The sequence below is a fragment of the Oceanisphaera litoralis genome (assembly GCF_016907015.1).
Classification (GTDB): Bacteria; Pseudomonadota; Gammaproteobacteria; order Enterobacterales; family Aeromonadaceae; genus Oceanimonas; species Oceanimonas litoralis.
Window position 1 is genome coordinate 1 of the sequence record NZ_JAFBBE010000007.1, and the last position, 56,993, is coordinate 56,993.

56 protein-coding genes (1 of these 56 running past the window's edge) are annotated in these 56,993 nt (G+C 59.4%); 23 read left to right on the plus strand and 33 right to left on the minus strand.

The window, feature by feature from the left end; genetic code table 11:
• Positions 1-351: 351 nt before the first annotated feature.
• The 5 genes from rplS to ffh all read right to left on the minus strand — a co-directional run bounded on the left by rplS (position 352) and on the right by ffh (position 3,925).
• Positions 352-714 (minus strand): 50S ribosomal protein L19, encoded by a 363-nt coding sequence (gene rplS / locus HNR62_RS05680; protein WP_071472463.1) that lies wholly within the window; start codon positions 712-714, stop codon positions 352-354.
• A gap of 32 nt (positions 715-746) precedes the next feature.
• A complete protein-coding gene (gene trmD / locus HNR62_RS05685; protein ID WP_204795132.1) occupies positions 747-1,496 on the minus strand; it encodes a tRNA (guanosine(37)-N1)-methyltransferase TrmD in 750 nt (249 codons plus the stop codon).
• A gap of 27 nt (positions 1,497-1,523) precedes the next feature.
• Positions 1,524-2,045, minus strand: coding sequence for a ribosome maturation factor RimM (gene rimM / locus HNR62_RS05690; RefSeq protein WP_204795133.1), 522 nt, complete (start codon positions 2,043-2,045; stop codon positions 1,524-1,526).
• A gap of 23 nt (positions 2,046-2,068) precedes the next feature.
• Positions 2,069-2,320, minus strand: coding sequence for a 30S ribosomal protein S16 (gene rpsP, locus HNR62_RS05695; protein WP_104485683.1), 252 nt, complete (start codon positions 2,318-2,320; stop codon positions 2,069-2,071).
• 219 nt (positions 2,321-2,539) lie between these two features.
• Positions 2,540-3,925 carry a signal recognition particle protein gene (gene ffh / locus HNR62_RS05700; protein WP_204795134.1) on the minus strand — a complete coding sequence of 462 codons (1,386 nt, stop codon included), beginning with the start codon at positions 3,923-3,925 and terminating at the stop codon, positions 2,540-2,542.
• A gap of 168 nt (positions 3,926-4,093) precedes the next feature.
• On the opposite strand from ffh, the gene HNR62_RS05705 reads away from it, so the two are divergent.
• Positions 4,094-4,858 (plus strand): cytochrome C assembly family protein, encoded by a 765-nt coding sequence (locus tag HNR62_RS05705; protein WP_239552622.1) that lies wholly within the window; start codon positions 4,094-4,096, stop codon positions 4,856-4,858.
• Positions 4,859-4,923: 65 nt separating this feature from the next.
• Complete coding sequence (locus HNR62_RS05710) at positions 4,924-6,192, plus strand: HlyC/CorC family transporter (RefSeq protein ID WP_204795136.1); 1,269 nt, start codon at positions 4,924-4,926, stop codon at positions 6,190-6,192.
• 25 nt (positions 6,193-6,217) lie between these two features.
• Here HNR62_RS05710 and HNR62_RS05715 read toward each other — a convergent pair whose 3' ends face one another.
• The 5 genes from HNR62_RS05715 to rlmD all read right to left on the minus strand — a co-directional run bounded on the left by HNR62_RS05715 (position 6,218) and on the right by rlmD (position 11,898).
• Positions 6,218-6,673, minus strand: a complete 456-nt coding sequence (locus HNR62_RS05715) for an Rrf2 family transcriptional regulator (RefSeq protein WP_204795137.1) — start codon at positions 6,671-6,673, stop codon at positions 6,218-6,220.
• 147 nt (positions 6,674-6,820) lie between these two features.
• Positions 6,821-7,387: a tetratricopeptide repeat protein gene (locus HNR62_RS05720; RefSeq protein ID WP_204795261.1), complete on the minus strand. Its 567-nt coding sequence runs from the start codon at positions 7,385-7,387 to the stop codon at positions 6,821-6,823.
• Positions 7,388-7,546: 159 nt separating this feature from the next.
• Positions 7,547-8,347, minus strand: a complete 801-nt coding sequence (mazG, locus tag HNR62_RS05725; RefSeq protein ID WP_204795138.1) for a nucleoside triphosphate pyrophosphohydrolase — start codon at positions 8,345-8,347, stop codon at positions 7,547-7,549.
• An 11-nt stretch (positions 8,348-8,358) separates the two neighbouring features.
• Positions 8,359-10,572: a GTP diphosphokinase gene (gene relA / locus HNR62_RS05730; protein ID WP_204795139.1), complete on the minus strand. Its 2,214-nt coding sequence runs from the start codon at positions 10,570-10,572 to the stop codon at positions 8,359-8,361.
• A gap of 9 nt (positions 10,573-10,581) precedes the next feature.
• Positions 10,582-11,898, minus strand: coding sequence for a 23S rRNA (uracil(1939)-C(5))-methyltransferase RlmD (gene rlmD, locus HNR62_RS05735; RefSeq protein WP_204795140.1), 1,317 nt, complete (start codon positions 11,896-11,898; stop codon positions 10,582-10,584).
• An 81-nt stretch (positions 11,899-11,979) separates the two neighbouring features.
• On the opposite strand from rlmD, the gene barA reads away from it, so the two are divergent.
• Positions 11,980-14,676 (plus strand): two-component sensor histidine kinase BarA, encoded by a 2,697-nt coding sequence (gene barA, locus HNR62_RS05740; protein ID WP_204795141.1) that lies wholly within the window; start codon positions 11,980-11,982, stop codon positions 14,674-14,676.
• Positions 14,677-14,784: 108 nt separating this feature from the next.
• On the opposite strand, the gene pdxJ is transcribed toward barA, so the two are convergent.
• The 10 genes from pdxJ to rpoE all read right to left on the minus strand — a co-directional run bounded on the left by pdxJ (position 14,785) and on the right by rpoE (position 23,179).
• Positions 14,785-15,522: a pyridoxine 5'-phosphate synthase gene (pdxJ, locus tag HNR62_RS05745; RefSeq protein ID WP_204795142.1), complete on the minus strand. Its 738-nt coding sequence runs from the start codon at positions 15,520-15,522 to the stop codon at positions 14,785-14,787.
• The gene (recO, locus tag HNR62_RS05750; RefSeq protein ID WP_204795143.1) at positions 15,515-16,222 is read right to left on the minus strand and encodes a DNA repair protein RecO; all 708 of its coding nucleotides are present in this window, start codon (positions 16,220-16,222) and stop codon (positions 15,515-15,517) included. Before recO ends, pdxJ begins: the two co-directional genes overlap by 8 nt.
• Positions 16,223-16,224: 2 nt before the next feature.
• On the minus strand, positions 16,225-17,130 hold the full coding sequence (era, locus tag HNR62_RS05755) for a GTPase Era (protein WP_204795144.1): 906 nt from the start codon (positions 17,128-17,130) through the stop codon (positions 16,225-16,227).
• Positions 17,127-17,795, minus strand: coding sequence for a ribonuclease III (rnc, locus tag HNR62_RS05760; protein WP_204795145.1), 669 nt, complete (start codon positions 17,793-17,795; stop codon positions 17,127-17,129). Before rnc ends, era begins: the two co-directional genes overlap by 4 nt.
• Positions 17,795-18,709, minus strand: coding sequence for a signal peptidase I (gene lepB, locus HNR62_RS05765; protein ID WP_204795146.1), 915 nt, complete (start codon positions 18,707-18,709; stop codon positions 17,795-17,797). The genes rnc and lepB overlap by 1 nt, the downstream gene beginning before the upstream one ends.
• A 2-nt stretch (positions 18,710-18,711) precedes the next feature.
• Positions 18,712-20,508 (minus strand): translation elongation factor 4, encoded by a 1,797-nt coding sequence (gene lepA / locus HNR62_RS05770; protein ID WP_204795147.1) that lies wholly within the window; start codon positions 20,506-20,508, stop codon positions 18,712-18,714.
• Between the two features lie 79 nt (positions 20,509-20,587).
• Positions 20,588-21,037, minus strand: a complete 450-nt coding sequence (locus HNR62_RS05775; RefSeq protein ID WP_204795148.1) for a SoxR reducing system RseC family protein — start codon at positions 21,035-21,037, stop codon at positions 20,588-20,590.
• On the minus strand, positions 21,034-22,002 hold the full coding sequence (locus HNR62_RS05780; RefSeq protein ID WP_239552624.1) for a MucB/RseB C-terminal domain-containing protein: 969 nt from the start codon (positions 22,000-22,002) through the stop codon (positions 21,034-21,036). The genes HNR62_RS05775 and HNR62_RS05780 overlap by 4 nt, the downstream gene beginning before the upstream one ends.
• A gap of 6 nt (positions 22,003-22,008) precedes the next feature.
• Positions 22,009-22,584, minus strand: a complete 576-nt coding sequence (locus tag HNR62_RS05785; RefSeq protein ID WP_338044076.1) for a sigma-E factor negative regulatory protein — start codon at positions 22,582-22,584, stop codon at positions 22,009-22,011.
• A 16-nt stretch (positions 22,585-22,600) separates the two neighbouring features.
• Positions 22,601-23,179 (minus strand): RNA polymerase sigma factor RpoE, encoded by a 579-nt coding sequence (rpoE, locus tag HNR62_RS05790; RefSeq protein WP_204795149.1) that lies wholly within the window; start codon positions 23,177-23,179, stop codon positions 22,601-22,603.
• A gap of 183 nt (positions 23,180-23,362) precedes the next feature.
• Between rpoE and nadB the strand changes: the two genes are divergently transcribed.
• A complete protein-coding gene (nadB, locus tag HNR62_RS05795) occupies positions 23,363-24,979 on the plus strand; it encodes an L-aspartate oxidase (RefSeq protein ID WP_204795150.1) in 1,617 nt (538 codons plus the stop codon).
• A 28-nt stretch (positions 24,980-25,007) separates the two neighbouring features.
• Here the strand turns inward: nadB and HNR62_RS05800 are convergent, their stop codons facing one another.
• Positions 25,008-25,391, minus strand: a complete 384-nt coding sequence (locus HNR62_RS05800; RefSeq protein WP_204795151.1) for a protein YgfX — start codon at positions 25,389-25,391, stop codon at positions 25,008-25,010.
• On the minus strand, positions 25,360-25,623 hold the full coding sequence (locus HNR62_RS05805; protein ID WP_204795152.1) for an FAD assembly factor SdhE: 264 nt from the start codon (positions 25,621-25,623) through the stop codon (positions 25,360-25,362). The genes HNR62_RS05800 and HNR62_RS05805 overlap by 32 nt, the downstream gene beginning before the upstream one ends.
• Positions 25,624-25,701: 78 nt before the next feature.
• On the opposite strand from HNR62_RS05805, the gene ygfZ reads away from it, so the two are divergent.
• Both ygfZ and HNR62_RS05815 read left to right on the plus strand, forming a co-directional pair.
• On the plus strand, positions 25,702-26,661 hold the full coding sequence (ygfZ, locus tag HNR62_RS05810; protein WP_204795264.1) for a CAF17-like 4Fe-4S cluster assembly/insertion protein YgfZ: 960 nt from the start codon (positions 25,702-25,704) through the stop codon (positions 26,659-26,661).
• A gap of 152 nt (positions 26,662-26,813) precedes the next feature.
• A complete protein-coding gene (locus tag HNR62_RS05815; protein WP_204795153.1) occupies positions 26,814-27,248 on the plus strand; it encodes a PACE efflux transporter in 435 nt (144 codons plus the stop codon).
• A gap of 75 nt (positions 27,249-27,323) precedes the next feature.
• Here the strand turns inward: HNR62_RS05815 and HNR62_RS05820 are convergent, their stop codons facing one another.
• Positions 27,324-28,601 (minus strand): dicarboxylate/amino acid:cation symporter, encoded by a 1,278-nt coding sequence (locus HNR62_RS05820; protein ID WP_204795154.1) that lies wholly within the window; start codon positions 28,599-28,601, stop codon positions 27,324-27,326.
• Positions 28,602-28,987: 386 nt separating this feature from the next.
• Here HNR62_RS05820 and HNR62_RS05825 point away from each other — a divergent pair, with 386 nt between their 5' ends.
• From HNR62_RS05825 to HNR62_RS05840, 4 genes are all read left to right on the plus strand, one after another.
• Positions 28,988-30,172, plus strand: coding sequence for a M24 family metallopeptidase (locus HNR62_RS05825; protein ID WP_204795155.1), 1,185 nt, complete (start codon positions 28,988-28,990; stop codon positions 30,170-30,172).
• Positions 30,173-30,225: 53 nt separating this feature from the next.
• Positions 30,226-30,705: an Lrp/AsnC family transcriptional regulator gene (locus tag HNR62_RS05830; RefSeq protein WP_204795156.1), complete on the plus strand. Its 480-nt coding sequence runs from the start codon at positions 30,226-30,228 to the stop codon at positions 30,703-30,705.
• Between the two features lie 285 nt (positions 30,706-30,990).
• A complete protein-coding gene (locus HNR62_RS05835; protein ID WP_239552625.1) occupies positions 30,991-32,502 on the plus strand; it encodes an NAD-dependent succinate-semialdehyde dehydrogenase in 1,512 nt (503 codons plus the stop codon).
• Between the two features lie 26 nt (positions 32,503-32,528).
• A complete protein-coding gene (locus tag HNR62_RS05840; RefSeq protein ID WP_204795157.1) occupies positions 32,529-33,935 on the plus strand; it encodes an aspartate aminotransferase family protein in 1,407 nt (468 codons plus the stop codon).
• A gap of 218 nt (positions 33,936-34,153) precedes the next feature.
• Here the strand turns inward: HNR62_RS05840 and lysS are convergent, their stop codons facing one another.
• Both lysS and prfB read right to left on the minus strand, forming a co-directional pair.
• Positions 34,154-35,638, minus strand: a complete 1,485-nt coding sequence (gene lysS, locus HNR62_RS05845) for a lysine--tRNA ligase (protein ID WP_204795158.1) — start codon at positions 35,636-35,638, stop codon at positions 34,154-34,156.
• Positions 35,639-35,802: 164 nt separating this feature from the next.
• A protein-coding gene (gene prfB / locus HNR62_RS05850; RefSeq protein WP_204795159.1) for a peptide chain release factor 2 occupies positions 35,803-36,901 on the minus strand; the annotation gives its coding sequence in 2 pieces (ribosomal slippage) (positions 35,803-36,825 and positions 36,827-36,901; 1,098 coding nt in all).
• 198 nt (positions 36,902-37,099) lie between these two features.
• On the opposite strand from prfB, the gene HNR62_RS05855 reads away from it, so the two are divergent.
• Entirely contained in the window at positions 37,100-38,980 is a 1,881-nt protein-coding gene (locus tag HNR62_RS05855) for a methyl-accepting chemotaxis protein (protein WP_204795160.1), read from the plus strand.
• A 176-nt stretch (positions 38,981-39,156) separates the two neighbouring features.
• Here HNR62_RS05855 and recJ read toward each other — a convergent pair whose 3' ends face one another.
• Together recJ and xerD are read right to left on the minus strand one after the other, a co-directional pair.
• Positions 39,157-40,926 carry a single-stranded-DNA-specific exonuclease RecJ gene (gene recJ, locus HNR62_RS05860; protein ID WP_204795161.1) on the minus strand — a complete coding sequence of 590 codons (1,770 nt, stop codon included), beginning with the start codon at positions 40,924-40,926 and terminating at the stop codon, positions 39,157-39,159.
• 336 nt (positions 40,927-41,262) lie between these two features.
• Positions 41,263-42,150: a site-specific tyrosine recombinase XerD gene (gene xerD / locus HNR62_RS05865; RefSeq protein WP_204795162.1), complete on the minus strand. Its 888-nt coding sequence runs from the start codon at positions 42,148-42,150 to the stop codon at positions 41,263-41,265.
• 75 nt (positions 42,151-42,225) lie between these two features.
• Between xerD and fldB the strand changes: the two genes are divergently transcribed.
• Entirely contained in the window at positions 42,226-42,741 is a 516-nt protein-coding gene (gene fldB, locus HNR62_RS05870; protein WP_204795163.1) for a flavodoxin FldB, read from the plus strand.
• Between the two features lie 74 nt (positions 42,742-42,815).
• On the opposite strand, the gene brnQ is transcribed toward fldB, so the two are convergent.
• Complete coding sequence (gene brnQ / locus HNR62_RS05875; protein ID WP_338044077.1) at positions 42,816-44,120, minus strand: branched-chain amino acid transport system II carrier protein; 1,305 nt, start codon at positions 44,118-44,120, stop codon at positions 42,816-42,818.
• A gap of 164 nt (positions 44,121-44,284) precedes the next feature.
• Positions 44,285-44,992, minus strand: coding sequence for a tRNA1(Val) (adenine(37)-N6)-methyltransferase (locus HNR62_RS05880; protein ID WP_204795165.1), 708 nt, complete (start codon positions 44,990-44,992; stop codon positions 44,285-44,287).
• Positions 44,993-45,064: 72 nt separating this feature from the next.
• Between HNR62_RS05880 and srmB the strand changes: the two genes are divergently transcribed.
• Positions 45,065-46,429, plus strand: coding sequence for an ATP-dependent RNA helicase SrmB (gene srmB, locus HNR62_RS05885; RefSeq protein ID WP_204795166.1), 1,365 nt, complete (start codon positions 45,065-45,067; stop codon positions 46,427-46,429).
• A gap of 90 nt (positions 46,430-46,519) precedes the next feature.
• Entirely contained in the window at positions 46,520-46,684 is a 165-nt protein-coding gene (locus HNR62_RS05890) for a hypothetical protein (protein ID WP_204795167.1), read from the plus strand.
• A 324-nt stretch (positions 46,685-47,008) separates the two neighbouring features.
• On the opposite strand, the gene yaaA is transcribed toward HNR62_RS05890, so the two are convergent.
• The 3 genes from yaaA to HNR62_RS05905 form a co-directional block, all read right to left on the minus strand.
• On the minus strand, positions 47,009-47,782 hold the full coding sequence (gene yaaA / locus HNR62_RS05895; protein WP_204795168.1) for a peroxide stress protein YaaA: 774 nt from the start codon (positions 47,780-47,782) through the stop codon (positions 47,009-47,011).
• Between the two features lie 74 nt (positions 47,783-47,856).
• Complete coding sequence (locus HNR62_RS05900; protein WP_204795169.1) at positions 47,857-48,969, minus strand: PilT/PilU family type 4a pilus ATPase; 1,113 nt, start codon at positions 48,967-48,969, stop codon at positions 47,857-47,859.
• Between the two features lie 14 nt (positions 48,970-48,983).
• Entirely contained in the window at positions 48,984-50,018 is a 1,035-nt protein-coding gene (locus HNR62_RS05905) for a type IV pilus twitching motility protein PilT (protein WP_204795170.1), read from the minus strand.
• 33 nt (positions 50,019-50,051) lie between these two features.
• Between HNR62_RS05905 and HNR62_RS05910 the strand changes: the two genes are divergently transcribed.
• The 9 genes from HNR62_RS05910 (at position 50,052) to mutT (ending at position 55,920) form a co-directional block, all read left to right on the plus strand.
• Complete coding sequence (locus HNR62_RS05910; RefSeq protein ID WP_204795171.1) at positions 50,052-50,744, plus strand: YggS family pyridoxal phosphate-dependent enzyme; 693 nt, start codon at positions 50,052-50,054, stop codon at positions 50,742-50,744.
• Between the two features lie 10 nt (positions 50,745-50,754).
• The gene (gene proC, locus HNR62_RS05915; protein ID WP_204795172.1) at positions 50,755-51,576 is read left to right on the plus strand and encodes a pyrroline-5-carboxylate reductase; all 822 of its coding nucleotides are present in this window, start codon (positions 50,755-50,757) and stop codon (positions 51,574-51,576) included.
• Positions 51,577-51,585: 9 nt separating this feature from the next.
• Complete coding sequence (locus HNR62_RS05920) at positions 51,586-52,137, plus strand: YggT family protein (protein WP_204795173.1); 552 nt, start codon at positions 51,586-51,588, stop codon at positions 52,135-52,137.
• 122 nt (positions 52,138-52,259) lie between these two features.
• Entirely contained in the window at positions 52,260-52,673 is a 414-nt protein-coding gene (locus HNR62_RS05925) for a DUF4426 domain-containing protein (RefSeq protein ID WP_204795174.1), read from the plus strand.
• Between the two features lie 119 nt (positions 52,674-52,792).
• On the plus strand, positions 52,793-53,395 hold the full coding sequence (locus tag HNR62_RS05930) for an XTP/dITP diphosphatase (protein WP_338044078.1): 603 nt from the start codon (positions 52,793-52,795) through the stop codon (positions 53,393-53,395).
• Positions 53,395-54,540: a radical SAM family heme chaperone HemW gene (gene hemW, locus HNR62_RS05935; RefSeq protein WP_204795176.1), complete on the plus strand. Its 1,146-nt coding sequence runs from the start codon at positions 53,395-53,397 to the stop codon at positions 54,538-54,540. The genes HNR62_RS05930 and hemW overlap by 1 nt, the downstream gene beginning before the upstream one ends.
• Positions 54,541-54,591: 51 nt before the next feature.
• The gene (gene zapD / locus HNR62_RS05940; protein ID WP_204795177.1) at positions 54,592-55,326 is read left to right on the plus strand and encodes a cell division protein ZapD; all 735 of its coding nucleotides are present in this window, start codon (positions 54,592-54,594) and stop codon (positions 55,324-55,326) included.
• Positions 55,323-55,514 carry a DNA gyrase inhibitor YacG gene (gene yacG / locus HNR62_RS05945; RefSeq protein ID WP_204795178.1) on the plus strand — a complete coding sequence of 64 codons (192 nt, stop codon included), beginning with the start codon at positions 55,323-55,325 and terminating at the stop codon, positions 55,512-55,514. Before zapD ends, yacG begins: the two co-directional genes overlap by 4 nt.
• Positions 55,504-55,920 (plus strand): 8-oxo-dGTP diphosphatase MutT, encoded by a 417-nt coding sequence (gene mutT / locus HNR62_RS05950; protein WP_204795179.1) that lies wholly within the window; start codon positions 55,504-55,506, stop codon positions 55,918-55,920. Before yacG ends, mutT begins: the two co-directional genes overlap by 11 nt.
• Positions 55,921-56,231: 311 nt before the next feature.
• On the opposite strand, the gene parC is transcribed toward mutT, so the two are convergent.
• Positions 56,232-56,993, minus strand: the 3' end of a protein-coding gene (gene parC / locus HNR62_RS05955; RefSeq protein ID WP_204795180.1) for a DNA topoisomerase IV subunit A. It continues 1,485 nt past the right edge of the window; only the last 762 of its 2,247 coding nucleotides appear in the window; its start codon lies off the right edge, out of view; it ends in the stop codon at positions 56,232-56,234.

Consider the following 56,993-nt stretch of genomic DNA (forward strand, 5'->3'; position numbering starts at 1 on the left):
GCTCTAGCTCCTTATAAGACCATTCCATAATCTGGCCCACCATATTTCTGTATATAAATACAGTGTAGACACAGTTAACTCATACATAGCCAATCCAATTAAAGAAGTGATCGGTTACTGATAACAATGCCGTGTTTAACGTCCGGTAACTTCCTGCAGGAAGATCCTGACTTTCGTCAGGATGACGGCCTGAACACATGATTCATCCGATTGGTATAATACTATTCTGCTACGCAGAATTTCGCAGCTAAAGCAGCGACTACAAAATACCGTGTCTATCTTTGGGTCAGGCGTGACACTGTAAAAACAAAAAGGCCCGCATTTGCGGGCCTTTTGACACAACCGGTCGGCTTACTTGCTGCCGCGGGGAGTAAGACGCTCTTTGATACGAGCAGACTTACCAGCACGGTCACGCAGATAGTAAAGCTTGGCACGACGCACGGCGCCACGACGCTTCACTTCCACGCTGCCGATCAGCGGGCTGTGAGTCTGGAAGGCACGCTCAACGCCTTCACCGTTGGAGATTTTACGCACGGTGAATGCAGAGTGCAGGCCGCGGTTACGCTTGGCGATAACAACGCCTTCGTAAGCCTGCAGACGCTCTTTGCCGCCTTCGGCAACGCGTACCATTACACGCACTGTGTCACCCGGACCGAAGTCGGGGATATCGGTGCGCAATTGTTCGTCTTCAAGCTGCTTAATGATGTTGCTCATGATATTTCCTTACCTAGGGTAAACTGAAAACTCTACTGTTCTGGCTCGCGATAATCGCGAACAAATTGGGCAAGAAGCTGCTCTTGCTCGTCAGTCAGAGCTAGGTTGTTCAAGAGTTCCGGCCTTCTTAACCAGGTCCGGCCCAATGACTGCTGCATTCTCCAGCTGGCCACCTCGGCGTGGTTGCCACTCAACAACACTTTGGGAACGGCCATTCCCGCCAGTTGCTCGGGGCGCGTGTAGTGAGGATGATCCAGAAGCCCTTCGCTGAAGGAGTCCTGCTCCGCACTCGCCATGTCACCGAGGACACCGGGCACCAAACGGGCCACCGCATCCACCAGTACCATGGCCGGCAATTCGCCGCCACTGAGCACGTAATCCCCGACCGACCACTCTTCGTCGACATCGGCCTGAATAACGCGCTCATCCACTCCTTCATACCGTCCGGCCACCAGAATCAACTTCTCGTGTTTTGCCAGTTCGGTCACGCCTTGTTGATCCAGCTTGCGACCCTGAGGAGACAGGTAAATTACCCGTACTCCCTCACCTGCCGCCTGTCGCGCCGCCGCTATGGCATCGCGCAGTGGCTGAACCATCATCAGCATCCCGGGTCCGCCCCCGTAGGGTCTGTCGTCGACAGTACGGTGTTTGTCCCGGGTAAAATCCCGCGGATTCCAGCATTCAAATGTCAGCAGGCCATCTTTTACGGCCCGCCCGGTTACACCAAAGTCGGATACTGCCCGGAACATCTCCGGGAAGAGGCTGACTACCCCTATCCACATGATTCTCTCCGCGCGATTCGACTCGGGTTAAAAATCCGGATCCCAATCAATTTCGATGATGCTGTCCTGAATATTCACGGACTTTATTACCTGATCTTCCAGAAACGGAACCAACCGTTCTCGTTGACCAAATGCATCGTTGGTATTGGCTTTCACTACCAGCACGTCGTTGGAGCCGGTTTCCATCAGCTGAGTCACCAGGCCAAAATCATAGCCTTTGGTGTTCTTCACCCGACAACCGATCAGATCACGCCAGTAGAATTCGTCATCCGGCAGGGCAGCAAACGATTCTGCACTTACCGCGATGTCGGCACCGGTCAGCATTTGTGCCTGTTCGCGCTGATCGATATCAATCAGTTTGCAAATCAGACCTTTGCCATGACGTTTCCATCCAGTGACCTGAATTTCACGCCAGCTGCTGCCCTCTTTTATCAGCCAGGGCCGATAATCGAAAATACCTTCTGGTTGGTCGGTAAAGGAGTTGACCTTCAACCAACCTTTAATGCCGTAAACGGCGCCCAGTTGGCCTACTACTACAGGTTCGCTCACTTTAATTCCCTACCTGTAAAGACTTAGGCCGCTGCTTTGGCTGCGTCTTTGATCAATTTGGCTACGCGCTCGGATACGGTTGCACCCTGGCCAACCCAGTGATTAACACGCTCCAGGTCCAGACGCAGTTTTTCTGCCTGACCGGCGGCGATCGGGTTGAAGAAACCCACTTTCTCGATGAAACGGCCATCGCGAGCATAGCGGCTATCTGCAACTACTACCTGGTAAAACGGACGCTTCTTAGCGCCACCACGTTGTAAACGAATGGTTACCATATCGTCCTCTATATACTGAAACAAACAAGGCCCGCAGACAATGCGAACCCTGGCTTAAAATAAGCTGCGCAATTGTACTCTGATGCGGTGAGAATGCAACCAAATTGGCAGTCACCGGCGGCGGGCATCTGCGTCGCCATACTGCAGTGGCCACCGCCACCAGGCAAGTCAGGTCCCGATGATCCGCCCGCCGTGACGGCCGGACGCCTGGTCTTTAATTCAGAAGGGGCCGCGCCGACCGCCACCGCCCATGCCACCCGGGCCCATCATGCCCTGCATCTGGCTCATCATCTTGCGCATGCCGCCCTTGCCGGACATTTTCTTCATCATTTTCTGCATCTGGGTGAACTGCTTGAGCAGCTTGTTCACTTCCTGCACCTCGGTGCCCGATCCCAGGGCGATACGACGCTTGCGCGAGCCCTTGATCAGGTCCGGGTGACGGCGCTCTTTCGGGGTCATGGAGCCGATAATGGCTTCCATGCGCACCGTCAGCTTGTCGTTGACCTGATCCTTGACGTTATCCGGCAGCTGATTCATGCCCGGCAGCTTGTCCATCAGGCTCATCATGCCGCCCATGTTGCGCATCTGCGCCAGCTGATCGCGGAAGTCTTCCAGATCGAAACCCTTGCCCTTCTTCAGCTTCTGCGCCATTTCGGCGGCTTTGTCCTTGTCGACCGAGCGTTCCATCTGATCGATCAGCGACAGCATGTCACCCATGCCCAAAATGCGCGAGGCAATACGGTCCGGATGGAAGGGCTCCAGGGCATCGACTTTTTCACCCATACCGATAAACTTGATCGGCTTGCCGGTAATGTGACGCACCGACAGGGCGGCACCACCGCGGGCATCACCGTCGGCCTTGGTCAGTATCACCCCGGTCAGGGGCAGTGCTTCGCTGAACGCCTTGGCGGTATTGGCCGCATCCTGACCCGTCATGGCATCGACCACGAACAGGGTTTCGGCGGGGTTGATGGCCTCATGCAGTTGCTGAATTTCGGCCATCATGTCTTCATCGACGTGCAGGCGACCGGCGGTATCCACCAGCACCACATCGAAGAATTGCTTGCGACCGTAGTCCACCGCATTGCGGCCTATGTCCACCGGCTTCTGTTCGATATTACTGGGGAAGCACTCGACGTCCAGATCCGCCGCCAGGGTCTCGAGCTGCTTGATCGCCGCCGGACGATAGACGTCGGCACTGACCACCAGCACCTTTTTCTTGTGCCGCTCTTTGAGGTACTTGGCCAGCTTGCCGACCGAGGTGGTTTTACCCGCCCCCTGCAGACCCGCCATCAGGATCACCGCCGGCGGCGTCACCGCCAGGTTGAGCTCTTCGTTGGCCTCGCCCATCACCGACACCAGTTCGGCGTTGACTATCTTGATGAAGGCCTGGCCCGGACTCAGGGATTTGGAGACTTCCTGGCCAACCGCACGCTCCTTGACCCGGTTGACGAATTCCCGCACCACCGGCAGGGCCACGTCGGCCTCCAGCAGTGCCATCCGTACTTCACGCAATGTTTCCTTGATGTTTTCTTCGGTCAGCCGACCGCGGCCACTGATGTTTTTCAGCGTACGCGACAGTCTTTCGGTGAGATTTTCAAACATGATGTGGTCCGCAGTTGGCGAAAATTACCACCAGTATACCCAAGTTATCGGCCGAACTTAAGCGAGGCCGGGTAGCGATGTGCTTTGTCTTAAGGGTATACTGGCCGCTCTTATCTATTCACCGGTTAATGGCTTAAATTCATTATGGAATTGCTTGCTGTTTTGGCGATGGCATTTTATCTGTTGGCGGCCTTCGCCTGTGTGCATAAACTGCTCAACCCCCAGAACAAAGGGCACAGCTACGGCCTGCTGGCGGCCCTGTGTGCCTTGCTGCTTCATGGCCTCTGGCTGTTCAACACGGTAGTACAGGTGCCGGGGCAAAATCTGAGCATGCTCAATGTCGCCTCCATCGTCAGCCTGATTATTTCGGCCTTGATGACGGTGCTGGTGACACGCTTCAAGGTGTGGCTGCTGATGCCGCTGGTATACGGCTTTGCCGGCCTGCTACTGGTGGCTGACGTGCTGTTGCCCGGTTATTACAGTATGCATCTGGAAAGCCGCCCCGAGGTGCTGCTGCATATCGGCCTGGGACTCGTGTCTTATTCGCTGCTGGTGATCGCCAGTCTGCTGGCCATTCTGCTCGGTTTTCTCAATCACAGACTGAAAACACACAAGCTCACCAACTTGCCGGCCATGCCGCCGCTGATGACCATAGAAGGCTATCTGTTCCGGCTGATTTTTGTCGGTGTGGTGGTGCTGACCCTGTCTATTTCAACCGGCCTCTTCTTTCTGCAGGAAATGTTCGGCCCCGGCAAGGCGCATAAAGCCATCCTCACCATTCTGGCCTGGTGTGTCTATGTGGGCCTGCTCTGGGGCCATCATCGCCTGGGCTGGCGCGGCCGCAAGGTTATCTGGACCAGCGTGGCGGGCAGCATACTGCTGACCCTCGCCTATTTCGGCAGCCGTTTCGTGCGCGAGGTGCTGCTGGGGTAAACGACTTGACAGCACCCGGTCAAACCCTTAGTAATTTATCAGTTTCATGACACAGGACGGTCTGCTTGGACGACATATCCACGGGTACCCTAACGGGCATCCTGATAGCTTTACTCTTTATTTCCGCTTTTTTTTCGAGTTCCGAAACCGGCATGATGTCGCTGAACCGCTATCGGTTGCGTCATCTGGCCCAGGGGGGCCATTCATCGGCCACCCGGGTTGAAAAGCTGCTGTCTCGGCCCGATCGGCTGATTGGCCTGATCCTGATCGGCAACAACCTGGTCAATATCCTCGCCTCGGCCATCGCCACCCTGATCGCCATCCGCCTGTACGGCGACTATGGCGTGGCCATCGCCACCGTGGCCCTGACCGTGGTGGTGCTGATTTTTGCCGAGGTCACCCCCAAGACACTGGCGGCGCTCTATCCCGAGCGGGTCGCCTTTCCCGCGTCCTTTATTCTCAGGCCCCTGATGGTGCTGCTGTACCCGGCAGTGTGGATGATCAATGCCATTTCCAACGGCTTGCTGGCCCTGTTTCGCATCAACCCCCATGGCGGAGAAGACACCGCCATCAGCTCGGAAGAACTGCGCACCATCGTCAACGAGGCCGGCGCCCTGATCCCCCGCCGACATCAGGATATGCTGGTGTCCATCCTGGATCTGGAAAAGGTGACGGTCGACGACATCATGGTGCCGCGTAACGAGATCTATGGTATCGACGTCACCCAGGACTGGAAAACCATCAGCCGCCGTCTGATGCAGAGTCCGCATACCAAGGTGTTGCTGTACCGGGACAATATCGACGATGCGCTGGGCTTTATCCACGCCCGCGATGCCCTGCGGCTGCTGGCCAAGGATGAGTTCAGCAAATCCAGTCTGATGCGCGCGGTACGCGAGCTGTACTATATTCCCGAAGCCACGCCACTGAACGTGCAGCTGGTCAAGTTTCAGCGCAACAAGGAGCGCATCGGGTTGATCGTCGACGAGTACGGCGATATTCAGGGGCTGGTGACGCTGGATGATATTCTGGAAGAAATCGTCGGTGACTTCACCACTACCATCAGCCCCACCCTGAGCGACGAGATCAAGCCTCAGGATGACGGCTCCTACCTGATTGAAGGCTCGGCCAGCATTCGGGACATCAACAAGGAGCTGGGCTGGGAGCTGCCCAATGACGGCCCTCGTTCACTCAATGGTCTTATCCTCGAGTATCTGGAAGAGATCCCCGAGGCCAATATCGGCCTGCGCCTGGCCGGTTATCCGATTGAAATTCTGGAAGTGGAAAACAACATGGTGAAGCTGGTGCGGGTGCTGCCGCACTATTACCAGGGATAGGCGGTCAGGTACCAGGGGTAGGCGGTCAGGATGACGGCTTGTCGGCCTGCATTTCCAGCTGGTTGAAAATAACCATCAACTCTTCCCGATTACCGCTCAGATCCGCCAGGGTATAGCCATCCATGACCTGCAGAAAGGCGTCCATCGCCAGCTTGAGCGCATCCCGCAACCGGCAGGCCGGCACCAGATGGCAGGCCGGGCTGCCGCAGTCGATGCCGTTCAGGTTGTTTTCCAGTGCGCGAACAACCTGCCCTATGTTGATATCACTCGGCGTCCTGGCCAGGCGAATACCCCCGTTTTTGCCACGTACCGCATGAATATAACCTTCCCGCGCCAGCTGATTCACCACCTTGACCAGATGGTTACGCGATATATCGTACAGGCCGGATACCCGGGCCACGCTGGTCAGTTCCCCCTCGGGCAGGGTGGCCAGATACATCAGGGTTCTCAGGCCGAAATCGGTGTAGGTAGTCAGCTTCATGCTGCGGGTATCCTGAACGCGGAAGAATCTACATACATGATACACATTAGCGGCGATCGGTGACATTAAATGTCGGTGCTCCCCGTCGGCATCTGCCGCCGGGGGGAGTCGGGGCCCGGACTCAGAACCCGGATTCAAAACCCGGATTCAAAACAACAGGCGATGATTCAGCTCCCTGACCTTGTGCGCCGGCATTCTGGCCGCCAGCGCCGCACTCAGTCGCTCGGCTTCCCGATGCTGTCGCGGGTCGGCAAGCACCATCTGCTTCAGCCACAGGTAGGCCTGGGGATAGTCGAGCGGGCTACCGACACCGTCCAGTAACCAGCGGGCCCAAATGAATTGCGCCTTCTCCAGCCCCAGGCTGGCGGCTTCCTGCATCAGCGGCGCCGCCCGCTCCCGGTTCTGCTGCACCAGGGTGCCCTTGTAGTAGTAACGGCCCAATTGCTCCAGTGCCGCCGGCAGCCCCTGCTCTGCCGCCTTCCACATCATGCCCAGCCCTCGCCGCGACTGCTGGGGCACGCAGACCCCCCAGGCCAGCATGTCGCCCCACAGAAACTGGTAGGCAGGCAGGCGCAGTACCTCGGCCCGGGCCTCGATATCCTGCACCAGTTGGCAGTTATCCCGATCGCGCACCTGTTGCAGATGACGATTGGCATTGATCCACTCGATCAGCTCGTGCTCTTCATACAGGGGCACCGCCCGCAGCTCCTTCATGTCCGACTCCGTCGGTGCTGGCGGCGGCTCCGGGGTCGCGGTTTCTTCTTCTGCCAATACCTGCAGACTACAGCACAACAGTAACAAGCCGAATAGATGCTTCATCGGTGATCCTCCTGAACAGGATATCGGTACGGGCGAGCCAAGGTTAAGCCCGGATCACTCACCGGCCTTGATCTGCCGCCAGTAAGCATCCAGCTCCTCCAGGCTGCAATCCCGGCTGTCTTTACCATCGGTCTGCAACGCCTGCTCCACCCCTCGAAAACGCCGCTCGAACTTGTCGTTGGCCCGGCGCAGCACCCGCTCCGGATCCTGCTTGAGATGGCGCACCAGGTTGACGCAGGCGAACAGCAGATCGCCCAGTTCGTCGGCCACCCGGTCCGGGTCCTGCTCGGGCCGATTCAGCTCGGCCATCACCTCGTCCAGCTCTTCGTGGATCTTGCCCACCACCGGCGGCAGCTCGCGCCAGTCGAAGCCGACCGCCGAGCAGCGCTTCTGGATCTTGTTGGCCCGGCTCAATGCCGGCAGATTGCGGGGAATATCGTCCAGTGCGCTGGTGGCACTGGCATCCTTGCTGCGCCGCTCGACTGCCTTGGTCTTTTCCCAGTTGGCCTTGACCTGCTCTTCGCTGTCCAGTTCGGCGTTACCGAACACATGAGGATGACGACGCACCAGCTTGTGGCTGATGGCCTGCACCACGTCACCGAAATTGAACCGCGACTGTTCTTCCCCCAGCCGGGAGTAGAACACCACCTGAAACAGCAGATCCCCCAGTTCGACCGGCAGTTCGTTCAGGTCGCCCCGCTCTATGGTATCGGCCACCTCATAGGCTTCTTCCAGGGTGTGCGGCACTATGCTGGCGAAGTCCTGCTTCAGATCCCAGGGACAGCCGTTTTCCGGATCCCGCAGGGCCGCCATGATGGCCAGCAAGTCGCCGAGTGAGTAGTTATAGTGCTCCATCCGTGCTCCCGTTACAGCCGTTTGGCTTCCAGTATGTCCGGCAACTGACCTATCTTGGCCAGGGTCCGGCTCAGGGTGTCGATATTGTAAATTTCCAGCTCCATGTCGATGGTCGCCGTCTGCTGCTTGCTATTGGAACGGCTGTTGACGCCCATCACATTGATTTTTTCATTGGCCAGAATGGTGGTGATATCCCGCAGCAGGCCGGATCTGTCGTTTGCCACCACCCGCAGGGTAAGATGATAACCGCCGGAGCTGCTCTCGCCCCACACCGCCTCCACCATCCGCTCCGGATGCTGGTGCGTCAGCTCCTTCAACTGCTCGCAGTCGGCTCTGTGTATGGAAATGCCCCGGCCCTGGGTAATGAAGCCGACAATCTCGTCGCCGGGGATCGGCTGACAACAGCGGGCTATGCTGGTCATCAGGTTGCCCACCCCCTGCACCACTATGTGTCCCTGGCCCTTCGCGTCCGGCGCCTTTCTCGCCGCCTTCAGCTCCAGCTGGCGCAACACGGCTTCGTCCTGCTCTTCATCCGTCGGCTTCTTGTGCAGCCCCTGCAGATAGTTGAGCAACGAGTTGATGCGCAGGTCGCCACCACCGATACCGGCCAGCAAGTCGTCGAGATGGGTGACATTGAACCGCTCCAGTGCCGCCTTGTTGATCTGGGAGAAGGTCAGTCCCAGTCGCTCCAGCTCCTTGTCCAGTATGTCGCGACCGGCGAGGATGTTCTTGTCCCTGTCCTGTTTCTTGAACCAGGTGGCCACCTTGGAGCGGGCCCGGCTGGTACGCAGAAACCCCTGATTGGGATTCATCCAGTCCCGGCTTGGGTTGGGTTGCTTCTGGGTGATGATCTCCACCCGATCGCCGGTTTGCAGCTGATAGGTGAAGGGCACTATGCGGCCGTCGATCTTGGCGCCGATGCAGCGATGCCCGATCTGGCTGTGAATGTAATAGGCGAAATCGAGCGGCGTGGCGCCCAGCGGCATATCGACCACGTCGCCCTTGGGGGTAAATACATAGACCCTGTCTTCAAATACCTGGCTGCGCAACTCGTCCACCAGAGAGCCGCTTTCGGCCATGTCTTCCTGCCAGGCCAGCAGCTTTCTGAGCCAGGCAATCTTGTCTTCGAAGCCGCTCGGTTTGGTGGCGCCGGCGCCTTCCTTGTATTTCCAGTGGGCGGCCACGCCCAGCTCGGCATCCTGATGCATCTGATCGGTGCGGATCTGTATTTCGACCGTCTTGCCCTCGGGGCCGATCACCACAGTATGAATGGACTGATAGCCGTTGGGCTTGGGGTTGGCGACGTAATCGTCAAACTCGCGGGGAATATGCCGCCATTGGGTATGCACCACGCCCAGGGCGCCGTAACAGTCCTGCAGGTGCCGGGTCACCACTCGCACCGCCCGCACGTCGAACAGCTCGTCGAAGTCCAGGTTCTTCTTCTGCATCTTGCGCCAGATGCTGTAGATATGCTTGGGCCGGCCATAGACGTCGGCCTCGATACCGGACTCCTTCAGTGCCGTCCGGAGCCCGGCCACGAAGTCGTCGATATAGGCTTCCCGTGCCAGCCGTTTTTCGTGCAGCAGCCGGGCGATGCGCTTGTAGGTATCCGGATGCAGATAGCGGAACGACAGATCCTCCAGCTCCCACTTGAGCTGGCCTATGCCCAGCCGATTGGCAAGCGGCGCATAGATGTTGGCGATTTCCTTGGCCACCAGCACTCGGGTTTCTTCGTCTGCGCTCTTGACCTCGCGCAGACAGGTGATGCGCTCGGCCAGCTTGACCACCACGGCGCGCACATCTTCGACCATGGCCATCAGCATGCGACGGACCCGGTCGACCTGTACTTCCGAGCTCTTGTCGCTGTGCACATGCTGCAGCGAGCGAATGGCTTCCATGTCGGACACCCCCCGCAGCAGGCGGGCTATGGTGTCACCAAAATCGTCCCGTACCCGCTCCGGGTCCAGATGGCCGCTTTCGAGGAAGGGATACAGCAAGGCCGTCTTCAGGGTGTCCAGATCCATGCTCAGGGTCAGCAGGATCCCGACCATCTCCACCCCTTCGGCCTGCAGGCGAAGCTGCGCCTCGGGCGGGACACTCAGCCCCTGACAATACTCATACACCGCTTTAAGTTGTTCCCGCTCATGGGCATCCAGCGGCAGGCCCGACGCCCACTCGGTCAGGCTGAAGCTGGTTTGAAGGTGAGTATCGCGCACTGCAACCATAAGTATCCCTTAACTGAGTTCGAACAAGGCCATCGCTTCGCAATGCACCGTATGGGGGAACATATCAATCAGGCAGAGGCGACTGAGTCGGTAGCCCGCCGCCAACAGTGCCTGGCTGTCCCTGGCCAGGGTCACCGGATTACAGGACACATAAAGCAGCCGTTCGGGCGACAACTGCTGCAGATAGGGCATCACCTGCTCGGCGCCGGCCCGGCCCGGATCCAGCAGTACCCGCTCAAAGCCTTGTTTAGCCCAGGGCTCCCGGGTGAAGTCGGTAGCCAGATCGGCACGATAAAACTGCGCCAGCGGCAAGGCGTTGTCTTCCGCATTGCCCCGGGCCTGCTCCACCATTTCCATCACCCCCTCCACCCCGACCACCGGGTGCCCGGCCGCCGCCAGCGGTAACGAGAAGTTGCCGACGCCACAGAACAAGTCCAGTATCGGCTGACCGGGTTCGGCTGCCAGCCACTGCTGCGCCAGCCGCACCATCTGCTCGTTAAGCCCGCCGTTAATCTGGATGAAATCACCGGGGGTAAAAGCCAGCTTGATATTATCTATCTGATAATAAAGTGGAAAGGGAACATGTAAAGGTCGGCGTGCGCTATCGTCCTGCAAGAACAGGGCAAGATGTCGTGTCTGGGCAAACGCCAGCAGCTGGTCCAGATCCCGGGCCGACAGCGACCCTGTGTGGCGCAGTAACAAGGCCACCCCTTCGGCCGCATCATAGAGCTCGATATGCCCGAGCTGTTTCACCGCTTTCAGTCGATTCAGCAACTGCCGCAAGGGAGCTATCAAGCCGGACAGAGCGGGGCGCAAGACCCCGCAATGCGCTATTTCCACCAGTTCGTGAGACTGGCCCCGGCGAAAGCCGATCGCCACGCCCTTGCCCTGGCGCCGAATCGCCAGTCGCGCCACCCGCCGATAGCCCTGATGCGCCACCTCATTCAGCCATTGGGGCTCGGGCAGCTCATCGATGCCATGACGGGCAAACAGCTGGGCCAGGGAGCGGGACTTGAGCGCGCGCTGGCCGGACACCGGCATGTGCTGCAGCGAGCAACCGCCACAATCGACGCTGTAGGGACAGAAAGGCTTCTGTCGCTCGGCCGAGGGCGTCAGCACCTTGAGCAGGCTGGCGCTCTGGTACTTGCTGTTCTGCACCTGCAATCGTACCCGAACCCGCTCTCCCTTGAGCGCGCCGGGCACAAACAACGGCTTGTCCCTATACCTGGCCAGACCCACACCATGAGCGTTCAGCTCGACAATGGTCACCTCCAGCGGCGGCTGTGCCTGGGCTTTGGGCTTGTTTTCCTTGAAGAACTGAACCATAAAACGTGGAGCCCTCGAACCGGCTATGTCATCATAAGCGTCTGTTGATTTGATGCGCGCATTGTCCCACATTAGCCCACTATGACCAAATACGGCCTGCGAGCCCGGATACTGGCTTACACCATAATACCCACCCTGCTCATCGGTATCCTGCTGGCCGGTTATTTCTCCGTGAGCCGCTATCAGCAACTGGAAGAAGTGCTTATCCGTCAGGGGGTCAACGTGATAGAGCCGCTGGCCCTGGCCAGCGAGCTGGCCCTGACCAGCCGCAACCGGGAGGCGCTCAATCGCCTGCTCAGCACCATTCATCGCAATAACAGCCCGCTGGTCAAATCCATCGCCCTGTTCGATGCCCAGGGTCGACTGCTGGTCACCTCGAACTACCACCGCGATTTCAGCGCCATGCGTCTGTCCGAGCAGGTCCCCCTGCCCCTGGTGACCCTGGTGGAAAACAACGAAGACGGCATTATTCTGCGCACTCCCGTGCTGACCGACCATATTCGAGCGGATACCGCCTGGGAGGATGCATCCGCCATTCCCATCGGCTATATCGCCATGCAGCTGACCAAGGATTCGGTCACCCTGTTGCACTATAAAGACAGTTTCTTTGCCGGGCTCATGGTGCTGCTCGGCGTCAGTCTCAGCGGCCTGATCGGCGTTCGGCTGATCAGGAGCGTTTCCCAACCGATCACCGATATGGTCAGCGCCGTGTACAAGATTCGTGAAGGCCGGCTCGACACCCGGGTCAACGGTGAATTCACCGGCGAGATGGAGATGCTCAAAAACGGCATCAATGCCATGGCCAAGTCGCTGTCCGAATACCACGACGAAATGCAGCAGAACATCGATCAGGCCACCTCGGATCTGCGCGAAACCCTGGAGCAGATCGAAATCCAGAATATCGAGCTGGACATGGCCAAGAAACGGGCGCAGGAAGCGGCTCGAGTCAAAACCGAGTTTCTGGCCAACATGTCTCACGAGTTGCGTACCCCGCTCAACGGGGTCATCGGCTTTGCCCGTCAGCTGCAGAAAACCCGCCTGACCCCCAACCAGCTCGACTACCTCAAGACCATAGAGCGTTCGGCGCAAAATCTGCTCGGCATCATCAACGACATTCTCGACTTCTCCAAGCTGGAAGCCGGAAAATTGAAGATGGAACAACTGCCGTTCTCGCTGCGCGATACCCTGCAGGAAGTCATGACGCTGCTGGCCCCCAGCGCTCACGACAAGGGGCTGGAACTGTCGATGCGGGTGGATGCCGCCGTGCATGACGCCGTTATCGGCGATCCATTGCGGCTGCAGCAGGTACTGACCAACCTGGTGGGCAACGCGGTCAAGTTTACCGAACAGGGTAACGTGGACGTGCGGGTCGACGCCCGTCCCGCCGGTCAGCCGGACAAGACCGCCCTGCGCATTCATGTACAGGATACCGGCATCGGCATTTCCGACAGCCAGCGCCGTCAACTGTTTCAGGCCTTCAATCAGGCCGACTCCAGCATTTCCCGCCGCTATGGTGGTACCGGGCTGGGCCTGGTCATCACCCAGAAGCTGGTGCACCAGATGTCCGGCGAGATGGAACTCTATTCCGAGCTGGGATCGGGCTCGGTGTTCAGTTTTACCCTGGAGCTGAACCGGGCCTCGCTGCCGTTGGCCGAGCCCCTGCCACTGGCCGAGTTGTGCAACAAGACGGTACTTTATCTGGAAGAGGATAATTTCAGCCGCCGCGCCACCACGGCACTGCTGCGGGAATGGGGGGTGCAGGTGCTGCACGAGCCCTATTCGGGGGTCGCCATCGACTGCGCCCTGCTGGGCTTTGGCCCCAATACCCTGCCCAGCCAGATGGAACAGGGTATCCAGCAGCAGAAGGAAGAGGACAACAGGGTAGTAGTGCTGCTCAGCTCCACCGATCCCACTCTGGCCGACGCCCTGCTGTGCGCCGGCGCCGAACTCTGTCTGAGCAAACCGGTACACTACCAGAAGCTGGCTCAGGCACTGATGGGGCAGGCAGTGGCCGAGCCAGAAGCCATGTTGCAGATAACCCTGGCCCCCCCTTCTCAAAAGCAGAAGCTGCGGGTGCTGGCGGTGGACGACAACCCCGCCAACCTCAAACTGATCAGCGCCATGCTGAGCGAGCAGGTCAGCCAGGTGGAAAGCTGCTCCAACGGCCAGGAGGCACTCAACCTGGCCACGGTCAATCGCTACGACATCATCTTCATGGACATTCAGATGCCGCTGATGGACGGCATTCAGGCCACCCGCGAAATTCGCTCCCAGGATGGCCCCAACGCCAGCACCCCCATAGTAGCGGTCACCGCCCATGCCATTGCGGGCGAGCGGGATAGACTGATGCATCAGGGCATGGACGATTATCTGGCCAAGCCGATAGACGAGACCATACTGGCCCGCATTATCGAACGCTTCGCCCGCCGCCCCAGGCCGGCGGGTCAGATCGACTGGTCATTGGCGGTGAAGCAGGCCGGCGGCAAGGAGCCCCTGGCCCGGGAGATGCTGGAGCTGCTGTTGCAGAGCTTCGATGAATTTTCCCCCCTGCTGGGTGCCGCCCTGTCCGGTGAGCTGGATGAACAGCGCCTCTATCCGCCGCTGCACAAGCTGCATGGCGGCACCGCCTATTGCGGCGTGCCCCAGCTACAGTCACTGGTGGCGCAGCTGGAAAAGGCCCTGCTGGACAAGCAGGGTGTCGACGAGCTGGAGCCCGAGCTGCTGGAGCTGGAAGAACGGATGGGACAGATACGGGAAGAAGCGAAATTCTACTTGTGAGGAGTGAGGGGGTGCAGTAACCCCTCCCCAACCCTCCCCTTGCGTTGCACCCCGCTGTCATTCTGACAACGCTGAGCTTAAGGGGAGGGAGCAAACCGGCTTCTCCTATTAAATCCCCTGACGGGCTTCGCGCATCAGCCGCTTCATGTCGCGAATGGCCTTTTCCAGGCCGTCGAAGGCGGCGCGGGCTATGATGGCGTGACCTATGTTCAGCTCCAGCATCTCGGGGATGGCGGCGATCGGCTTGACGTTGTGATAATGCAGACCATGGCCGCCGTTGACCTTCAGACCCAGATCATGGGCGTAAGAGGCGATGGCGGAAATACGTTTCAGCTCGGCGCTCCGCTCGGCTTCAGTGGGGGCATCGGCGTAATGACCGGTGTGAATCTCGATATAGGGGGCGCCGGTGGCGATCACCGCATCGATCTGTGCCCGGTCGGCATCGACAAACAGCGACACCTTGATGCCGGCTTCGGTCAACCGGGCCACGGCCGCCCCCACCTTGTCGAGCTGACCGGCCACATCCAGGCCGCCCTCGGTAGTGACTTCTTCCCGCTTTTCCGGCACCAGACACACGAAGGCCGGTTTGATGCGGCAGGCAATATCCAGCATCTCGTCGGTGACCGCCATTTCCAGATTCATTCGGGTTTGAATGGTCTGACTCAGCAGGTCCACGTCCCTGTCGACGATATGACGCCGATCTTCACGCAGGTGCACGGTAATGCCATCGGCCCCCGCCTGTTCAGCCAGGGCGGCCGCCTGCACCGGATCCGGGTAGCTGGTGCCCCTGGCGTTACGCAAGGTGGCAATGTGATCGATATTGACGCCTAAATACAATTCACTCACTGCGACTTCCTCTCTTTCCTTTGATAAACAGGGCGCGACTGCGCAAGGCCCGCCCGCCGAGATAAGGCCCCAGCGCCTGCCGGCTGAAGCGCTTGGCAGACGCCAGCACCCCCGGCCGACTCAAATCGAGCTCGGCCAGGGCATAAAGGTGGCAGCCCGGATAGGCGCCAGGCTCGGCCTGCTCCAGGGCGATAAAGCCGGACTCCGGCTGATACCGATACCAGGCGTCGGGGCGAATGGCCTCGCCGCTCTGGGCATCCCGGGTAAAATCGACGCCATAACCCAGTATGTTTAACATATAAAACTCGAAATGACGCAGACAGGGCTCGATATCTTCGCCATGGGCCAGCTTTGTCAGGGTATTGTGATAGGCGTCAAACACCTCGTCGAAGGGGGTGTGCGCTTCCAGCAGGTAATAGATCAGTTCGTTGAGGTAGAGACCGCTGTACAGGGCCGACCCGGTCAGGCGGATGGCCGGAGCCGTGGCCTCCGCATGGTGCAGGTTTTTCAGCTCGCCCTTGCCGGCAAAGCCGAGCCTCAACGGCACAAAGGGCTGTAACAGCCCTTTCAGTGGTGAGCGCGGCTGGCGGCTGCCTTTGGCGACCAGACTCTGCCGGCCCTGCTCCCGGGTGAAGACTTCCACCAGCTGGCTGGTTTCCCGATAGGGCCGGCTATGAATGACGAAGGCGGCGTGCGCCATGCTCAGTCGTCACCGTACCCCAGACTGCGCAGGGCCCGTTCGTCATCGGCCCAGCCGGATTTGACCTTGACCCACAGCTCCAGAAAGACTTTCTGCTCCAGCAGACGTTCCAGATCCAGCCGCGCTTCGGTACCGATCACCTTGAGCTTCTCGCCCTTGTTGCCGATCACCATGCGCTTCTGACCGCTTCGCTCTACCAGGATCAGGCCATTGATATGCACTATGCCCTGTTCGTTCACCTGATAGCGTTCAATCTCTACCGTCACCGAATAGGGCAACTCTTCGCCCATGAAGCGCATCAGCTTTTCGCGAATGATCTCCGCCGCCATGAAGCGGGAGGAGCGGTCGGTGATGTAGTCTTCCGGAAAATAATGCAGGGACGGCTTCAACCGGGAACGCGCCAGCTTGGCGATGGTGTCCACATTGGTGCCCTTCTCCGCAGAAATCGGCACTATGTCGGCGAAGTTCAACTTGGTAGCCAGCCACTGCATGTGGGGCAGCAATTCTTCCTTGCTCTCGACGTTGTCGATCTTGTTGATAGCCAGCACCACGGGGCAGTCCATGCGGCGCAGCTTGTTCACCACCATCTCGTCGTCATCGGTCCACTTGGTGCCTTCCACCATGAACACCACCATCTCCACGTCACCCAGCGAGCTGCTGGCTGCCCGGTTCATCAGGCGGTTGATGGCGCGCTTTTCCTCGATATGCAGGCCCGGAGTATCCACATAGATGGCCTGATAGGCCCCCTCGGTATCTATGCCCATGATGCGGTGCCGCGTGGTCTGCGCCTTGCGCGAGGTAATGCTGATTTTCTGCCCCAGCAGCTGGTTCAGCAGGGTCGATTTACCCACATTGGGGCGGCCGACGATGGCGATAAAGCCGCAATAGGTTTGTTCTTGATCGGTCATAGCAGCACTTCCAGGGCATGTTCGGCGGCGGATTGCTCGGCCTTGCGACGGCTGGTACCAATACCCACCACCGGCTCGGGTACACCATCTATCTGACAATGCACGGTAAATTTCTGATTGTGGGCTTCGCCGATCACCTCCACCACGGTATAGGTCGGCAAGGGTTTGCGCTTGCCCTGCAACAATTCCTGCAGTCGGGTCTTGGGATCTTTCTGATCGATACCCGGCTGTATCTCATTGAGCCTGTCTTCATACCAGGACAGCAGCATGGTACGCATCTGCTCGGTATCCGTATCCAGGTAAACGGCGCCGATCAAGGCTTCCACCGCGTCGGCCAGGATGGACTCCCGCCGGTAGCCGCCACTTTTCAGCTCGCCCGGGCCCAGGATCAGATAATCGCCCAGTTCGAATTCCCGCGCCAGTTCGGCCAGGGTCTTTTCCCGCACCAGGGTGGCACGCATGCGCGACATGTCGCCTTCGTTCACCTTGGGAAAACGGTGATACAGGGCATCGGCAATCACCATGCTCAGCAGGGAATCCCCCAGAAACTCCAGCCGCTCGTTGTGACGAGCGCCGGCGCTTCTGTGGGTCAGGGCCCGTATCAACATGGCTTCATCGTTGAAGGTATGGCCCAGTTTTTTTTGCAGAATATTCAGTTTTTTCATTAACGAATTGCGCCTATACGGCTGAAACGCACATCGCTCGGCACCCAGGAGGGCAACCAGCTGTCGGCGTTACGTTCAAACTCAAAGCTAATCCAGATAGCCACCGCCTTGCCCACCAGGTTTTCTTCGGGCACGAAGCCCCAGAACCGGCTGTCGGTACTGTTGTCTCTGTTGTCGCCCAGGGTGAAGTATTGACCTTCGGGTACGACCCATTCATTCCGTGCCGTACCCGGCTGACGGTGATACATGGATACCCGGTCGGGTAACAACGGATTACGCAGTATGTCGTGGGGTTCGTCGGTCAGACGCTCGCGGTAATGCTCGAGCGGAATGCCCATCTGGGTAAACTCTCCACTTTGTTCATATTCCAGTGCCACCGGCGTAAAGTCGGGGCAGGTGTCACCGTCACAGGCCGGCTTGATAAACAGCTGCTTGTCCTGATAGACGATGCGATCTCCCGGCAGACCTATCACCCGCTTGATGTAATCGATGCGGGTATCTTCCGGATACTTGAACACCACCACATCGCCCCGCTCGGGCTTGCCGGTCGGGATCAGGGTAGTGTTGCCGACCGGCTCTTTCAGGCCATAGGCAAACTTCTCTACCAGAATAAAATCACCCACCAGCAGGGTCGGCATCATGGAGCCGGACGGGATCTGGAACGGCTCATAGATAAAAGAGCGCAACACCAGCACGGCGGCAATCACCGGAAAGATGGATCTGGCCTGTTCGATCCAGCCCGGAGCAGGCGCCGCCTTGGCCAGCGCCTTGAGATCCACCTTGTTGCCGTGGGCCTGCTGGGCAGCCGCCAGCTTGCGGGCCCGTTGTGGCGCCCACCTCCATTTATCACAGGCCCAGATAATACCGGTGACCAGGGTCACCAGCACCAGGATCAGGGCAAAATTGCTTGCCATGGTTATTTGTCCTTACCGACATGGAGAATGGCCAGGAAGGCATCCTGGGGAATATCGACCCGCCCCAGGGATTTCATGCGCTTCTTACCTTCTTTCTGTTTGGCCAGCAGCTTTTTTTTGCGGCTGACATCGCCGCCGTAACACTTGGCGGTCACGTCCTTGCGCAGGGCCTTGACCGTGCTGCGCGAGATAATCTGGTTGCCGATGGCAGCCTGAATGGCGATATCGAACATCTGACGCGGAATCAGCTCGCGCATCTTCTCCACCAGCTGGCGACCACGATACACGGCGTTTTCCTTGTGGGTGATAATGGCCAATGCATCGACTCTGTCACCGTTGATCAGGATATCCAGTCGTACCATGTCGGCGGCTTCGAAGCGTTTGAAGCCGTAATCCAGCGAGGCATAGCCCCGGCTGCAGGACTTGAGACGGTCGAAGAAGTCGAGCACCACTTCCGCCATCGGAATGTCATAGCTCAGGGCCACCTGATTGCCGTGATAGACCATGTTGGTCTGTACGCCCCGCTTTTCGATACAGAGGGTGATCACGTTACCCAGATATTCCTGCGGCACCAGAATATTACACTCGGCGATGGGTTCGCGCAGCTCTTCGATGTTGTTGATGGCCGGCAGGTTGGACGGGCTGTCGATATGGATGGTTTCACCGTTGGTCTGGACTATCTCGTAGACCACGGTGGGCGCCGTGGTGATCAGATCCAGATCGTATTCCCGCTCCAGTCGCTCCTGCACGATTTCCATGTGCAGCATGCCGAGGAAACCACAGCGGAAGCCGAAGCCCAATGCGTTGGAGGTTTCCGGCTCGTAGAACAGGGAGGCATCGTTCAGCGACAGCTTGTCCAGCGCATCGCGGAAGGCTTCGTAGTCATCACTGGAAATGGGGAACAGACCCGCATACACCTGTGGCTTGACCTTCTTGAAGCCGGGCAGCGCCTTGTCGGCACCGTGTTTGGCGTGGGTCAGGGTATCGCCCACCGGCGCACCGTGAATTTCCTTGATGCCACACACCACCCAGCCCACTTCACCGCAGTTCAGGCCGTCGGTGTCTTTCTGCTTGGGGGTAAAGATGCCGATGCGATCAACACCCCACACCTGTCCGGTGCTCATCACCTTGATCTTGTCGTTCTTCTTCAGGCTGCCGTGCTTGATGCGCACCAGCGACACCACGCCCAGATAGGGGTCGAACCAGGAGTCGATGATCAGCGCCTGCAGTGGTCCTTCCGGGTTGCCCACCGGCGGCGGTATCTGGCGTACTATGGTTTCCAGCACCGCATCCACCCCCAGGCCCGTCTTGGCCGAGCAACGCACCGCATCGAGGGCATCGATGCCAACGATGTTTTCAATTTCTTCCGCCACCCGTTCAGGCTCGGCCTGGGGCAGATCTATCTTGTTCAGTACCGGCACCACTTCCAGATCCATGTCCAGGGCGGTGTAACAGTTGGCCAGAGTCTGTGCCTCAACGCCCTGACCCGCATCCACTACCAGCAAAGCGCCCTCACAGGCGGCAAGAGAGCGGGAAACTTCATAAGAGAAGTCGACGTGTCCCGGGGTATCGATAAAGTTCAGCTGGTACTGTTCGCCGTCGTTGGCCTGGTAGTTCAGGGTCACACTCTGGGCTTTGATGGTGATACCGCGCTCCCGCTCCAGATCCATGGAATCGAGAACCTGCTGCTGCATTTCCCGATCGGACAAGCCGCCACACACCTGGATCAAACGATCGGACAGGGTGGACTTGCCGTGGTCTATATGAGCGATGACGGAAAAGTTACGAATATGCTTCATGATGCGATAAGGAGTCCGTTGTCTGAAAGCGAGAGTCAAAGGCGGGATTCTACTGGATTAGCACTACCGTGGCCAATCCTTAGTCGATATTGGCCACCGGGATAACCGGCCCTATGATGACCGGCTCGGCCTGCATCTTGCCGGGGCTTTTGGCACAACGGGACGCCAGCACAAAACCACAGACCCCGCCGATGGCGGCCCCCGCCAGAGTACCACCATCGCCCAGTCCCAGCCCGGCACTGGCAATCCCGGCGCCCCCCAGCAGCGACAGCAGCGGCAGCAGGTAGACCAGCAGGGCACTGGTGATCAGACTCTGTTCGGGAATGCCGATGCGTACCTGCTGATCCACCGCCAGCGGCAAGTCGGTGGCAATCATGAAACGATGATCGCGCCCGGGCAGGGCCTTCGATACCAGACCGGTGCCACAGCTGCTGTTTTGCTTGCACTGGCCACAGGCCGACTTGCTGAAACAGACGACTTCCACCCCGCCCTTGTGCACGGCCAGCACGGTGGCAATCTCTTCAATCATGGTGTGATCCTGGGTTCAACGGATTCGGCTATCCGCAGGGCGGTGTCGGCGGGAATGTCCCCCACCACGGTAATTTCGACCCGGGCCGGATTGACAAGGCTGACCAGATGGGTCGCCCCCTGACGCACCAGCTGAGGCTCGGCATGGGCACCGGCCTGGGCCACATACACGGACACATCCACCAGGCCATTGGACAGCATCAGATACTCCACCAGCCGCTCCGTGACCGGCAGCTTGTGTTTATCCTCGGAGCGCAACTCGAGTCCTACGGGCAGCCAGCCGGTTTGCCAGGGCAAGGCGTGCTGCGGCGCCGGATAGACTTCCGCCGCCGACAGCGCCGGCGGCAAGGCGGCGGTTTTCAGCTCCCTGACCAAGGCACCGGGCTCCTCGCTGATCCGCAGGGCCACCCCCATGCTTTGCTCTACCACACCGGCGTCCCTGTCCAGGGTATCCAGCTTGAGCAACAACCCCGTTTCCTGATCCAGCCACAGCATATAGCCGTAATAACCCTCGGCTCTGGGCGCCAGCCGTACCACCCGGGCCACCCGACCCAGCACACGGCTGCGTCCGGCAAGCACCGCATCATAATGGGTCAGCATGGGGGCCAATGGCATCAGTTGCAGGCGATAAAAGAGTCCGGGCAGGCTGGCGTTCCTGAGGGTATAACCACCGTGGCTGGCATCGAAAAAGCTGGTATCGCCATCACGCTGCACGAATTCACGTGGCCGGCCATTGAGGTGGGTAAGGTGGGTAAATGCCTGACCATCGAGATGGCCCCGGGTCAGGCGTTTGGGTTCAAGTTGCCCCTGGCCGGATTCAACCAGCGTCAGCTCGAAGTTCAGTTGCCGATAGGCCTGCTGCATGCGCTGCAACAAGGTGGCTGCCGACTCGTTCTCGGCCACGGCCAGGCCCGACCATGTCCACGCAAATATCAGGATAACGGCACCAAGGCCCTTTATTCTCAAAGCCGATTACCTTCCGTTCTGACGCAGTCGTTGCTGCAACTCGTGATCCATCAACAGCTCATGAATACGACGCTGTTGTTCCAGCAGCGCCTGTTCCTGCGAGCCCTCACGCGGCGCTATCTGATAATTCAGGCTGACCGGGGCCGCACCACCGTTCATGGGCACCGTATTCAGCACCGGAGACTGCAGCTCACCCTGACCGTATTGTTGTACCCCGACGATCACCGCCGCCGACACCGAGGCCGCCACCGCAAACTGAGCAATATGGCGCAACATGGGTGAAATACGGCCAAACAGCGGCCGTACCACACTTGCCTGTTCTGCCTGTTTGGTATGGGCGGCAGAAGCCGGTGCCGCTATCATGGCCGGCTCGTCGGCCAGAGCCGCGGCTATGCGGTCGCTCATGTCCAACTGCAGATGACTCGGCAGCTCGCTACGCAAGGCATCACCGTACAGGTGATAACGACCAAAGGTATCGGCCAGCTCGAGACTTTCCCCCAACTGCTCCAGCAATACCCTGTCCTGAATTTCTCCGTCTACCAGTGCCGAAATCTGCTCTTTACTCGTCATAACGTTAGCCATAACAGTTATTCCCCGTTCAACCCTGAAGTAACGGCTGGACCCGCTTGTCGATCGCCTCGCGTGCCCGGAAAATCCGGGAACGAACCGTCCCGACCGGACAGTCCATCACCTTGGCAATATCTTCATAGCTCATCCCTTCCAGCTCGCGTAAGGTAATCGCCGTTTTGAGATCTTCCGGAAGTGCCTCAATGCTCTCGAATACCGCCCGCTTGATCTCTTCCGACAAAATGAGATGTTCCGGTGACGCCGAATCTTTCAACCCTTCGCCGCCGTCGTAAAATTCCGCATCCTCGATGTCAACATCATTACCCGGGGGGCGACGCCGCTGGGCGACCAGATAATTCTTGGCGGTATTCACCGCTATCCGGTACAACCAGGTAAAAAAGGCGCTCTCTCCGCGAAACCCGGGCAAGGCCCGGTACGCCTTGATAAAGGCCTCTTGCGTCACATCCGGTACGTCTCCTGGGTTGGACACGTATCGAGACACCAGGTTCGCCACTTTGTACTGATATTTTTTTACCAGCAGGTTATACGCGTTTTTATCGCCACGCTGAACCCGTTCAACCAGTTGCTGGTCTGTTAAATTATCGCTCATACGAGCCGTGTAACCTCCGAATAATCCGGTGCGTTGCCACACCGGCCCGTAATAAGCGCACCTTGATAGACTGCGGATGCGGGCAAAAGTTCTGAACTCATTTGAGAAAGATGATTCCGGCTGCACCAGCCGGCGGCTTGGGATAACATAGAAGGATTATCCATACTGGGCCAATGATACTTTATGAAGGATCCCGTTGAATACCTCTGCGACGTACTCATCATTGGCAGCGGTGCTGCCGGACTGTCACTGGCGCTGAAACTGGCCGATCATGCCAGGGTTCATGTGCTCAGCAAGGGGCCGCTTGCCGAAGGCTCGACCCTCTACGCCCAGGGTGGCATTGCCGCCGTGTTCGATGAAACGGACAGTATTGAATCCCACGTTGCCGACACCCTGGTTTCCGGTGCCGGACTCTGTGATGAAGCCGTGGTGGAATTTACCGCACGCCAGGCCCCCGATGCCATTAAATGGCTGATTGGCCAGGGTGTGCCCTTTGACACCGAAGAGTCGGCTCAGGGAGAGGCGTCCTATCACCTCACCCGGGAAGGCGGCCACAGCCACAGACGCATCTTCCACGCCGCCGATGCGACCGGCCGGGCGGTACAGCTGACCTTGAACGAACAGGTGCAGCTGCATCCTAACATTCATATTCTGGAACGGGTCAACGCGCTGGATTTAATCACCAGCGCCAAGCTGGGTCTGCCCGGCAACCGGGTACTGGGCGCCTACGTCTGGAACCGCAACAAGGAACGGGTAGAAACGATACGGGCCCGCTTTGTCGCCATGGCCACCGGCGGTGCCTCCAAGGTGTATCAGTACACCTCCAACCCGGATGTCAGCTCCGGCGACGGCATCGCCATGGCCTGGCGCGCCGGCTGCCGGGTGGCCAACATGGAATTCAATCAGTTCCACCCCACCAGCCTGTTTCATCCGGCAGACAACAATTTCCTGCTGAGCGAAGCGCTGCGCGGTGAAGGTGCCCTGCTCAAACGCCCCGACGGCAGTCGCTTCATGCCCGATTATGACGACCGGGCCGAGCTGGCCCCGCGCGACATAGTGGCGCGCGCCATCGACCATGAAATGAAGCGCCTCGGGGCCGAGTGCATGTATCTGGACATCAGCCACCAGCCGGCCGATTTCATCCTCAAGCACTTCCCCACCATTTACGAGCGCTGCCTCAAGGTCGGTATCGACATCACCAAACAGCCGATGCCGGTGGTGCCGGCGGCCCACTATACCTGCGGCGGCGTCATGGTGGATCAGCAGGGGCGCACCGATATCGAGGGCCTCTACGCCATCGGCGAGGTGTCCTATACCGGACTGCACGGCGCCAACCGCATGGCCTCCAACTCCCTGCTGGAATGTATTGTCTTTGCCCGTGCCGCCGGAGAAGACATGCTGGCCAAGCTGGCGCACACGCCGGTGCCGCCGGTATTGCCGCTGTGGGACGAAAGCAAGGTGGACGACTCGGACGAAGAAGTGGTGATCCACCACAACTGGCACGAGCTGCGACTCTTCATGTGGGACTACGTCGGCATCGTTCGATCCGACAAGCGACTGGAGCGCGCCAAACGCCGTATCGATCTGTTACAGCAGGAAATTCAGGAGTATTACGCCAACTTCCGGGTCAGCAACAACCTGCTGGAGCTGCGCAACCTGGTGCAGGTAGCCGAGTTGATAGTACGCTCGGCGATGGAGCGCAAGGAATCCCGCGGTCTGCATTACACCCTGGATTACCCGGAGCAGTTGGCAGACTCCAAGCCGACCATCATGGTGCCGGGCAATTATATGTGTGACTAAATGGGTGAGTAAATGGGTGACTAAGAAGCTAGCTGGCCATCAGTACCTTCTGCGACAGGCGCCGGAACACCTGCTCCGGCACCGCATCCTGAAACAGCCACAGCGGCGGCCAGGCATCGTCTTTCAGCACCAGCAATAAAAAGCCGGGCCCGGCCCGGCTATAAGATGACAAAACGCCGCTGCGCCCGTTCAGGCTGAGCACGCCGTTGTTGTATTCCCCCTGCAGCCGATAGCCGCCACTACGAACCCACAGCAGTATCGACACCAGCAACCAGCCGGGGGCAAACCAGGGCAGGCGGTCGACACTCAGCAACAGGCTGGCCGGTAACCACAGGGCAGTGGCCGCCGCCAGCAGATAACAGCGGTGCAACCGGGACGGTTCAGCGCTGATTGCGAACCTGGTTACGCTCAAGAATATGCTCCACCATGGACTGCAGCGCGACATCATTGGAACGCTCATGGCCCATAAACCAGGCGAACAGGTCCGGGTCATCACATTCCAGCAGGCGCCGAAACACGGCTTTATGTGCTTCGCTCAGCCCGTCGTACTCGTGCTCGACAAAGGGCGACAGGATCACGTCCAGTTCCAGCATGCCGCGACGGCAGGCCCAGACAAGGCGGGGTTTATCAGAAGGTTTGAGCATGGTGACTTCCAAAAAATAAAACAAAGCCCATGGTATAAGGTCGAATGAGTACTGACAAATGTGTTGGCCATCTTTACCATGAAGGTCACACTTAATTTATTGATAACCCATCAAGGGAGCGTCCCCGTGTTGACTCTTGCTTCTTCTCCCGTACTTTACCCCCTGACCGACAGGGCCGTGATCGGCCTGACCGGAGCAGACAGAACCAAATACCTGCAGGGCCAGGTTACCTGCGACGTCAACAAGCTGAACCCGGGTGATGCCACCCCGGGCGGCCATTGCGACAGCAAAGGCAAGCTGTGGGCCTCGTTCTGGCTCGCCAACCTGGGTGAGCAGCTGCTACTGGTGCTCAACCGGTCACTGGTCGAGCGCCAGCTGCCGGAGCTGAAAAAATTCGCCGTGTTCGCCAATACCGAGGTGGAAGATGTCAGCGCTCACTGGCAGGTGTTTGGCCTGGCCGGCGAAGGCCTGTCCCACTGGCTCAACCATCAGGTTGGCGACGGCAACCTGTGGCAGGGGGGCATAGTGATACCGGTCGCGGCCGAGCATGCGCTGCTGCTGCTGCCCCAGGGCGCCGAACTGCCCGCACCGTCCGAGTTGCCCCGCGGCAGCGAGCAGGAATGGCAGGGGCTGATGATCCATGCCGGACTGCCGGACATGAACGCCGAGCATCAGGGGGAATATATTCCGCAGATGCTCAACCTGCAGGCCATCGGTGGCATCAGCTTCACCAAGGGCTGCTACATGGGCCAGGAAACCGTGGCCCGCGCCAAGTACCGGGGCGCCAACAAGAAGGCGATGTTCGTGCTGACCGGCACCGCCACCGGTGACATCGCCGTCAATCAGGATCTGGAACTGCAGCTAGGCGACAACTGGCGCCGGGCCGGCACCGTGCTGAGCGTCTGGCAGCAAGGCGATGAGTGTCTGCTGACGTCGGTGCTGAACAAGGGTCTGGAAGCGGATGCGGTATTCCGCCTCAAGGGACAGGACGACAGCCGGCTGAGCCTGCAACCCCTGCCCTACGATCTGGTAGACTGACCGTTACAAATCAGATCGTTACAAACCAGATCGTTACAAACCAGATATTCACAAAAATGGCGTCAAACCAGCCGGTGGCCTTTCGGGTCGCCGGCCGTACTCACCGACATCAACCGTTTTATCCATCCCATCGTCATGACAGAGAGACCTTGATGCGCACCACCAAAGATCGTATTCGCCATACCCTGGGTTTTGAAATTATCGGCCTGATCATCTTCGCCCCGCTGGCAAGCCTGGTATTCGGCTTCGAACTCCACCTGATGGGCGTCATGGCGGTGGTCGGCTCCATTATCGCCACCTTCTGGAACTATGTTTACAACCTGTGGTTCGATCACGCCATGCTGAAACTGCGCGGTGATGTGCGCAAGACAGTCCCGATACGGGTATTCCATGCGCTGCTGTTTGAAGGCGGCCTGCTGCTGCTGTTTTTGCCGATGATCGCCTGGTACCTGAGCATCAGCCTGTGGGAAGCCTTCATGATGGACATTGCCATGGCCACCTTCTATCTGGTGTATGCCTTTGTCTATAACCTGGCCTACGACAGGGTGTTTCCCATTCCGCATCCGACCCGCCAGGTACCCGGCTAACCAGATACCCGGCTAAACAAGTACCCGGCTAAACAAAAAAACCGCCTTTCGGCGGTTTTTTTTCAATTCACGTGCTTAGGATTTATGGGTGCCTGGCGCCAGCTCGGCACTGTCTTCCAGCGCTTGTGGGTTGCCTTCCATCTTCGCCACTATGGTGTTGACGGCGGTATCGCCCACCACGTTGGAAGCGGTACAGAACATGTCGTTGATGCGATCCACCGCCATGATGATGGCCATGGCTTCAATCGGCAAGCCCATCTGGTGCAGCAGCACACCGGCCATGACCACGGCACCGCCGGGAACGCCACCCACGCCGACCGACATCAGCAGCACGGTCACGCCCACGGTCAGCAGGTCACCGGCCGGAATCGGCGTGCCGGAGATGTTGGCGGCAAACATGGCGGCCAGGGTGATGTAGATGGCCGAGCCGGACATGTTGATGGTCGCGCCCAGCGGCACACCAAAACCGGCGATGGCCCGAGACACGCCCAGCTTCTCGGTCAGGGTACGCATGGTCACCGGAATGGTGGCGTTGGAGCTGGCGGTAGACAGCGAGAACAACAGCTGTTCACGAGTGGCCTTGCGGAACTCGCCCGGCTTGATACCTGTGGTCAGCCACACCGCCAGCGGATACACCACCAGAATCCAGAACGCCAGCACCAGTACCACCATGCCCACATAGCCGGCCACCGACATCAGGGTATTGGCTTCCAGGGTGGCACCCAGGCTGATCATCAGCGCGAATACGCCGTAAGGGGCCAGGGTCATCACCAGGCCCACCAGCTTCATCATCACCTGATTGGCCATGCGGAAGGTACGCATAGCGGGGGCGGCGGCGCTGCCCATGGCCTGAATGGCCAGACCGGTAATAATGGCCATGAAGATAATCTGCAGCATGTCACCGGAGGCGAAGGCCTGCACCGGGTTGCTGGGCACTATGCCAATCAGCATGGCACCGATATCGGGCGTTTCGGTGGTGGCCAGCTCTACCGTGGTGGAGGCACCGTGCGGCAGGGTGGCACCCATGCCCGGCTGAAACATCACCCCGACCAGAATGGCGGCGGCAATCGACAGCATGGTATTGATGATATATAGCCCGAAGGTCTTGCTGCCGAGCCGGCCGAAGCTGGCCATATCACGCAGCTCGCAGATACCGGTCACGATGGAAATATAGACCAGCGGTACCACCATCAGCTTGATCAGGGATACAAACATACCGCCCAACCCTTCGGCCAGCCCCACCACGTTGTCGTTTAAAAACGAGACGCCAGTAAAAAGATACTGGATCATGCTGCCGATGATCAGACCGGCGAAAAGGCCGGCGAAAATGCGGGTAGAGAGAGAACCTTTCATTTTGTATTCCTCAGCAAAGCCTGAATGATTGATCTGCCATTGGTTATTTTGATAGGTGAGAACACTGGTCATATAACAAGTGGCAGAATTTTACATTTAAAAAACAGATCGGCAACCCCGCAAGCGACACAACTGGTTATATCGTGAACAAAACCACCCTTTTTATTATTTATAAAATAAATTAAATCTTCGAATGAGGCTGTTATGGCCCGGCCCTGCCCCATCGACAGCCTGAACAGCACCTCCTCTGCCGACACCATCGCCGGAATCGGTATCCGCGCATTCACGCATCTTGATGCAGTCACCGGGTTCGTTGCTATGCTGACAAAAAGGATGAGTACCACTTGAGCACTAGGGTCCGCTCATCGACTATCGCGAGGCGTTACATGCATAATCCACTCCCCAGTTTTTCCACTGAAGAATACCAACACCGTCTGATCAGGGTCAGACACGCCATGGCGATGCAGGAGATCCAGACGCTGATCGTGCACGACCCATCCAATATCGCCTGGCTGACCGGCTACGACGGCTGGTCTTTCTACACCCCGCAGGTGGTGGTGATAGGCCCGGCCGGCGAGCCCATCTGGTATGGCCGACAAATGGACTCTAACGGTGCCAAACGTACCGTCTATCTGCAGGAAGAGAATATCACCTGGTATCCGGACTACTACGTGATGAATCCACCGCTGCATGCCATGGAATACCTCGCCAACCAGCTGCTCAAGCCCCGCGACTGGGCCTACGGCAACATCGGCGTCGAGATGGACAACTACTATTTCAGCCCCGCCGCCTACCTGGCGTTACTGGAAAACCTGCCCGATGCCAGGCTGGTAGACGCCACCAATCTGGTGAACTGGTGCCGGGCGATAAAATCGGAAACCGAGCTGCACTATATGCGCATCGCCGCCCGCATCGTCGAAAACATGCATCGGGTCGCACTGGACATGATAGAGCCCGGCCTGCCCAAGAACCGGCTGGTGGCCGAGATTTACCGGGTGGCGATGGAAGGGCACGACGGTCATTACGGCGATTATCCGGCCGTGGTGCCCATGCTGCCCTCGGGCAAGGATGCCTCGGCGCCGCACCTGACCTGGGACGAGCGCCCCTTCTGCCGCGATGAAGGTACCTTCTTCGAACTGGCCGGCTGTCATCGGCGCTACCACTGCATTCTGTCGCGCACCATCTATCTGGGCCAGCCGACCAACGACTTTCTGCGCGCCGAAGCCGCCCTCAATGCGGGGCTGGAAGCCGGCCTGGCCGCCGCCAAACCCGGTAACCGCTGCGCCGATATCGCCGATGCGCTCAATACTACCCTGGCGAAATACGGTTTCGACCGTGAAGGCGCCCGCTGTGGTTACCCCATAGGGCTGAGCTACCCGCCGGACTGGGGCGAACGTACCATGAGCCTGCGCAACACCGACCAGACCATACTGGAACCGGGCATGTCCTTTCATTTCATGCCCGGCCTGTGGCTGGACGACTGGGGCATGGAAACCACCGAGAGCATCGTCATCACCCACACCGGGGTAGAAACCCTGTGCAACTACCCACGCCAGCTCTTTATTAAGTGATAACAGCTAAGTGACAACAGTTAAGCGATAACAGAGCCAAGAGGTAACCCAAGATGCGACTGGATCGTTACGACATCAAGATTCTGCAGATACTGCACCGACAGGGCCGCATTACCAAGTCGGGCCTGGCCGATGCCATCAGCCTGTCGGTCAGCCCCTGCTGGGAGCGGGTAAAACGGCTGGAAGACGCCGGCATCATCGAAGGCTATGGCGCCCGCATCAATACCGATGTGCTGTTCAAACGCACGCCGGTGCTGGTGGAAGTCAACCTCAAACAGCACAGCGCCGAGGCCTTTCGGCGCTTCGAGCAGGCCATGCTCGACTGCGAACAGGTGGTGGACTGCTACGCCACCGGCGGCGGCGTGGATTACATCTTGCGGGTGATGTGTGAGGGCATAGATCAATACCAGCGACTGATCGACCGCTGGCTCGCGTCGGAGCTCGGCATAGAACGCTACTTCACCTACATCGTCACCAAAACCATCAAACAGCAACCGCCCGGGCTGGAATTCGATCCACAAGCGTTAGCCTGATTACACTGCACTCTGCACTCTGCACACAGCACATCGGGCAAAGGGCCCGCTCCGCCGGAAAAAGCGCGGTTTCAAGCGTATCAATCAGAAAAATCATCACCTTAATGCCGCCGCAACAAAAAGTATCTCCCCGCCTTCACGCCTAGAATGACTTCATGACATCAACTTCATGACTACAAGTCCATAACAGCCAGTCCGTGACAACAAGTTCGTAGCAACAAGTTCGTAGCAACAAGTCCATGGCAAGACGCCACATTCAATAGCCAGACAACAGAGGTGCCGCCGATGAGCCTGTCCTTAAACGCCACATCACCCGGCAAGGTGACCGACGCCATCATGCCCTATCTCAAGGATGCCCGGCTGGTGCGCGAGCTGGCCTACATCAACGGCCAATGGGTCTGCGGCCACGACGACATGGCCGTGTACAACCCCGCCACCGATGATGTTATCGGCCATTGCACCCGGCTGCAGCCGCAGCAGGTCGATGAGGCCATTACCGCTGCCGCTATCGCCTTTCCGCCCTGGCGCGATTTGCTTGCCGACGAGCGCGCCGCCCTGCTGATGCGCTGGCACGACCTTATTCTTGAGCACAAGAACGATCTGGCCACCCTGATGGTGCTGGAGCAGGGCAAGCCGCTGGCCGATGCCCGGGGCGAAATCGACTACGGCGCCTCCTTCGTGCGCTGGTTCGCGGAAGAAGGTCGCCGCGCCTACGGCGACACCATTCCCAGCCACATCCCCAATGCCCAGCTGGCCACCATTCGCGAGCCCATAGGGGTGGCGGCGCTGATCACGCCCTGGAATTTTCCCCATGCGATGATCACCCGCAAGGCCGCCGCCGCCCTGGCCATCGGCTGCACCATAGTGATCAAACCGGCCAGTGAAACCCCGTTTTCGGCGCTGGCACTGGCCGAGCTGGCCGAACGCGCCGGTTTTCCGCCCGGGGTGATCAACGTGGTCACCGGCCAGGGCGCCGACATCTGCGCCGCCCTGTGCCAGTCCGACAAGGTCAGGGCGCTGTCGTTCACCGGCTCGACCCGGGTCGGCAAGCTGCTGCTGGCGCAGGCCGCCGGCAGCGTCAAGAAGTGCTCCATGGAGCTGGGCGGCAACGCGCCCTTTATTGTGCTGCCGGACATGGACATCGCCGAGGCGGCCAGAGCCGCGGTGGCCGCCAAGTTTCAGACCGCCGGGCAGGACTGCCTGGCCGCCAACCGCATTTTTGTACCGCGCAGCGGCTACGAGGCCTTTCTCGACGCCTTCGCCGGTGAAATGGCACATATCAGGGTTGGCAACGGCCTTGAGCCGGGCGTGACCATGGGGCCGCTGATTTCACACCGGGCGGTCGCCAAGGCGCAGGAAATTGTGGATGACGCCCAGGCCAAAGGTGCACGCCTGATAGCGGGCAGCCGGCAGGCGGCACCGGGCCCCAACTTCTTCATGCCGACCCTGCTGGCCGACGTGAGCCCGCAGATGAAGGTGTTTCGCGAAGAAAACTTCTGCCCGGTGGCCGGGGTACTGGCCTACGACCATGTCGATGAGCTGCTCCCCCTGGCCAACGACACCGAATACGGCCTCGCCGCCTATGTCTACGGTCACGATATTGGCCACATCTGGCAACTGCTGCGTGGGCTGGAATTCGGCATGGTGTCGGTCAACTCGGTGAAGATGACCGGCCATGGCATCCCCTTCGGCGGCATCAAGCAATCCGGCCTGGGGCGGGAAGGCAGCCGCCACGGCGTCGACGAATACAGCCAGATCAAATATTACTGCCTGGGCAACCTGCCCGGCGGACGCTGAAATATCACTATCAAGGAGTGACCACCATGACCCTGGATACCCGAACGCTGCTCGACATCGATCGCAACACCGTGTTTCATGCCTCGACCCACCTCAAGCAATATGCACAGGGCGAACTGGGTGGCCGCATCATTACCGGCGCCCAGGGCATTCGCATTCGGGACTCGGAAGGCACAGAGCTGCTGGATGCCTTTGCCGGCCTCTATTGCGTCAACATCGGCTACGGCCGCACCGAAATGGCCGAGGCCATTTACGAGCAGGCCAAAAAGCTGGCCTACTATCACACCTATGTGGGCCACACCAACGAGGCGCTGATCGCGCTGTCCGACCGCATCATCAAGATGGCGCCCGCCGGCATGAGCAAGGTGTATTACGGCATGTCCGGCAGCGACGCCAACGAAACCCAGCTCAAGCTGGTGTGGTACTACAACAACGTGCTCGGCCGTCCCGAGAAGAAGAAGATCATCTCGCGGGATCGCGGCTATCACGGCTCCAGCATTGCCTCCGGCTCCATGACCGGGCTGCCGCTGTTTCATGCCCACTTCGATCTGCCGCTGGATCGCATCAAGCACACCCTGGCGCCCGTGTATTACCGCCGCCCCGACGACAAGATGAGCGAGGCGGAATTCTCCCGCTACTGCGCCGCCAAGCTGGAAGAAATGATACTGGCCGAAGGGCCGGACACCGTGGCCGCCATGATCGGCGAGCCGGTGCTGGGCACCGGGGGCATAGTGCCGCCGCCCCAAGGCTACTGGGCCGAAATCCGCAAGGTGCTCGACAAGTACGACATACTGCTGATTGCCGACGAGGTGGTCTGTGGCTTCGGTCGCTTAGGGTCAGACTTTGGCTCGATTCACTACGACATGAAACCCGATCTGATGACCATCGCCAAGGGCCTGACCTCGGCCTATCAGCCATTATCGGGCGTTATTGTCGGCGATAAGGTATGGAAGGTGCTGGAGCAAGGCACCGATGAATGGGGGGCCATCGGCCACGGTTACACCTATTCCGGCCACCCCATGGGCGCCGCCGCCGCCCTGTGCAACCTGGACATCATCGCCCGAGAAAACCTGACCGCCAACGCCCGTGACACCGGCGCCTACCTGCAGCAGCGCATGCAGGAAACCTTTGCCGATCATCCGCTGGTGGGCGAAACTCGCGGCGTGGGCCTGTTGCATGCGCTGGAATTTTCCAGCAACAAGGCCAAACGCACGCATTTCGATCCCAACCTCAAGGTGGGCCCGCAAATTGCCGCCGCCTGTCTTGAGCAAGGCCTGATTGCCCGCGCCATGCCCCACGGCGACATTCTGGGCTTCGCCCCGTCACTGGTAGTCACCCGCAACGATATCGACGACATCGTCGAGCGCACCGCCAAGGCGGTGAACCGGGTGACCGACAAGCTGATCAGCAGTGGGGATTTTAAATCTAGGTAAGGGGTGAAGCGTGAGGAGTGAGGGGTAAAACCATCGCTAATCTGAAAATAAGCACCGAACCGGCCGGTTCGGTGCTTTTTTTGCCGTCATCCTGACGTGCGTCAGGATGACGGCAAAACGGCGGGATCAAAAAAGGCGTGGGGGTTTTACCCCTCACGCCTCACTCTTTACGCCTAACCTGATTTATTGCACTGCTCTCCCCTTGCGGGGAAGCCAACTTAGCGCTGGGGGCGCAGAGTCGGGAACAGGATAACGTCGCGAATGGTGTGCGAGTCGGTCAGCAGCATGACCAGACGGTCGATGCCGATGCCCTGGCCGGCGGTGGGCGGCAGGCCGTGCTCCAGCGAGGTTACATAGTCTTCGTCGTAGAACATGGCTTCGTCGTCACCCGCGTCCTTCTGATCCACCTGATCGCGGAAACGCTGGGCCTGATCTTCCGCATCGTTCAGCTCCGAGAAACCGTTGGCAATTTCGCGGCCACCGATGAAGAACTCGAAACGGTCGGTAATGGTCGGATCGGTGTCGTTACGGCGCGCCAGCGGCGATACTTCTTCCGGATACTCGGTGATGAAGGTCGGCTGGATCAGACGGTGCTCGGCGGTCTCTTCGAAGATCTCGGTGATCACGCGGCCCAGGCCCCAGCTTTTCTCGATCTTGATCTTCAGATCCTTGGCCACTTCACAGGCACTTTCGAAGGTGGCCAGCTGATCCAGGGTCACTTCCGGGTTGTACTTGAGAATGGCGTTTTTCATGCTCAGACGTTCGAACGGCTTGCCGAAGTCGAAGGTCTCTTCGCCGTACTGCACTTCCGGGCTGCCCAGCACCTGGGTGGTCACGGTGCGCAGCATCTCTTCGGTAAAGTCCATCAGATCCCGGTAGTCCGCATAGGCCCAGTAGAATTCCATCATGGTGAATTCGGGGTTGTGACGCGGCGACAGACCTTCGTTACGGAAGTTGCGGTTGATTTCGAACACCTTCTCGAAACCACCCACGACCAGCCGTTTCAGGTATAGCTCGGGCGCGATACGCAGGTACATGTCCATGTCGAGCGCATTGTGATGGGTAATGAAGGGACGGGCCGAAGCGCCACCCGGAATTACCTGCATCATGGGTGTTTCGACTTCCATGAAGCCGTGACCGTTCATGAACTGGCGGATGGCCGCCATCACCTGCGAACGCACCTGGAAGGTACGGCGCGAGTCGTCGTTGGTGATCAGATCCAGATAGCGCTGACGATAACGGGTTTCCTGATCCGACAGGCCGTGAAACTTCTCGGGCAGCGGGCGCAGCGCCTTGGTCAGCAGTTGGAACTGATCCATGTTGACGTAGAGATCGCCCTTGCCGGACTTGTGCAGCACGCCGGTGACACCCACGATGTCGCCGATATCCAGGCCCGCGTACTGCTCCTTGATGATCTGCTGGGCTTCCTTGGTGGCATAGGCCTGAATGCGACCGCTCATGTCCTGCAGCGCCAGGAAGGGGCCACGCTTGGCCATGATGCGACCGGCAACGGACACGGTTTTGCCCAGGGCGACCAGGGCGTCCTTGTCGTGCTCGCCGAATTCGGCCTGCAGATCGGCGGCCAGGTGCTTACGCTGAAAATCGTTGGGGTGGCCGTTGGCCGGGCAGTTCTTGCGGATCTGGTCGAGCTTGGCACGGCGCTCGGCGATCAATTTGTTCTCGTCTTGTAGCTGCTCTGTCATGATTAAGCCTTGTTTGAATCTTGTTTTCGCCCTTTACCCGCCAGAGGCGAAGTCCGCTACGCCAACTCGCAGCAAGTACATCCCTGTATGCTCGACGATGGCATCCCTGCCATCGACGGTTGGCTCCGTCGGCTCTCCGCCTCTGGCTGAGTGGTGCGGAAAAATTACAGTCCGGACTTGAGGCTGGCTTCGATAAACTTGTCCAGGTCGCCGTCCAGCACCGACTGGGTGTTACGGGTCTCGACCCCGGTACGCAAGTCCTTGATGCGGGCATCGTCCAGCACGTAGGAGCGGATCTGGCTGCCCCAGCCGATATCGGACTTGCTGTCTTCCATCGCCTGCTTCTCGGCATTCTGCTTCTGCAGCTCGAACTCGTACAGCTTGGCTTTCAGCTGCTTCATCGCCTGATCCCGGTTCTTGTGCTGGGATCTGTCGTTCTGACACTGCACCACTATGCCGGTCGGCTCGTGGGTAAGACGCACCGCCGAGTCTGTCCGGTTAACGTGCTGACCACCGGCACCCGAGGCGCGGTAGGTATCGACCCGCAGATCCGAGGGATTGATTTCGATTTCGATATCGTCGTCGACTTCCGGATAGACGAAGGCGGAGCAGAAGGAGGTGTGACGGCGGCCGCCGGAATCGAACGGAGACTTTCGAACCAGGCGGTGTACGCCGGATTCGGTACGCAGCCAGCCGAAGGCATATTCGCCGCTGAACTTGACGGTGGCAGACTTGATGCCGGCCACTTCGCCTTCGGACAGTTCGATGATCTCGGTCTTGAAGCCGCGTGACTCGCCCCAGCGCAGGTACATGCGCAAGACGATGTTGCACCAGTCCTGGGCTTCGGTACCGCCGGAGCCGGACTGCAGATCCAGATAGCAGTCGGAGGCATCATTCTCGCCGGAGAACATGCGACGGAACTCCAGATCCGCCAGCCGCTTGTCCAGGGTATCCAGCTCGGTCTGGGCTTCGATGAAGGTCTCTTCATCTTCTTCCTCGACCGCCAGCTCTACCAGGCCGGCGATGTCTTCGAGACCCGACGCCAGGGCGTCCAGGGTGCCGATCACCGTATCCAGGCTGGATCTTTCCTTACCCAGTGCCTGGGCACGCTCGGGCTGGTTCCACACATCCGGCTGTTCCAGCTCGGCATTTACCTCTTCCAGACGCTCTTTCTTGGCATCATAGTCAAAGGTACCCCCTAAGAAGCTCGGCCCGTTCAGCCAGCTCCTTGAGTTTGTTGTACACAGGGTTAACTTCAAACATGGGTCGACAGACTCTCTGTTGTACTGAGTGAGTGTGTTTGGCGAGACGCCAAAATCAGGCTGGTGATTCTACCGAAAGCCGGGCACAAACGCAGCAAAGAGTGAACACATTTCAATGCATTCACCCCACTAAATTTTAGTTAAACTTTTAATGTCAGCGGTCGATATGCTTCTATACCTCTATGACGACATATAAAAAATGAATAAATTGAAATTAAAGCACAAGATTCTATTGAGTTTTATCGTCGCCATCACGATAACCGTCGCCGCACTCAGCACCATCAGCCTCCGCAACATGAAAAGCCAGCTCTATCAGGGCAGTACAGAGCTGGTTTCCGGTCTGAGCCAGAAAGAAGCAGACAAGATTACTACCTGGCTCGACAGCCGCCAGCAGATGCTGGCGGCCGCCGCCCGGCAGCTCGATAAGGCCCTGTTACCGACGCTGCAACAGGCCGAGGATGCCGGCAATTTCGTTCTCGGCTATTTCGGTACCAGCGATGGCGTCATGTACGATGCCGACCCCAGCATCGATCGTACCGGTTACGATCCCCGCAGCCGGCCCTGGTACCAACAGGCGATACAGGAAAACAGGGCCATCGTTACCGCTCCCTATGAAGACGCCGCCGGTGTCGGCACCGTCGTGACCCTGGCGGCCCCGGTGCTGACCAACGGCCAGCTGGCCGGTGTTATCGCCGGCGATATCGCCATCACCAACCTGGTCGACGATATCAACGCCATCCGCCTGCCGGCCAAGGGCTATGCCATGATGCTGAGCAAGGACGGCACCATGATTGCCTACCGGGATACGGCCATGTCGCTGCGCCCTGCCACCAACCTGGATGCCAACCTGTCGGTCCGCAATCTGCAAAAATGGAGCCGGGAACAACGGCTGCACCCGGTGCAACTGAATGGCGAACACAAGCTGGTTTATGCCCAGGATGTGGCCAACAGCAACTGGCAGCTGCTGCTGGTACTCGACCAGAAGGCACTGGAAGCACCACTCGGCCCGCTGTTGATGCAACAGCTAGGCATGGCGACACTGGCTATCCTGGTGGCCGGCGTATTGATCAACCTGCTGATCAACCTGCTGCTGGCCCCCTTGCTGCGCGTCTCTCAGGCGCTGGAACAAATTGCCGGCGGCCGGGGTGACCTTACCCGTCGCATCACCATCCAGAGCCAGGATGAAGTGGGTCAGCTTGCCGGCAATTTCAACCGCTTCGTCGCCAGTCAGGCCGAGCTTATCAGCCAGATCCGCAGCCAGGCCGAACATCTGGGCAGCAATGCAGAACAAGCCTCGGTGCGCGCCAATCAAACGGTGACCGAGCTGGGTCGTCAGCAGCAGGAAGTGACCATGGTGGCCACCGCCGTGACCGAAATGGCCTCGGCCACCCATGAAATCGCCAACCACGCCGAGCAAACCGCCACTGCCGCTCAACAGTCCAGCGCCAGCACGGAGCTGGGCAAGCAGCAGGTCAACAAGACCCGGGATTCCATTCAGTTACTGTCGCAAGAGATGATTCAGGCCTCGGCGGTTATTCAGCGGCTGGATCTGCATGCCAAGGAGATTTCCAGCGTACTGTCCACCATTCAGGGGGTTGCCGAGCAGACCAACCTGCTGGCCCTGAACGCCGCCATCGAAGCGGCCCGGGCCGGCGAACAGGGCCGCGGCTTTGCGGTGGTGGCCGATGAGGTACGGATACTGTCGCAACGTACTCATGCCTCCACCGAAGAAATTCAGGTCACCATCAAAACCCTGCAACAGGCCACGGCCGAAGCGGTGAAACTGATGGACACCAGCCGCAATCTGGCCGAACTCAGTGTGGAAGATGCCGAAGCCGCCGCCGCGGCCCTGACCGAGATCACCACCGCCGTGAGCCTGATTTCGGACATGGCCAGCCAGATCGCCACCGCCGCCGAAGAGCAGAGCCAGGTGACCGGTGAAATCACCCAGAACACCACCGCCATCAAGGATGTGGCCGACGAACTGGCCAGCGATGCCGGACAGTCGCTGGCGCAATCGAAGGATCTGCACAAGCAGGCCGGAGAGCTCAACGGTCTGGTGAGTGCCTTTATTCTGTAACGGTGCGGTGTGAGGTGATGCCGCCGTTCGACATGGGTCATCTCCGCGAAGGCGGAGATCCATGGCATATCGCACAGGATTCCCGCCTTCGCGAGAATGACGGCGAAAGACTCGGCTAGTTTGTCAGTTGCAAAAAGGGCCCTAAACGGGCCCTTTTTATTGGCTGAATCTGCGCGCTACAGCGGCGCCAGCTGCTCCACCATCAGTTGCAGTTGTCGCTTGCCCCGCCACTCATTCACATCCAGCTTGTAGGCCAGTTGCACCTGTTTGATGCCGGCGTTGGGCCAGACGCTCAAGTCCACGTTGAAGGCGATGGCATCAATGACGGTGCGGCCCTCGTCCGGGCTCAGCACCAGCTTGAGGTGTTTTTCGCCCACCAGCCGCTGCTGCACGATGCGGAATTCACCGTCGAACAGGGGCTCGGGAAAGGCCTGGCCCCAGGGGCCGGCGAAACGCAGCTGCTCGGCCAGCTCCAGGGTCAGCTCGCTCACCGTCAGCTCGCCGTCACTCAATATCTCGCCGGCCAGCAGCTCGGGGCTGACCCATTCGTCCACCAACTGCTCGAACGCCGCCTTGAACGGCGCCAGCGCCGCCTTGGTCAGCGACAGCCCCGCCGCCATGGCATGACCACCGAACTTGGTGATCAGCCCCGGATGACGGCTGTTGATGGTTTCCAGCAGATCCCGCAGGTGCACGCCGGGAATGGAGCGGCCCGAGCCCTTCAGCTCGTCGTCACCCGCCTCGGCAAAGGCAATCACAGGGCGAAAATAGCGCTCCTTGATGCGCGAGGCCACCAGCCCCACCACGCCCTGATGCCAGTCATCCTGATGCAGCACCAGACCCGATGGCAGCGCGCCGTCGCTGATGCGCACCTTGGTCAGGCTGGCCAGCGCCTCGTGCTGCATGCTGGCCTCGATGGCCTTTCGCTCGCGGTTGAGCTCGTCCATCATGGCCGCCAGCTTGCGAGCTTCATCCAGGTTGTCGCTTAGCAGACAGGCCACCCCCATCGACATGTCATCGAGCCGCCCCACCGCATTGAGCCGGGGCCCCAGGGCAAAGCCGAGATCCGTGGCCACCAGCCGCTGCTGGTTGCGCCCCGAGATGTCGATCAGCGCCTGAATGCCGGGCCGCAGCCGCCCCGCCCGCATCCGCTGCAGCCCCTGATGTACCAGCACCCGGTTGTTTTCATCCAGCGCCACCACATCCGCCACCGTGCCCAGCGCCACCAGATCCAGATACTCGCCCATGTTGGGCGCCGTGATGCCCCGTTTCCCAAACCAGCCGTGCTCGGTCAGCGCCGCCCGCAGCGCCAGCAGCAGATAAAAGGCCACCCCCACGCCGGCCAGATTCTTGGAGGGGAAGTCACAGCCATGCTGGTTGGGATTGACGATGGCGTCGGCGTCGGGGATCTCTTCGCCCGGCAGATGATGATCGGTGACGATCACCTGCATGCCCGCCGCCCTGGCCGCCGCCACCCCGGCCATGCTGGAAATACCGTTATCTACTGTGATCAGCAACTCGGCCCCCAGTCCGACCGCTTCTTCTACTACCTGAGGGCTGAGCCCATAGCCATAATCGAACCGGTTGGGCACCAGATAATCGACCTTCTCGGCCCCCATGGCACGCAGGCCATGCACCATCAGCGCCGAGCTGGTGGCACCATCACAGTCGAAGTCGCCCACAATAAGAATGTTGCGCTGCTCGGCCAGGGCCTGCTCCAGCAACACCACCGCCTCGGCCATGCCCTTGAAACCGGGCTTGAGCAGAGCACCAGCCTTGAGATTCAACTGCTCGGGCCGCACCAGCCCCCGGCTGGCATAAAGCCGCTGCAGTATGGGCGACAGCTCGCCGGGCAGTTGATGAGGCACGGTTTCACGGCGACGAATGGGAAGGCGGGAACGGGTGGATTCGCTGGTGGAGTGGGTGGCGTTTTTGGTGACAGGCATGGGGCTGGCTTGTTGTTTGAACAGGCCGCAAACACTAACCGCGCAGGGGCGGATTTGCAATCACAGACGAGGTTAGTGCACAGCCCGTAGGACAAAGGGCCCACCTGTTTATATCGATAGCTTTGCCGCCGAAGAGGCAACAGAGTTGCCTCCTCCGACACGCTTCAAGTACATCCATGTAACGCTCAGCACATGCCATCCATAGCATGTGACGGTCGGCTGAGGCAATCCCTGTTACCTCTTCTTGACGCCCGAGTTAGCTGTTGGCACCACCAACAGGCAACGCCGGAGCTGGCCCTTTGTCCGACTTAATGCCGCAATCAGAGTCGAAAGAAGTCACCCTCGGGGGTGGTGCTCTTCGTGCAGGGCGTTGAGTCGGTGGGTGGCGACGTGGGTGTAAATCTGGGTGGTGGACAGATCCGAGTGGCCCAGCAGCAGCTGTACCACCCGCAGGTCGGCGCCGTGGTTGAGCAAATGGGTGGCGAAGGCATGACGCAGGGTATGGGGCGACAGCTCGATGCCGATACCGGCGCGCCGGGCATAAAGTTTGATGCGATGCCAGAAGGTCTGGCGGGTCATCTGCCGGGACCGCCGCGAGGGAAACACCACGTCGGACGATTGCTCGCCCAGCAGGGTCGCCCGCCCCTCTTTCAGATAGCGGGTCAGCCAGTGCAGTGCCTCTTCCCCCATGGGCACCAGTCGCTCCTTGTTGCCCTTGCCCGTCACCCGCACCAGCCCCTGGCGCAGGCTGACGCTTTCCATCGTCAGGCTGACCAACTCGGTCACCCGCAAGCCGGTGGCGTACAGCAGCTCCAGCATGGCCTTGTCGCGCAGCTCCAGCGGGTCTTCCACCTGCGGCTCCTGCAACAGGCTGAACACCTGCTGTTCGCTCAGATCCTTGGGCAATCGCTTGGGCAGCTTGGGCCCGGCGATCAGTATGCTGGGATCGTCGTCCCGCAACTGCTCCCGATGCAGATACTGAAAAAAGCGGCGCAGCACGCTCAGCATGCGGGCGGTGCTGGTCGCCTTGAAGCCCAGATCCAGCCGGTGGCCCAGGTACTGCTGCAGGGTCAGGCCGTCCACCGCCAGCAGGCTGCTGCCTTCGCCGTCCAGCCAGGCGGCGAAGTGCGACAGGTCGCTGCGATAAGAGGCCAGGGTGTTGTCTGCCAGGCCTTTTTCCAGCCAGAGGGCATCCACAAATTGTTCCACCAGGGGATAGCTCATCGGTACTCCGGGCTCTGCCCTGTTCGCGGGCTTCTGTTATGATGGCACCATTGTCTGAAGCGATAACGGAACCCCATGAATATCGGTTTATTTTACGGCTCAACCACCTGCTATACCGAGATGGCGGCCGAAAAGATCGGCGCCCAGCTCGGCGCCGATCTGGTCGACCTGCATAATATCAAGGATGTGCCGCTCAGGCGCGCCGAAGACTACCCCATTCTGATTTTGGGTATTTCCACCTGGGATTTCGGCGAACTGCAGGAAGACTGGGAATCCCACTGGGACGAAATAGACGACCTGAACCTGGAAGGTCATGTCGTCGCCCTGTTCGGCATGGGCGATCAGCTCGGCTATGGCGAATGGTTTCAGGATGCCCTGGGCATGCTGCACGACAAGGTGGCCGCCCGTGGCGCCACCATAGTGGGCTACTGGCCCAACAAGGGCTACGAGTTCGAGGCCTCCAGGGCACTGACCGAAGACGGCGACTACTTTGTTGGTCTGTCGCTCGATGAAGCCAACCAGTACGACGACACCGACAGCCGCATCCAGACCTGGGTAGCGCAGATACTGGAAGAAATGGCCGCGATCTAGCCATGACGGCAGGCACAAAAAAACCGGGGCGGCCTGTGGCCGCCCCGGTTTTTTTATTGCTTCAGCCGGTTAGCTCAGGCTACCGCTTGCTCGCGTGACTTGCCGGCCGCCAGGCCCATCACGGCCGCGGCCAGGGTCGGCAGTACCCAGGCCATGCCGATATCGAACATCGGCAGCAAGGTGAAGGCGCTCATATTCAGGCCCGCCGCCTGCAGGCCATCGATCAGGCCGAAAGCGAAGGCCACGGCCATAATCAGGCGGAAGGCGAATACCGGCGAGCGCATCAGCGGCCGAAGATAGGTTGCCATTACCAGGGCCACCGCCACCGGATAACAGGCCACCAGTACCGGAATGGACACCGAGATCAGGGTATTCAGGCCCACATTGGCCACCAGCGTGCAGGCCAGGGCGTTGATAACAACCCAGCCGCGATAGCTGCCCTTGCCGGTCAGGCGATGAAAGTAATCGGCACAGGACGACACCAGACCCACGGCCGTGGTCAGGCAGGCCAGAGAGACAATGGCGGCCAGCGCCCACAGGCCCGGCGCACCGAACAGCGACAGCACATAGGCGCTGATGATTTCGCCGCCATTGCTGGCCGACTCCACCACGCCCAGGCTGGTGCCCCCCAGAATAAACAGCGACACATAAACGAAGCCCAGACCGGCGGCGGCAATCAGCGCCGCTATCATCAGATAGCGGGACTGGGCGCGGGTATCGGTCACGCCCTTCTGGCGCAGCACGTCCAGGATCAGCATGCCGAACATCAGGGCGGCAAAGGTATCCATGGTGTTGTAGCCTTCGATAAAGCCTTTCACGAAGGGCTGAGTCAGATAGGCCTCGGCCACCTGTGGCTGAGTACCCTGGGGATTGACGAACACCGCCACCGCCAGTGCCACCAACAGCAGCAGCAGGATGGGCGTCAACACCTTGCCCACCGCATCCAGCAGTCGACCCTGATTAAGCGACAGCAGCAGCACCAGACCGAAGAAACCAAGGGTATACAGCGTGAGGGTCGTCTGGCCGGGATCATTCAGAAACGGCTTCAGGCCCATTTCGTAGGCGACCAGACCGGTACGGGGCGCCGCGAAGGCCGGGCCTATGATGATGAAGATGGCGGTCGCCATCACGGTGACCACAGCCGCGGGCAGATAACGGCCCATGGTCGGCAGGCCGCCACCGGCCAGGGCGGCGGCAATCAGGGTGACCAGCGGCATGCCGACGGCGGTAAGCAAGAAGCCGAACATGGCACTGTTCAGGTTCTCGCCGGCCAGAAAACCGGCCAGGGGCGGAAATATGATATTCCCGGCGCCCAGAAAAAAGGCGAGGGTCATAAACCCCAGCCCCATCACGTCAAAAGTGGATAAGGATCTGTTCACTGCAAACCTCATTGCGGCTGCCCGCATAATGAAAGTTTCGTTTGGAAACTAACGATATTAAGGATTCGGCCTACCACCGGAAATTTGCGGTAAAATGCTGAAATCTGGCAGCCGCCGAGCTGGCCAGTAGCATAATGATGTGAAAAGCAGATTCAAGGCAAAATTTACATCTTCAGGTAGTAGGGGGCCACCAGCCCTTTATATGTGTCGCCATAAGTATTATTTTCAGTATTAATGATGATACTTTTGGTTATATGGCAGCATTTAACTCTACAAAAGTGCAATAAAAAACGAGCCGCCGGCTTGCCTTCCCTGGTGATAACGTCTTGCCTTTCCCTCAAATGGAAGCCATTTGAAGATGCCTGCGATATGGCCTCCGCCAGCGCCTGTACCGGCAACACCAGGGCCAGACTCCCTTCACCGGTTAACAGGCGTTTGCCGTGACGAAACAACTCGGCCAGTGTCAGGCTACCGGTATGACGCGCATCGGCCCGGGCGGCACTGCCGAACGGCTGTCCATGCCCGAAGTAAGGCGGGTTGGACACGATCAAATCAAACGGCGGCGCCGCGTACTGCTGCAGGGCCCCCTGCGCGATAGCGACTTTTCGCGGCCAGGGCGATGCCGCCACGTTATCTGCGGCCTGCTCTGCCGCAGCTTCGTCCAGCTCCAGGCCGACGATGGTTACCTCGGGATCGCTGCGCTGGGCCAGCATCAGGGCCACCAGGCCCGAGCCGGTGCCGACGTCCAGAATACGGCGGGCAGAGCCTGTCGGTGCCCAGGCGCCGAGCAGAATACCGTCGGTGCCCACCTTCATGGCACAACGGTCGTGATTGATGTGAAACTGCTTGAAAGTAAAACCGCGGCTGCTCATGCTGATCCTGTCAGGTTTTTTTGTCCGAATTCCCCTATAATACCCGCCTTTTATAGGCTGACGAGACCGATCATGAGCAGTATGACCTTCGAGCAACTGGAACTGGATCCCATCCTGGTCCGCGCCCTGGCTGGCATGGGCTATGCCAAACCGACCACCATTCAGAGCCAGGTCATCCCCGAAGCCATGAGCGGACGGGATATAATGGCATCCGCTCCCACCGGCACCGGCAAGACGGCGGCGTTTCTGCTGCCGATTTGTCAGCATCTGCTGGACTTTCCTCGTCGCCAGGCGGGCCCGGCCCGCATTCTGATCCTGACGCCAACGCGTGAGCTGGCCATACAGATCGCCGACGATGCCAAAAAAATATTGAAAGACACGCCCCTGCGGGTGGAAGTGATCACCGGCGGTGTGCATGAAAGCCATCACCTGCCTGCCCTGACCAAGACCACCGACATAGTGGTTGCCACCCCGGGCCGCCTGCTGCAATACATGGATGAAGAGTCGTTCGACAGCCGCGATATCGAAATGCTGGTGCTGGATGAAGCAGACCGCATGCTGGACATGGGCTTTATCAAGGATGTGGATCGCATCGCCGCCGAAGCCCGCTGGCGCCGACAGACGATGCTGTTTTCCGCCACCCTGGAAGGCCGCGGCCTGATGAAGTTTGCCGCCGATCTGCTGAAAGATCCGGTGGAAATCAGCGCCGCGCCGCCACGCAGCGAACGCAAGAAAATCAACCAGTGGGTACACCTGGCGGATAATCCCGAGCACAAGTTTGCCCTGCTGACCCATCTGCTGCGCCAGCCCGATGTGACCCGCAGTATCATCTTCGTCAAGACCCGGGATCGCCTGATGGAGCTGGCCAGCCGTCTGCAGCAGGAAGGGCTGCACAATGCCTGGCTACGCGGTGAAATGGAGCAGGAAAAGCGTATCGAGGCGCTCGGCCGCTTTCGTATCGGCAGGGTCAATATTCTGGTGGCCACCGATGTGGCATCCCGCGGTATCGACCTGCCCGAGGTGAGCCACGTGATCAACTACGATATGCCGCGCACCGCCGATGTCTACGTGCATCGCATCGGTCGTACCGGCCGTGCCGGCCAGAAGGGCACCGCCATCAGCCTGGTGGAAGCCCACGACATGCCCCTGCTGGTTCGGGTAGAAAAATATACCGAAGAAGTGCTCAAGCGCCGGGTCATCGACGAACTGCGCCCCAAACACAAAGAAGCCAGGGTGGCGTCACGCAAGAAGAAAGATGGCGACAGCAAGGGCAAGAAGGCCCTTCTGCCGAAGAAAAAAGAGAAGGTGCGTCTGCGGGACACCAAGGCCAAGGGCAAGCCCAAGTGGGCCGGCGCCAAGCCCGATGCCACCAAAAAGCCGGCAAGTGCCAAAAAAGCCGCCGGCAAGCAAGTGAAAGGAAGCCAAGACGCCGAATAAAGGCCCCGACTTCCGACAGGCGACCCTCGGCGCGGCGGCCGAATACTGCTCGACTATGCTTTAGAAAAACAGGCGTGGAAGGATGGATGTATGGTCATGTTGAGGCATTATTCAGGCAGGGAGCGGCGGCAACAATGCCGGCGGCAGATCCTGGATCGACGGGATCTGATCCGCTGGGAACCGGATCACCACGAGCGTCGCCAGCAGCGCGGCCGCCGCACCGTCGACAACGCCAGAACCCTGTGGGATCAGTAATACCAATCGGATTAATCATGTGCTCAGGCCGTCATCCTGACGAAAGTCAGGATCTCCTGCAGGAAGATACCGACTCCGTCATGACCGGAGGTTAAACGCGGTATTGTTATCAGCAACTGAGCACGTCGTTAAGGGAATGGGTATAAGGTGTCTCCGGTAAAACCGGCACATAAAAAAACCGGCCCATCGGGACCGGTCAAAATTGAAGAAGAGAGAGAATTCAAATTCAGTAAGCACACCTATTCAGAGGGCGGCCGAACCGAAAGGTTCCGGTTTTTTTGCTCTTTTTTATAGCTGAGGGCTCTTTTATTGCTGAAGGCTCCTTTACTGCTCCTCCCGCTTGAACACCAGCTCGGTGGCCGTCGACTCCGCTTCCACAAAATAGTAACCGGCGGTATCGAAGGCGGTCAGCTGGCTCACCTCGGTCAGTCTGTTTTCGATGATGTAGCGCGCCATCATGCCCCTCGCCTTCTTGGCGTAGAAGCTGATGATCTTGTACTGGCCCTTCTTGCAGTCCTTGAACACCGGCGTGATGATTTGTCCGTCCAGCTTTCTCGGTTTCACCGCCTTGAAGTATTCGTTGGAGGCCAGGTTAATCAGCACATTGTCACCCTGCGCCGTCAGCGCCTCATTGAGCTTGTCGGTAATGATATCGCCCCAGAACTGATACAGATCCTTGCCCCGTTCGTTGTCCAGTTTGGTGCCCATCTCCAGCCGGTAAGGCTGCATCAAATCCAGCGGACGCAATAAACCATACAACCCCGACAGCATGCGCAGATGTGCCTGGGCAAAGGCAAAGTCATCCGGGGTCAGGCTTTCGGCGTCCAGCCCGGTATACACATCCCCCTTGAACGCCAGCAACGCCTGCTTGGCATTATTCGGGGTAAAGTCAGGCTGCCAGTCGGCAAAACGGGCGGCATTAAGCCCGGACAGCTTGTCGCTGATCCCCATCAGCTTGCCGATGTCGGCCGGGGTCAGCTGCCGCGCACGCTCGATAAGCTCGGCCGAATGCGCCAGCAGCTCGGGCCGGGTCACATCGGCAATCACCGGTGGCGTGTCAAAATCGAGGGTCTTGGCGGGGGAAACCACTATTAACATGAAGGGCCTCTGAATGGCTGTCACAAACCGCCCCGTCACGGCGCCAGGCCGTGACGGGGCGGTACAAACACGGGTTAATCGGACTCGATGGTCACGTTGTCGAGCAGGCCGGCATCCATGCCACCGCCCCCCTGCAACTTGATCATCAGCCGCAGATCGTTGGGCGAGTCGGCGTAGGCCACCGCTTCGGTGTAGCCTATATGGTTCTGGCTATAAAGATCAAACAGCGCCTGATCGAAGGTCTGCATGCCCAGCTCGCGCGACTTGCTCATGACCTCTTTCAGCCGGTGCATGTCTCCCTTGCGAATAATATCCGATACCAGGGGCGTATTGAGCAGGATCTCGAAGGCGCCGCGACGCTGTGTACCATTCTGGGTCGGGATCAGCTGCTGCCCCACTATCGCCTTGAGGTTGAACGACAGGTCAAACTGCAACTGACGGTGTTTGCTTTCCGGCACCAGGTGCATGATCCTGTCCAGCGCCTGGTTGGCGTTGTTGGCATGCAGGGTGGCCATGCACAGGTGACCGGTTTCGGCAAAGGCCAGCGCATAGCCCATGGTTTCTTCCGAGCGGATCTCTCCGATCAGAATCACGTTCGGCGCCTGACGCAGGGAGCTTTTCAGGGCCGCATCGAAGGACTCGGTATCGGTGCCCACCTCGCGCTGGGTGATGATGGATCTGTCGTGCTGGTGAATAAATTCCACCGGATCCTCTATGGTGAGGATATGGCCGTCCGAATGACGGTTACGGTGGCCAATCATCGCCGCCAGCGAGGTGGACTTGCCGGAGCCGGTACCGCCCACAAACAGCACCAGACCGCGCTTGGCCATGGCCACTTCCTGCAACACCTCGGGCAGATACAGTTCCTCGAAGGTGGGGATCCGGCTTTCGATGCGCCGGATCACCATGCCCGCCTGGTCCTGCTGCCAGAAGGCGCTGACCCGAAAACGGCCCAGCTGTTCGTCGCTGATGGCGAAGTTGGCTTCCTTCTGACGATGAAAGCGTTCACGCCAGTCATCGCTCATGCAGGACTCCACCAGTGCCAGTGCCGCTTCCGGAGTCAGCGCCGTGTCGGTCACCTGCACCAGGCGCCCATGGCTTTTGACCGTCGGCGGTACGCCGACGGAGATATACATATCCGAGGCCTGCTTGTCCAGCATGGCCTGCAGTAACGGCGTTAACGCCATATCGCCTCCTGGTGTCAGATGCTTTGCGGATCCACCGCCTTGGTGCGGGCTTCCATCGGGGCAACCATGCCGCTGCTGACCAGCAGCTTCAGACACTGATCCATGGTCTGCATGCCATGGGCCATGCCGGTCTGGATCACCGAATACATCTGCGCCACCTTGTCTTCCCGGATCAGGTTGCGAATCGCCGTGGTGCCCAGCATGATCTCGTGGGCGGCGATACGGCCGCCGCTCTCCTTCTTCAGCAGGGTCTGGGAGATCACCGCACGCAACGACTCGGACAGCATGGAGCGTACCATGTCTTTCTCGGCGCCCGGAAAGACATCGATGATACGGTCTATGGTCTTGGCCGCCGAGGAGGTATGCAGGGTACCGAACACCAGGTGACCGGTTTCGGCGGCGGTCAGCGCCAGCCGAATGGTTTCCAGATCCCGAAGCTCCCCCACCAGAATAATGTCCGGATCCTCCCGCAGGGCCGAGCGCAGGGCATTGCTGAACGAGTGGGTATCTCTGTGCACTTCGCGCTGGTTGACCAGACATTTCTTGCTGCTGTGCACGAACTCGATGGGATCTTCGATGGTGAGAATATGCTTGTTATAGTTCTCGTTGATATGGTCGACCATGGCCGCCAGTGTGGTGGATTTACCGGAACCGGTCGGCCCGGTCACCAGCACCAGACCACGGGGATATTCGGCGATACGACGAAAAATATCCGGCCCGCCCAGTTGCTCCAGTGTCCAGACCTCGCTGGGGATAACCCGGAACACCGCCGCCGCGCCCCGAGCCTGCTGATAGGCGTTGACCCGGAAGCGGGCCAGACCCGGCAACTCGAACGAGAAGTCGGCCTCGAGGTTTTCTTCCAGCTCCTTGCGTTGGCGATCGTTCATGATGTCATACACCAGCCGCTGCACTTCCCGATGATCCATCTCCGGCAGGTTGATCTTGCGCACTTCGCCATCCACCCGTATCTGCGGCGACACCCCGGCGGACAGGTGCAGATCCGATGCATTATGCTTTACACTAAACGCCAATAATTCCGTAATATCCATATCCTCTCCTGTCGCTCTCGGTTTGTTACTCATATGAATACTATCGTAGAACACCTGCAACAAGTTCACGCCAGAATCGCAGACGCCGCCGCTATCTGTGAGCGAAGTCCCCATGATATCCAGTTGCTGGCGGTGAGCAAGACCAAACCCGCCGCCGACGTGCAGGCCGCCTATGCCGCCGGCCAGCGCCAGTTCGGTGAAAACTACGTGCAGGAAGCCGTCGATAAAATCGCCGCCCTCAAGGCCGACTGCCCCGATATTCGCTGGCACCTGATAGGGCCCTTGCAGTCCAATAAAAGCCGCCTGGTGGCCGAGGCCTTCGACTGGGTGCAAAGCGTTGACCGGCTCAGAATAGCACAGCGACTCAGCGCCCAGCGACCGGGCAACATGCGGCCACTCAATATCTGCCTGCAGGTCAACATCAGCGGGGAAGACAGCAAGTCCGGTCTGCCACCCGAACAGGTGGAAGCGCTGGCCCAACACATCAGCCAGTTACCCGGATTATGCCTGCGCGGCCTGATGGCAATACCGGAGGCCACCGACAATTCCGACCGACTAAAGACGCAATTACTAGAGTTGAAGCACCTCTTTGATAGAATGGCGGCAAAATATCCTCAGATGGACACATTGTCGATGGGGATGAGTAAGGATCTCGAACTCGCAGTGGCCTGTGGCAGCACCCTGGTAAGGGTTGGCACGGCCATATTTGGCTCTCGCAACCCTTGAGTGATCATTGATGGAACACAGAAAACTCGCCTTTATCGGCGCAGGCAACATGTCACGCAGCCTGATTTCCGGTCTGATCCAGTCCGGCTACCCGGCCGATGCCATCATGGCCGCCAATCCGTCTCGCCCCAAGCTGGATGCACTGGCGGCCGATTTCGGTATTCGCACCACCCAGGATAACGCCGAGGCCGCCAACTGGGCCCAGGCCCTGGTGCTGGCGGTCAAACCGCAGATGATGGCCACCATGCTGGAGGCGCTGCTGCAGTCAAGCGATGGGCTCGCCGGCAAACTGCTGATCTCCATCGCTGCCGGCATCAATGTGTCTCGCCTGGAGCAGATGGCCGGTCAGAACCGCATCGTACGCACCATGCCCAACACGCCCTCCTTGCTGGGGCTGGGCATGACCGGTCTTTATGCCAGAGATCATGTTGAACAGGCGGATCGGGATTACTGCGAACAGATGATGCAGGCGGTGGGCAAGACCCTGTGGGTGGCACAGGAAGACGGCATCAACCAGATCATCGCCGCCGCCGGCAGCGCCCCCGCCTATTTCTTCCTGTTTATGGAAGCCATGGCCGCCCAGGCGCAACAATCCGGTTTCACCGAACAGGAAGCCCGCTTGCTGGTGCAGCAAACCGCGCTGGGTGCCGCCAATATGGTGGCTGCCAACCCCGACACCAGTCTGGGCGAGCTTCGTGCACGGGTGACGTCAAAGGGCGGTACCACCGCCGATGCCATTCGCAGCTTTCAGGAGCAGGGACTGGAACAACTGGTGGCCGATGCCATGGCCGCCGCCGTGGCGCGGGCGCGGGAACTGGAAACGCAGCTCTAAGGAATAATAATGAACACTGCTTACTACCTGATTAATACCGTTTTCGATCTTTACCTGATGGTGGTGCTGCTGCGTATCTGGCTGCAACTGGCCAGGGCGGATTTTTACAATCCCTTCAGCCAGTTCGTGGTCAAGGCCACCAATCCGGTGCTGAAGCCGCTACGTCGTTTCATTCCCGGCTTCTTCGGTATCGACTTTGCCGCCGTAGTGCTGGCGGTGCTGGTGGCGACGCTGAAGCTGATGCTGTTCAAGGCCATGAACGTACTCTACGCCGACTGGAGTACCGTGCTGCTGGTGGGCCTGATCACAGTGCTGAAAAAAGCCGGGGTCATGCTGTTCTGGATCCTGATCGTCCGGGCGCTGCTGAGCTGGGTCAGCCAGGGCCGCAGCCAGATTGAATACGTGCTGTTCCAGCTGACCGAACCCCTGCTGGCGCCCCTGCGCCGTATTATTCCTCCCATGGGCGGCCTGGACTTGTCCATGCTGCTGGCCTTTATCGGCCTGCAGGCCCTCAACTGGCTGATGGGCGACCTGTTTGGCCAGCTCTGGTGGCAGCTGTAAGTCAACCGGTCCGGCTGGAGCAGGACCGGCTCTACCTCACTCTTTACCTGCAACCCAAGGCCAGCCGGGATCGGTTTCTCGGCCTAAACTAACCATAATGCTCTCAACAACAAGGCACGATTATGTTCAAATTTATTTTCTCGGCGCTGCTATTGCTGTTTTCGTTCCACAGCCAGGCCGCCGAAACCCGGGTAGGCAACTGGACCGTACATTACAGCGCCCTGCCATCCACCTTTCTCACCCCCGAAGTGGCGCGCAGCTACCAGATAGAGCGCAGCCGCTATAACGGCATCCTGAATATTGCCGTGCTCGACAAAGACGGCAAGTCTCAGCAGGTCAATCTCAGCGGCCAGGGCAAGACCCTGATCGGCACGGTACGCAAGCTGGCATTCCAGACGGTGCGGGAAGGCGATGCCATCTACTACATTGCCGAATATCCCTATCGTAACGAAGACAATGTGCTGTTCACCATCGACATTCAAAGCCCGACCCAGGCCGGAGAGCTCTCCTTTCGCCATACCTTCTATACCGACTGAGTACTTACTTGTGAGGAGTGAAGGGTGAGGGGTGAGGAGCCCCCCCTCACGTTTCACGCCCCACATCTTTCCCCTACGGTGGTATCATGCCCACTCGCGGTATTCCACAGGAACGAAAGGTGACTCAACAAATCGTACTGGCCTCCGGCAACGCCAAAAAAGTTGCCGAACTGCAACGCCTGCTCGGTGAACTGGGCATGACAGTGACTCCCCAGACCGAACTGGCCGTGAGCGACGCCGATGAAACCGGCACCACCTTCGTGGAAAACGCCATCATCAAGGCCCGCCATGCGGCGGCCGTGACCGGACTGCCGGCCATCGCCGACGACTCCGGGCTGGCGGTGGATGCGCTCGATGGCCGCCCCGGCGTCTATTCCGCCCGCTTTGCCGGAGTGGGAGCCGGCGATCGGCAGAACCTGGAGCTGCTGCTGTCCGAACTGAACGGCGTGCCCACCGAACAACGCCAGGCCACCTTCTGGTGTGTGCTGGTCTATATGCGCCACGCCAATGATCCTACCCCGCTGATTTGCAGCGGCTCCTGGCAGGGCCGCATTACCGAACAGCCGCAGGGTGAGCAGGGCTTCGGCTACGACCCCGTTTTCTTCGTGCCCGAAGCCGGTAAAACCGCCGCCGAACTCGACGCCGCCGAGAAAAACCGCCTCAGTCACCGCGGCCAGGCCTTGCGCCAGCTGCTGACCCTGCTGCAGGAGCAACAAGCCTGATGCTGCAATTACCGCCGCTCAGCCTCTACATTCATATTCCCTGGTGTGTGCAGAAGTGTCCCTACTGCGACTTCAACTCCCACGCCATGAAAGAAACGATTCCCGAGCAGGCCTATGTCACGGCACTGCTGGATGACCTGCGCCAGGATCTGCATCTGGCCCAGGGTCGTGCACTGCACAGCATCTTTATCGGCGGCGGCACCCCTAGCCTGCTGACGCCCGAGGCCATCGGCCGGCTGCTGAGCGGCGTACAAGGGCTGATCCCCTTTCGCGACCAGATGGAAATCACCCTGGAAGCCAACCCGGGCACAGTAGAGGCCGGCCGCTTCGCCGGTTTCAAGGCGGCCGGCGTCAACCGTATTTCCATCGGTATTCAGAGCTTTCAGTCCGAACAACTGCGCCGCCTGGGCCGTATCCACGACCCGGAACAGGCCCGCTTTGCCGCCCGCGAAGCCGCCAGCGTGGGCCTGAACACCTTCAATCTGGATCTGATGCACGGCCTGCCCGAGCAGAGCCTGAGTGACGCCCTGTCGGATCTGGAGCAGGCCATCGCCCTGTCGCCGCCGCATCTGTCCTGGTATCAGCTCACCATAGAGCCCAACACCCCTTTCGCCTCGCGTCCGCCGGCACTGCCGGAAGACGAGATACTGGCCGATATCTACGAGCAGGGCCACGAGCTGCTGCTGGCGAACGGCTACCACCAGTACGAGGTGTCCGCCTACGCCAAACCGGGGCATGAAGCGCAACACAATCTCAACTACTGGCGCTTCGGCGACTATCTGGGCATCGGCTGCGGCGCCCACGGCAAAATCACACTGCCGCTCGAAGGCAAGCTGGTACGCACCGTCAAGGTCAAGCATCCCAAGGGCTATCTGGAACCGGGTCGACCCTATCTGGATCAGTACTGGCCCATAGCGGCGCAGGAACTGTCGCTGGAATACTTCATGAACCGGTTGCGACTGTTCGAACCCATTCCCCGGCATGAACTCCAGGAGCTGACCGGGCTGTCCGCCTCGCAGTTGCAGGCCCCGCTGACAGAGGCGTTGCGGCTGGGTTTGCTGGAGGACCATGGCGAAAGCTGGCAGGTCACGCCCCTGGGTCGACGCTTTCTTAACCGACTGCTGGATTTGTTTATTAGCGACTGATGCGGGTAAACTTGCCGTTATTACAGCCTTCACTTTGCGGGCCGGAGCCTTATGTCATCACTGGTTTACGAATATCCCCTCAATGAAAAATGTCGCAATTATTTGCGCCTCAACGAGCTGCTGCAGCAAATTCACCGGTGCCGCAGCCTGGGCGCCGACGGCCAGACCATAGCGCTGTTCAAGGCGCTGCTGGATATCATGGAGCTGCTGGAACGCTGCGATGTGCGCACCGATCTGGCCAGGGATCTGAATACCCAGAAAAACAAGCTGGCCGCCTGGGCCCAGGCGCCCGGCGTCGACGCCGCCGCCCTGGCCCAGCTGGAACGGCAATTGGCCGACTTGAACCAGCAGCTGCCCCGGGCCGCCCGTCTGGGCCAGTTGCTGCGCGAAGACAAGCTGCTGTCAACCGTACGCAGCCGGTTCGCCATTCCCGGGGGGCTCTGCGCCTTCGACGTGCCCCAACTGCATTACTGGTTGCATCAACCCACAGCCAACCAGCAGCAGGATATCGACGGCTGGCTGGCACAACTGCAGCTGCTGCAGCAGGGGCTGCAGCTGCTGCTGACCCTGTGGCGGGAAGTCGGTCAGTTCAGGCCCCAGCAAGCCAGCAACGGCTTCTTTCAGGACAATGCCGAACAGACCGAGATGATCCGCCTGCGTCTGCCGACAGCGCTGGCCGCCTACCCGGTGGTCAGCGGCAATAAATATCGCTATACCATTCGCTTCATGCCGGTCGGCAACACCGAGATCGGCAATATCGACTTTGAACTGGCCAATATCAAATGAGCAAAATCACCACTGTACCCTGCCCCACCTGCAAAAAACCGGTGGAGTGGAACGAGCAAAGCCCCTTCCGTCCCTTCTGCAGCAAACGCTGCCAGCTGATCGACCTGGGCGAATGGGCCGACGAAGAAAAGCGCATTCCCGGCGACCCCGCCTGGCTGCCGGATCGGGATGATGAAAATGAGTATTGAGGCGCTCAAGAAGTCGGTGCTGGTGGCGGTGGGCGTGATTGAAAATACCGCTGGCGAGATATTCATCTGCCGCCGTGGTGCCGGCCAGCATCAGGCCAACAAGTGGGAGTTTCCCGGTGGCAAGGTGGAAGCCGGCGAAACCGTGGCCCAGGCCCTGGCCCGGGAGCTGGAAGAGGAGATCGGCATTCATGTGACCGAATGCCATTCCTTGATGCGTATCGAGCACGACTACGGCGACAAGCAGGTCATACTCGACATCCGCAAGGTCACCGCCTTCAGTGGCGAGCCGCGGGGCCTCGAAGGCCAGCCCAGCCGCTGGGTACCGGTGAGCGAGCTACATCAATACGATTTTCCCGCCGCCAACAGCCCGATTGTCGACAAGCTGCAGACCGAAGCCGGAAACTGAAGCAGTAGGTTGGCGATAAGCGAAGCGAATCCCAAGATTCCACAGCCGCCTTGGCCATTGGCGTTGGAATTCGCTACGCTCATTCGCAACCTACGCATTGCCGCCAACCGCCCCATCGTCGACAAACTGCAGACGCCGTGAGCAGTAGGTTGGCGATAAGCGAAGCGAATCCCAACTTTCCACAGCCGCCTTGGCCCGTTGGCGTTGGAATTCGCTACGCTCATTCGCAACCTACGCACTGCAGAATAACGGTGAGGTGTGAGGGGTAATCAAATTTCCCCTCACGCCTTTCGCCTCGCCCCTCACCTTCTTTATTCGATTTCCAGGCTGTCTACCCGTTGCAGGCCACGGGGCAGCAGGGCGCCGCGGCGGCCGCGTTCGCCCTGGTAATGGGCCAGATCGGCGGGCTTGAGGGTCAGCTTGCGCTTGCCCGCATGCAGAGTCACGCTGGCGCCTTCCGGCACCACCACCAATTGCTTGATGAAATCTTCCCGCGCCTGTACGCGGGCGCCGGGTATGCCGATGATCTTGTTGCCCTTGCCCTTGCCCAGCAGCGGCAGATCCTTGAGCGGGAACAGCAGCATGCGGCCTTCATTGGTCACCGCCAGGCACAAGTCGCTCTCCAGCCGGTCGATGGCCACCGGCTTCAGTACCTCACCGCCCGCCGGCACCGTCAGCAGCGCCTTGCCGTTCTTGTTGCGGCTGACCATGTCACCAAAGCGACAGACGAAACCGTAACCGGCGTCGGACGCCAGCAGGTACAGGCGTTCGTCGTCGCCCATCAGCACGAAGCGGGCCTGCTCGCCCGGGCTCAGGCTGCAGCGGCCGGTCAGCGGCTCACCCTGGCCCCGGGCCGAGGGCAGGCTGTGGGCATCCTGACCATAGGCGCGACCGATATTGGACAGAAACACCGCCATCTGGTTGCTGCGCCCGGCGGCGGCATCGAGGAAGCCGTCGCCGGCCTTGTAGTTCAGGGTGGTGCCGTCCACATCCAGGCCTTTGGCCGAACGGATCCAGCCCTTGTCGGACAGCACTACCGTCACCGGCTCGCTCGGGATCAGCTCTTTCTCGCT

Excerpts from the sequence above, each read along its gene's own strand:
- lysS (WP_204795158.1), bottom strand. The coding sequence starts at position 35,638 with ATGACAGAGCAGCTACAAGACGAGAACAAATTGATCGCCGAGCGCCGT.
- lepB (WP_204795146.1), bottom strand. The coding sequence starts at position 18,709 with ATGGCAAGCAATTTTGCCCTGATCCTGGTGCTGGTGACCCTGGTCACC.
- nadB (WP_204795150.1), top strand. The coding sequence starts at position 23,363 with ATGAAGGATCCCGTTGAATACCTCTGCGACGTACTCATCATTGGCAGC.
- HNR62_RS05830 (WP_204795156.1), top strand. The coding sequence starts at position 30,226 with ATGCGACTGGATCGTTACGACATCAAGATTCTGCAGATACTGCACCGA.
- trmD (WP_204795132.1), bottom strand. The coding sequence starts at position 1,496 with ATGTGGATAGGGGTAGTCAGCCTCTTCCCGGAGATGTTCCGGGCAGTA.
- zapD (WP_204795177.1), top strand. The coding sequence starts at position 54,592 with ATGTCATCACTGGTTTACGAATATCCCCTCAATGAAAAATGTCGCAAT.
- rnc (WP_204795145.1), bottom strand. The coding sequence starts at position 17,795 with ATGAAAAAACTGAATATTCTGCAAAAAAAACTGGGCCATACCTTCAAC.
- HNR62_RS05905 (WP_204795170.1), bottom strand. The coding sequence starts at position 50,018 with ATGGATATTACGGAATTATTGGCGTTTAGTGTAAAGCATAATGCATCG.
- HNR62_RS05715 (WP_204795137.1), bottom strand. The coding sequence starts at position 6,673 with ATGAAGCTGACTACCTACACCGATTTCGGCCTGAGAACCCTGATGTAT.
- fldB (WP_204795163.1), top strand. The coding sequence starts at position 42,226 with ATGAATATCGGTTTATTTTACGGCTCAACCACCTGCTATACCGAGATG.
- HNR62_RS05925 (WP_204795174.1), top strand. The coding sequence starts at position 52,260 with ATGTTCAAATTTATTTTCTCGGCGCTGCTATTGCTGTTTTCGTTCCAC.
- rplS (WP_071472463.1), bottom strand. The coding sequence starts at position 714 with ATGAGCAACATCATTAAGCAGCTTGAAGACGAACAATTGCGCACCGAT.
- HNR62_RS05825 (WP_204795155.1), top strand. The coding sequence starts at position 28,988 with ATGCATAATCCACTCCCCAGTTTTTCCACTGAAGAATACCAACACCGT.
- relA (WP_204795139.1), bottom strand. The coding sequence starts at position 10,572 with ATGGTTGCAGTGCGCGATACTCACCTTCAAACCAGCTTCAGCCTGACC.
- barA (WP_204795141.1), top strand. The coding sequence starts at position 11,980 with ATGACCAAATACGGCCTGCGAGCCCGGATACTGGCTTACACCATAATA.
- proC (WP_204795172.1), top strand. The coding sequence starts at position 50,755 with ATGGAACACAGAAAACTCGCCTTTATCGGCGCAGGCAACATGTCACGC.
- HNR62_RS05835 (WP_239552625.1), top strand. The coding sequence starts at position 30,991 with ATGAGCCTGTCCTTAAACGCCACATCACCCGGCAAGGTGACCGACGCC.
- yacG (WP_204795178.1), top strand. The coding sequence starts at position 55,323 with ATGAGCAAAATCACCACTGTACCCTGCCCCACCTGCAAAAAACCGGTG.
- HNR62_RS05705 (WP_239552622.1), top strand. The coding sequence starts at position 4,094 with ATGGCATTTTATCTGTTGGCGGCCTTCGCCTGTGTGCATAAACTGCTC.
- HNR62_RS05855 (WP_204795160.1), top strand. The coding sequence starts at position 37,100 with ATGAATAAATTGAAATTAAAGCACAAGATTCTATTGAGTTTTATCGTC.
- ygfZ (WP_204795264.1), top strand. The coding sequence starts at position 25,702 with ATGAAGGTCACACTTAATTTATTGATAACCCATCAAGGGAGCGTCCCC.
- HNR62_RS05840 (WP_204795157.1), top strand. The coding sequence starts at position 32,529 with ATGACCCTGGATACCCGAACGCTGCTCGACATCGATCGCAACACCGTG.
- recJ (WP_204795161.1), bottom strand. The coding sequence starts at position 40,926 with ATGCCTGTCACCAAAAACGCCACCCACTCCACCAGCGAATCCACCCGT.
- HNR62_RS05910 (WP_204795171.1), top strand. The coding sequence starts at position 50,052 with ATGAATACTATCGTAGAACACCTGCAACAAGTTCACGCCAGAATCGCA.
- HNR62_RS05890 (WP_204795167.1), top strand. The coding sequence starts at position 46,520 with ATGGTCATGTTGAGGCATTATTCAGGCAGGGAGCGGCGGCAACAATGC.
- mutT (WP_204795179.1), top strand. The coding sequence starts at position 55,504 with ATGAGTATTGAGGCGCTCAAGAAGTCGGTGCTGGTGGCGGTGGGCGTG.
- HNR62_RS05720 (WP_204795261.1), bottom strand. The coding sequence starts at position 7,387 with ATGAAGGAGCTGCGGGCGGTGCCCCTGTATGAAGAGCACGAGCTGATC.
- mazG (WP_204795138.1), bottom strand. The coding sequence starts at position 8,347 with ATGGAGCACTATAACTACTCACTCGGCGACTTGCTGGCCATCATGGCG.
- HNR62_RS05775 (WP_204795148.1), bottom strand. The coding sequence starts at position 21,037 with ATGATTGAAGAGATTGCCACCGTGCTGGCCGTGCACAAGGGCGGGGTG.
- HNR62_RS05815 (WP_204795153.1), top strand. The coding sequence starts at position 26,814 with ATGCGCACCACCAAAGATCGTATTCGCCATACCCTGGGTTTTGAAATT.
- HNR62_RS05880 (WP_204795165.1), bottom strand. The coding sequence starts at position 44,992 with ATGAGCAGCCGCGGTTTTACTTTCAAGCAGTTTCACATCAATCACGAC.
- HNR62_RS05820 (WP_204795154.1), bottom strand. The coding sequence starts at position 28,601 with ATGAAAGGTTCTCTCTCTACCCGCATTTTCGCCGGCCTTTTCGCCGGT.
- rpsP (WP_104485683.1), bottom strand. The coding sequence starts at position 2,320 with ATGGTAACCATTCGTTTACAACGTGGTGGCGCTAAGAAGCGTCCGTTT.
- HNR62_RS05920 (WP_204795173.1), top strand. The coding sequence starts at position 51,586 with ATGAACACTGCTTACTACCTGATTAATACCGTTTTCGATCTTTACCTG.
- HNR62_RS05785 (WP_338044076.1), bottom strand. The coding sequence starts at position 22,584 with ATGGCTAACGTTATGACGAGTAAAGAGCAGATTTCGGCACTGGTAGAC.
- recO (WP_204795143.1), bottom strand. The coding sequence starts at position 16,222 with ATGGCGCACGCCGCCTTCGTCATTCATAGCCGGCCCTATCGGGAAACC.
- lepA (WP_204795147.1), bottom strand. The coding sequence starts at position 20,508 with ATGAAGCATATTCGTAACTTTTCCGTCATCGCTCATATAGACCACGGC.
- hemW (WP_204795176.1), top strand. The coding sequence starts at position 53,395 with ATGCTGCAATTACCGCCGCTCAGCCTCTACATTCATATTCCCTGGTGT.
- yaaA (WP_204795168.1), bottom strand. The coding sequence starts at position 47,782 with ATGTTAATAGTGGTTTCCCCCGCCAAGACCCTCGATTTTGACACGCCA.
- HNR62_RS05900 (WP_204795169.1), bottom strand. The coding sequence starts at position 48,969 with ATGGCGTTAACGCCGTTACTGCAGGCCATGCTGGACAAGCAGGCCTCG.
- ffh (WP_204795134.1), bottom strand. The coding sequence starts at position 3,925 with ATGTTTGAAAATCTCACCGAAAGACTGTCGCGTACGCTGAAAAACATC.
- HNR62_RS05805 (WP_204795152.1), bottom strand. The coding sequence starts at position 25,623 with ATGCTCAAACCTTCTGATAAACCCCGCCTTGTCTGGGCCTGCCGTCGC.
- rpoE (WP_204795149.1), bottom strand. The coding sequence starts at position 23,179 with ATGAGCGATAATTTAACAGACCAGCAACTGGTTGAACGGGTTCAGCGT.
- srmB (WP_204795166.1), top strand. The coding sequence starts at position 45,065 with ATGAGCAGTATGACCTTCGAGCAACTGGAACTGGATCCCATCCTGGTC.
- xerD (WP_204795162.1), bottom strand. The coding sequence starts at position 42,150 with ATGAGCTATCCCCTGGTGGAACAATTTGTGGATGCCCTCTGGCTGGAA.
- rlmD (WP_204795140.1), bottom strand. The coding sequence starts at position 11,898 with ATGGTTCAGTTCTTCAAGGAAAACAAGCCCAAAGCCCAGGCACAGCCG.
- era (WP_204795144.1), bottom strand. The coding sequence starts at position 17,130 with ATGACCGATCAAGAACAAACCTATTGCGGCTTTATCGCCATCGTCGGC.